Origin of the sequence: Microcoleus sp. AT8-A3 (assembly GCF_036705675.1) — a bacterium.
Taxonomy (GTDB): domain Bacteria; phylum Cyanobacteriota; class Cyanobacteriia; order Cyanobacteriales; family Microcoleaceae; genus Microcoleus.
This window is the reverse complement of sequence record NZ_JAUBVD010000049.1, coordinates 6,166-46,827: the sequence shown is the minus strand read 5'-3', so window position 1 is coordinate 46,827 and position 40,662 is coordinate 6,166. Positions and strand designations below refer to the sequence as shown.

Annotated in this window: 29 protein-coding genes and 1 pseudogene; 12 read left to right on the top strand and 18 right to left on the bottom strand. The window is 46.2% G+C overall.

The annotated features are described in order from the left end of the window. Positions 1 to 188: 188 nt before the first annotated feature. The 3 genes from QUB51_RS23340 to QUB51_RS23330 all read right to left on the bottom strand — a co-directional run bounded on the left by QUB51_RS23340 (position 189) and on the right by QUB51_RS23330 (position 3,344). A complete protein-coding gene (locus tag QUB51_RS23340) occupies positions 189 to 623 on the bottom strand; it encodes a hypothetical protein (protein ID WP_333052208.1) in 435 nt (144 codons plus the stop codon). A gap of 30 nt (positions 624 to 653) precedes the next feature. Next, positions 654 to 1,619: an RluA family pseudouridine synthase gene (locus QUB51_RS23335; RefSeq protein WP_333263468.1), complete on the bottom strand. Its 966-nt coding sequence runs from the start codon at positions 1,617 to 1,619 to the stop codon at positions 654 to 656. Between the two features lie 276 nt (positions 1,620 to 1,895). Continuing rightward, complete coding sequence (locus QUB51_RS23330; RefSeq protein ID WP_333207785.1) at positions 1,896 to 3,344, bottom strand: RecQ family ATP-dependent DNA helicase; 1,449 nt, start codon at positions 3,342 to 3,344, stop codon at positions 1,896 to 1,898. A 169-nt stretch (positions 3,345 to 3,513) separates the two neighbouring features. Here QUB51_RS23330 and QUB51_RS23325 point away from each other — a divergent pair, with 169 nt between their 5' ends. After that, positions 3,514 to 4,344 carry a phytanoyl-CoA dioxygenase family protein gene (locus tag QUB51_RS23325; RefSeq protein WP_333052216.1) on the top strand — a complete coding sequence of 277 codons (831 nt, stop codon included), beginning with the start codon at positions 3,514 to 3,516 and terminating at the stop codon, positions 4,342 to 4,344. Positions 4,345 to 4,630: 286 nt separating this feature from the next. Here QUB51_RS23325 and QUB51_RS23320 read toward each other — a convergent pair whose 3' ends face one another. Beyond that, entirely contained in the window at positions 4,631 to 5,014 is a 384-nt protein-coding gene (locus QUB51_RS23320) for a hypothetical protein (RefSeq protein WP_333052219.1), read from the bottom strand. Positions 5,015 to 5,502: 488 nt separating this feature from the next. On the opposite strand from QUB51_RS23320, the gene QUB51_RS23315 reads away from it, so the two are divergent. Beyond that, positions 5,503 to 6,057, top strand: a complete 555-nt coding sequence (locus tag QUB51_RS23315; RefSeq protein ID WP_333207798.1) for a M23 family metallopeptidase — start codon at positions 5,503 to 5,505, stop codon at positions 6,055 to 6,057. Between the two features lie 154 nt (positions 6,058 to 6,211). Here QUB51_RS23315 and ftsH read toward each other — a convergent pair whose 3' ends face one another. Continuing rightward, on the bottom strand, positions 6,212 to 8,146 hold the full coding sequence (gene ftsH, locus QUB51_RS23310; RefSeq protein WP_333052227.1) for an ATP-dependent zinc metalloprotease FtsH: 1,935 nt from the start codon (positions 8,144 to 8,146) through the stop codon (positions 6,212 to 6,214). 796 nt (positions 8,147 to 8,942) lie between these two features. Here ftsH and QUB51_RS23305 point away from each other — a divergent pair. Further along, complete coding sequence (locus QUB51_RS23305) at positions 8,943 to 9,488, top strand: NADPH-dependent FMN reductase (protein ID WP_333052309.1); 546 nt, start codon at positions 8,943 to 8,945, stop codon at positions 9,486 to 9,488. Positions 9,489 to 9,638: 150 nt separating this feature from the next. On the opposite strand, the gene QUB51_RS23300 is transcribed toward QUB51_RS23305, so the two are convergent. After that, entirely contained in the window at positions 9,639 to 9,869 is a 231-nt protein-coding gene (locus QUB51_RS23300) for a hypothetical protein (RefSeq protein WP_006635545.1), read from the bottom strand. Between the two features lie 132 nt (positions 9,870 to 10,001). Here QUB51_RS23300 and psb32 point away from each other — a divergent pair, with 132 nt between their 5' ends. Continuing rightward, the gene (gene psb32 / locus QUB51_RS23295; protein ID WP_333052230.1) at positions 10,002 to 10,724 is read left to right on the top strand and encodes a photosystem II repair protein Psb32; all 723 of its coding nucleotides are present in this window, start codon (positions 10,002 to 10,004) and stop codon (positions 10,722 to 10,724) included. 60 nt (positions 10,725 to 10,784) lie between these two features. Here the strand turns inward: psb32 and QUB51_RS23290 are convergent, their stop codons facing one another. Then, on the bottom strand, positions 10,785 to 11,168 hold the full coding sequence (locus QUB51_RS23290) for a DUF4346 domain-containing protein (protein WP_333052232.1): 384 nt from the start codon (positions 11,166 to 11,168) through the stop codon (positions 10,785 to 10,787). 332 nt (positions 11,169 to 11,500) lie between these two features. On the opposite strand from QUB51_RS23290, the gene dcm reads away from it, so the two are divergent. After that, a complete protein-coding gene (dcm, locus tag QUB51_RS23285; protein ID WP_333052235.1) occupies positions 11,501 to 12,538 on the top strand; it encodes a DNA (cytosine-5-)-methyltransferase in 1,038 nt (345 codons plus the stop codon). Positions 12,539 to 12,929: 391 nt separating this feature from the next. On the opposite strand, the gene QUB51_RS23280 is transcribed toward dcm, so the two are convergent. The 3 genes from QUB51_RS23280 to QUB51_RS23270 form a co-directional block, all read right to left on the bottom strand. After that, complete coding sequence (locus QUB51_RS23280) at positions 12,930 to 13,340, bottom strand: hypothetical protein (protein ID WP_333052239.1); 411 nt, start codon at positions 13,338 to 13,340, stop codon at positions 12,930 to 12,932. Positions 13,341 to 13,598: 258 nt separating this feature from the next. Beyond that, a complete protein-coding gene (locus tag QUB51_RS23275) occupies positions 13,599 to 15,407 on the bottom strand; it encodes an aspartate kinase (protein ID WP_333052242.1) in 1,809 nt (602 codons plus the stop codon). A 263-nt stretch (positions 15,408 to 15,670) separates the two neighbouring features. After that, positions 15,671 to 16,078, bottom strand: a complete 408-nt coding sequence (locus QUB51_RS23270; RefSeq protein WP_333052244.1) for a hypothetical protein — start codon at positions 16,076 to 16,078, stop codon at positions 15,671 to 15,673. Between the two features lie 111 nt (positions 16,079 to 16,189). Here QUB51_RS23270 and QUB51_RS23265 point away from each other — a divergent pair, with 111 nt between their 5' ends. Both QUB51_RS23265 and QUB51_RS23260 read left to right on the top strand, forming a co-directional pair. Further along, a complete protein-coding gene (locus QUB51_RS23265; protein WP_333052247.1) occupies positions 16,190 to 16,849 on the top strand; it encodes an HAD family hydrolase in 660 nt (219 codons plus the stop codon). A 406-nt stretch (positions 16,850 to 17,255) separates the two neighbouring features. Then, positions 17,256 to 20,624, top strand: a complete 3,369-nt coding sequence (locus QUB51_RS23260; RefSeq protein WP_333207789.1) for a PAS domain S-box protein — start codon at positions 17,256 to 17,258, stop codon at positions 20,622 to 20,624. Between the two features lie 432 nt (positions 20,625 to 21,056). On the opposite strand, the gene QUB51_RS23255 is transcribed toward QUB51_RS23260, so the two are convergent. Continuing rightward, entirely contained in the window at positions 21,057 to 23,306 is a 2,250-nt protein-coding gene (locus QUB51_RS23255) for an iron uptake porin (protein WP_333263465.1), read from the bottom strand. A 178-nt stretch (positions 23,307 to 23,484) separates the two neighbouring features. Between QUB51_RS23255 and QUB51_RS23250 the strand changes: the two genes are divergently transcribed. Together QUB51_RS23250 and QUB51_RS23245 are read left to right on the top strand one after the other, a co-directional pair. Beyond that, on the top strand, positions 23,485 to 24,216 hold the full coding sequence (locus tag QUB51_RS23250) for a sucrose-phosphate phosphatase (RefSeq protein ID WP_333207791.1): 732 nt from the start codon (positions 23,485 to 23,487) through the stop codon (positions 24,214 to 24,216). A 419-nt stretch (positions 24,217 to 24,635) separates the two neighbouring features. Continuing rightward, positions 24,636 to 24,989, top strand: a complete 354-nt coding sequence (locus QUB51_RS23245; protein ID WP_333052256.1) for a DUF6464 family protein — start codon at positions 24,636 to 24,638, stop codon at positions 24,987 to 24,989. A 231-nt stretch (positions 24,990 to 25,220) separates the two neighbouring features. Here QUB51_RS23245 and QUB51_RS23240 read toward each other — a convergent pair whose 3' ends face one another. The 7 genes and pseudogenes from QUB51_RS23240 to QUB51_RS23210 all read right to left on the bottom strand — a co-directional run bounded on the left by QUB51_RS23240 (position 25,221) and on the right by QUB51_RS23210 (position 36,337). Then, positions 25,221 to 25,571, bottom strand: coding sequence for a late competence development ComFB family protein (locus QUB51_RS23240; RefSeq protein ID WP_333052258.1), 351 nt, complete (start codon positions 25,569 to 25,571; stop codon positions 25,221 to 25,223). Positions 25,572 to 25,645: 74 nt separating this feature from the next. Then, complete coding sequence (locus tag QUB51_RS23235) at positions 25,646 to 25,954, bottom strand: DUF1830 domain-containing protein (protein WP_333052260.1); 309 nt, start codon at positions 25,952 to 25,954, stop codon at positions 25,646 to 25,648. 1,178 nt (positions 25,955 to 27,132) lie between these two features. Continuing rightward, positions 27,133 to 27,519, bottom strand: coding sequence for a response regulator (locus QUB51_RS23230; RefSeq protein WP_333243171.1), 387 nt, complete (start codon positions 27,517 to 27,519; stop codon positions 27,133 to 27,135). A gap of 283 nt (positions 27,520 to 27,802) precedes the next feature. Continuing rightward, positions 27,803 to 31,246 (bottom strand): PAS domain S-box protein, encoded by a 3,444-nt coding sequence (locus tag QUB51_RS23225; RefSeq protein WP_333207792.1) that lies wholly within the window; start codon positions 31,244 to 31,246, stop codon positions 27,803 to 27,805. A 262-nt stretch (positions 31,247 to 31,508) separates the two neighbouring features. Further along, a complete protein-coding gene (locus QUB51_RS23220; protein ID WP_333207793.1) occupies positions 31,509 to 33,431 on the bottom strand; it encodes a response regulator in 1,923 nt (640 codons plus the stop codon). Positions 33,432 to 33,713: 282 nt separating this feature from the next. Then, entirely contained in the window at positions 33,714 to 35,000 is a 1,287-nt protein-coding gene (locus QUB51_RS23215) for a chemotaxis protein (RefSeq protein WP_333263462.1), read from the bottom strand. Positions 35,001 to 35,067: 67 nt separating this feature from the next. Further along, positions 35,068 to 36,337, bottom strand: a pseudogene (locus QUB51_RS23210) (RNA-guided endonuclease InsQ/TnpB family protein). A 302-nt stretch (positions 36,338 to 36,639) separates the two neighbouring features. Between QUB51_RS23210 and QUB51_RS23205 the strand changes: the two are divergent. From QUB51_RS23205 to QUB51_RS23195, 3 genes are all read left to right on the top strand, one after another. Then, positions 36,640 to 36,882 (top strand): hypothetical protein, encoded by a 243-nt coding sequence (locus QUB51_RS23205; RefSeq protein WP_333052273.1) that lies wholly within the window; start codon positions 36,640 to 36,642, stop codon positions 36,880 to 36,882. A gap of 143 nt (positions 36,883 to 37,025) precedes the next feature. Further along, the gene (locus QUB51_RS23200; protein ID WP_333052276.1) at positions 37,026 to 39,572 is read left to right on the top strand and encodes an ATP-binding protein; all 2,547 of its coding nucleotides are present in this window, start codon (positions 37,026 to 37,028) and stop codon (positions 39,570 to 39,572) included. Positions 39,573 to 39,858: 286 nt separating this feature from the next. Next, positions 39,859 to 40,533, top strand: coding sequence for an N-acetylmannosamine-6-phosphate 2-epimerase (locus tag QUB51_RS23195; protein WP_333263459.1), 675 nt, complete (start codon positions 39,859 to 39,861; stop codon positions 40,531 to 40,533). Positions 40,534 to 40,662 lie beyond the last annotated feature (129 nt).

The window sequence follows — 40,662 nt, the reverse complement described above, 5'->3', positions numbered from 1 at the left end:
ATTTCAGCCTAAAAGCGTTTGGCTTCCAAGTTTTCACAACTGATAAAGAAATCCGACCGACATCTGCGGAATGTGGGATTTAATTCTCATTCCATCTGCGGTTTGCCTATTACATCAAAAATTTAGGCAAGAAGTTTAATCAAGAAAAAAGGCAGGGGGAAAAATGTTTATAGTAAGGCCTTTAGTCATTAAAAAGGTAAAGGATCAGGTTCTGACGGTAACAGACTTACGCCAGTATAAGCTGATTGGAGTCTATCAAAAATGTATTCAAAAGCTTCTTCAAAGTGTCTGGGTTCATCAATGAGAATCTTGAATTCGTGACCCCAAGGATAAACGGTGACAATGAAATTGTCAATAACTTTGTTAACACTCAAAGATATTTCGACTGTTTCGCGATCGCCATTTTCGGGAGTTTCGGGATTTTCACAAACATCGATCGCACCATCAAAATACAGAATGCCATTGTCATCAAACTTCTGATTTTGCTTTTGAATCGGGCATTCCAAATAATCGCTCATTTGCGTGATAAAAATGTCACTAAAATCCTGACAAGCTTCGCAGGATTCGCGGTATGCTTGCCGGGATGCGGCGTAAGCTTTGCAAAGTTTCTCAAATTTAGACATAGAAATTACCAGTGTTAACTGCCCAACATATCAAATATTAGCTCGCAGACGCAATATTTTTAACAAGGTGTTGAATTGATCTGGTAAAGGTGCGATCGCCTCTATTAATTCTCCGGTTACGGGATGCTGCAAAGTCAGCCGCCATGCGTGGAGGGCTTGTCCGGTTAAATTGACGCCGATAGAACGGTTGGAACTGTACATCGGGTCGCCGACAATCGGATGTTTTATCTCGGCTGTATGCACGCGAATTTGATGGGTGCGGCCTGTTTCTAATTGATAGTGCATTAAGCAATAGTTGCCGATTCTTTCTTTGATTTTCCAGTGAGTAACTGCGGGGCGACCGCCTTTTTCTACTGGTACTACCGCCATTTTTTTGCGATCTGTGGGATGCCGCCCGATGGGTAGGTCTATTGTACCTGTTTCGGTGTTGGGAGCCCCGTAAACTATGCCTAAATATTCGCGGCGGGCGGTTTTGGTTTTGAGTTGGGCTTGCAGGTGTTGGTGGGCGATGTCGGTTTTGGCGATCGCGATCGCACCTGTTGTATCTTTGTCTAATCTGTGTACGATTCCCGGCCGCTGAACTCCGCCTATTTCTGCTAGGGGACAGTGCGCTAACAGGGCGTTGACTAATGTACCGTCTGCGTGTCCGGCGGCTGGGTGGACGACTAATCCGGCTGGTTTGTTGATGATAATTAGGCTGTCATCTTCGTAGAGGATGTCCAGGGGAATTGCTTCGGCCTGCAACTTTGTGGGTTCGGTTTCGGGTAAAGTGAGGTGGATGCGATCGCCCGTTTTTACTGATATTTTTTTCGAGGTGCAGGTTTCGTCGTTGACTTTGACGTTACCTTGTGATATGAGGCTTTGGATTCGCGATCGGGATAAGTCCGGTATCTGGTTTGACAGCCAAATATCTAATCGCTGATTGACATTACTGCGATCGAATTCCTCTGTATTTTCTACTGTGTAAATCTGTGCCGCAGTGTCTATTTCTATCATTATACTTTCTTTGGTAATCGGTAATCATATCATGTCCGAGCGATTAACCATACTATCCCGGTCGGGGCGGGTTTTTGGGATGGTCAATTATTGGCAGGTATTGTTGGTGAACCCGCCCCTACAAAAATCCCGGCCCCTCAACCGGACATGATATCACTAATTTAAAATCGATCGATTTGTATGCAGTACATATCCTGTAGGGGCGGGTTTCACCAACAATACGCGCCTGTAACTAATAATCTCGTAAACCCGCCCCCACCCAGGGTAAATTTCCAATCACCGGCAATTATCGCAGTGCCCGCACCGCATAAATTTAGCCTCATTTGCAAACCCAAAAGCTTGCAGCAAAAATTGCCACCTGCACTCGCGATGTTTGAGATATTTTGCCATTTCTTCCGCTGCAGTAAAAGTTGATTTTTCTGCTTTTTGCTGGGGAGATTTATTGATCGCATAATTAAAAGGATCTTGCCATGTTAATTGTCCGCTACTGTGCAAGATAGAAAGGGCGATCGCACTTTCGGGAAATTCGCGGGAAACTGCTTCTATATCGCCTTTAACAGGCAGTTTTTTAGCTAATTGCTGAGCTTCTCGGTATTGCGATCGCAATTTATCTTGAAAAAATTCCTTTCTTTGTTTATCTTCAGGATAAAGCAAACCCGTAGGTTCGCTAATCAATGTCAGGGCGATCGCTGATTTGCCGTCGCGTCCGCCTCTACCAATTTCCTGAATGTATTCCGATAATAGCAAAGGTGCTTGATAATGAACAACCCACCGGACATCGGGCTTGTTAATTCCCATCCCGAATGCTGAGGTACAAGTCACGAATTTAAGCTCGTTTTTCAGCCAAGCGTTTTCGATTTTTCGCCGTGATTCTGGACTCAAACCTGCATGATATGCTGCTGTTTCATAACCTGCTGCTTCCAACAAATCCGCCAAGCTTTCGCTATCTTTTCTAGTGCGGACATAGACTAAACCTGCTTGTTTGGGTCGGGATTTAATAAAATTTAATAACTGCTGTTTGCGTCCTCTCGGCGTCCAGACTGTTTGCACTTGCAGGTGCAGATTAGAACGGTAGGGACTTAGCAAAAATGCTTCGGGTTTTTGCAGTTGCAAGACATTTTTGATTATCTGCTGTGCTTCCGGGTTGGCGGTAGCGGTAAAAGCTGCGATCGCAATTTTACTGTTTGCTGGTTTAGCTTTCAACAAAGCCGATCGCACTGTTCCCAAACGGCGGTAAGCTGGTCGAAAAGTATCGCCCCACTGCACTAAACAGTGAGCTTCATCTAATATTAAACCGTTGATTTGGATGTGTGGCTGACTGATAATTTCCCAAACAGGTTTGCTGAGTAATGTTTCGGGAGACAGGTACAGCAATCTTAATTTGTTTTGTTGCAGCGATTGCATAGTTTGTCGGCGCTGCGCTGTTGGCAATTGACTGTGGAGGAGGGAAGCGGGTAAATTGCGATCGCGCAATTCTTGTACTTGGTTTTCCATCAGTGCGACTAACGGCGAAACTACCAAAGTTAAACCTGTTTGTAACAAAGCTGGCAGTTGAAAGCAGATGGATTTGCCGCCACCTGTCGGCATAATTATAAGTGTATCTTTTCCGGCTAATAAACTACCGACGATTTCTCCTTGGGGTGGTCGAAAGTCGTCGTATCCCCAGATTTTTTGGAAGGCAGCGCGGGCTTGATTTAATGATGTTGGTTCTTGTTGGTCTTTCATTTAATTTATCCCCAAATCAGACGTAATGTGAGCAGTGCCTGCCCTAAATAATTAAATTTTGTGTAAGTCCTGATGTACCAAGAAACCGGGTGGCTGGTTTCATAATATGCAAGTATCGAGCAGAATAAGTGTTAATTTAATAACAGTTAATAATTTTACTTTTTTAAGTATGAACGCAAGCACGTTAAGCGAAGTTTTCAGCTATCGGCAAAAGACTTGTGATCTTTTCGACACAGCAGGGGCGGTAGAAGCGGTGCGCGAAGATGGTTTTGCGCTGATGCCTGGTGTACTCAGTCCGTCGGAAGTGGCGCAAACAAAGGAAGCACTCGATCGCCTGCAACCCTTCGGACTCGATGGTAGCAGTTGGAGTGAATTGAACCAGCATTTTAAGTGCGTTTTTAATCGCGATCGCCTGTGGCTTTCCTATGCCGATCGACCGGGTATAATTGAATTAGCCGAAGCATTAATGGGCAGCGATTGCCATATTATCGGCATGACTGCGTGGAAAAGCGGGCCCGGTTATGATGGTTGGCGCGTCCACGTCGATCAGGTGTTTGTACCCCTGCCCGAAAGCGTGTTTGCCGTTAGCGGAGCCCTCGAAGAGGAACGCACTTTTCAACTACCAGTATGGATTTGTACAGCCCATTTCTATCTCAGCGACATCGCAGAAGACCTCTGTCCTACCTACATTATTCCTGGTAGTCACAAATCTGGTCGAAAACCAGAACGCGGGGAAGAAACTTGGAACGGACACTCCCCAGAACCAGTTTTGTGCAAAGCAGGAGATGTGCTGTTTTTCCGCAGTGAAATTTGGCACTCCGGCGGCAGAAATACGACAACAGATGGAACTCGCTACTTACTGCAAGTGCATTATTCCCACCGCAACATCGCGCAGAAATTTTCGCCTTGGCCGTGGCAGTTTAACCCCGAAATAATCGCTACCGCTACTGAACGCCAACTGCGGCTGTTAGGCAAACATCCTGAGTCAAATTACGGTTAAAATACATGGCTAATTCTGTTTGATTACCTGTATAGCAAGCCTTAGAAGAAATATGAACACCATCTATTCTCTTCTATTCCTTTCTCTTTTCTGCTCTTTCTCTGTGTCCTCTGCGCCCTCTGCGGTTCATCAAAAAAAATATCTGTCACAAATCCATTAACATTATAATGTCAAAGTTATTTGAGACTTGGAGTTTTGGATTTGGGATTACGATCAATTCTAGAGAATGGTAAATCTCCAAATATCTTGAGCAATCCAAAATCCAAAATCCAAAATCCAAAATCCCCTAAGACTCCTCGCCGTCTCGGCGGCCGAGCTCGTACACGCCGCCACCAATACAGGCGATCGTACCCATAGATACCGCCCAACCAGTACCCAGAGAAAATTCTACGCCCCAATTGCACAATCCGCCCACAATCAAAAAGGGCACAATGCTCAACAGCGAAGCGTAAAACGCATTTTGGGCTTCTCTGGCTTGGCGGGTTCTTTCAAACTCGGCTTCCGAGGTGTAGAGGGATCTCTCAGCAAAATTCATCCAGCGGTTGAGTTGCAGGATTACCCATTCTGTGAGGGGCGACAGGCCCCAGTACAGGGCCAAAGACCACAAGGACGCACCGGCGATCGCAGTTGCGTCTATGGCAAAACTAAAGGGAAAAATTTCAGTAAGCATTGCTTGATGTGTTATGAATTTGAGATTTTGGATAACATCCAAAATCCCGGAACTAACTAACTATAGTGTCAAGCAAAAGCTCGATCGGATTCAACCGCAGCACGAATTAGTCTGCCAACTTTTTTTTATCTCCCCTGGGCATTTACCCGGAAGCCTTGACACGGGTTTTGGATGGAGTAAGATACACGTTGTTGATAAACTGATTCGCGATCGCGGGTAGAGCTCAAAGCCAATCTTGCAGCGAATTGGCATAACTTACATTTTGCACCCTTCTCACAAACGGGCTTTCCGGCCCGTTCCACAAAGGATGATTTTTTTGTGGGCTCGGCCGGAAAGCCCGCCCCTGAAAGCTTTATTGACAAGGGTGCAAGATGTGAGGCTAACAGACAACGCAAACTCCCACACACATTTAACTTTGAGCCGTGAAAAAAATCCTGCAAGACTCTAGAGGCCCGCTGACGGCAAAACGCTTTTTTCGTCTCAGACAGATGCTGCTGCTGGCACTTTCGATCGGCATTGTGTTGATTAGCCCTTATTTGCAGCAGCAGGTGGTCAAAGCTCAGTCAGGCTTACCAACCAGAGTAGCGACGGGTAATTTGTGGCAAGAAGCTTCTTTTCCAGTCGAAAACTTTGAAACCTACACTTCCCCCTTCGGCCCCCGTGGCGGGGATTTTCATTACGGTTTGGACTTGGCCGCCCCGGAAGGCAGCTATATCCGCAATTGGTGGGGCGGGCAAATTGTGGAAGTTTGGGAAGATGGCCGATGCGGCACTGGTATGATCGTGCGATCGGGAAATTGGGAACACATCTACTGTCACCTCAGAGGCCGAGTGCTAACGGCTAACGGCGGGCGTTATTATACCGATCGCGAAGGTACTTTGCAAATTTGGCAAGGTCAAACAGTGCCTGCGGGTGCGAGAATTGCCAGAGTTGGGATGACCGGCCGCACGAGTGGGCCTCACTTGCACTGGGGATTGAAGTACGGCGGCCGCTGGGTTGACCCGGCTTTGGTTCTCCGGGAAATGTACGCGCAACAATCTTAATTAGTCATTAGTTAGTAGTCATTAGTCATTAGTCATTAGTGATTAGTTAGTAGTCATTTTTGGGGTTTGTAGTAATGAGTAAAGTCCTGATTTTTTCGAGAATGAGGAATAAAGTCATCACTACAAACTTGAATAACTAATGACTAATGACTCTTTATGTTGGTGCCAACTCTTTTTTGTTTACCTCGGTGTAGCGAGCGACAATTTGCCGGAATTCGTCGCCGTCGATCGTTTCTTCATCCAACAGCGCTTCGACAAGTTTGTCTACCAAATCCCGATTTTCGCGGATAATTCGGCGAGCTTCTTCGTAGCACTCAAAGGCAATTTCCCGGACTTGGCGATCGATCTTGATTGCCATTTCTTCGGAATACTCCGATCGCGAATTCCAGCTTTGACCCAAAAACACCTCATTGTTCGGACTTTCCAAAGCCACAGGCCCCAAATCCGACATTCCGTAAAGCGTTACCATCTCCCTGGCGAGACTGCTAACTTTTCTGAGATCGCTACCGGCACCGGTGTCGATTTCAGCATCGCCATAAATTTCGGCCTCCGCCGCCCGTCCCCCCAAAGCTACTTTAATTCGGTTTAACAGCAAAGCCCGACTCCTCAAACCTTCGCTGTCGAGCATTTCGTCGTCGAGCACAAAGCTAGTAAAGCCTTCGATGCCACCGGAACGGGGAATAATCGTTACTTTTTCCACGGGGTCGGCATTTTTGAGCATGGTCGCGACTAGGGCGTGTCCGACTTCGTGGTATGCTGTCATCCACTTTTTCTTGCTGTCGAGCAGCGGGTTGAGCGTCAGCCCGATCGTGATCCGGTCGATCGCGTCGTGAACTTCTAAGTTAGTAATCGTGTCTTTGCGACGCCTCGCAGTGAGAATTGCTGCTTCGTTGAGCAAGTTTGCCAAGTCAGCGCCGGAAAAGCCGGGAGTGCGGCGGGCGATCGTGTCTAGGGCAACTTCTGGGTCGAGTTTTTTGTTGCGCGCGTGAACTTGCAAAATCCCCAAACGCCCTTTGTAACTGGGTAAATCTACCGTTACTTGTCGATCGAACCTGCCGGGTCGCAGCAGGGCGGTATCGAGCACGTCGGGGCGGTTAGTAGCTGCAATCACAATCACACCGCTGTTACCCTCAAAGCCGTCCATTTCTGTCAGCAACTGATTGAGAGTTTGTTCGCGTTCGTCGTTGCCGCCGCCGATACCAGCGCCCCGCTGCCTTCCTACGGCGTCTATTTCGTCGATGAAGACGATGCAGGGCGAATTTTCTTTAGCTTTGCGGAACAAGTCGCGGACGCGGGAGGCGCCAACTCCGACAAACATTTCGACAAATTCGGAACCGGAGATGCTGAAGAAGGGGACGGCTGCTTCGCCTGCGATGGCTTTGGCCAGCATTGTTTTGCCGGTTCCGGGAGGCCCGATTAACAGAACTCCTCTGGGAATTTTGGCGCCGATGGCGTTGAAGCGTTCGGGTTTTTTGAGGAAGGTTACGACTTCTTGCAGTTCTTCTTTAGCTTCTTCGATGCCTGCTACGTCGTCGAACATCACGCCGGTTTTGGCTTCCATTTGGAAACGGGCTCTGGATTTGCCGAAGTTCATGGCATTTCCTTGAGATTGGGTCGATCGGCGCAGGATTGCCATCAGCACTGCCAACACTGCAAAAATCACTAGCAAGTTTATTACTAAACTGACTGCCGCTGCGTTATCTGCTGTTTGTTTGACTTCAAAGTCAATCTTTTTGGCGCGGATTTGCGAGTACAGTTCTCGGTTGTTGTAGTCGAACAGACTAACTGATTGGGTTTGATCGCTTTTTTGATTTTTTAGCCTAACCTTGGCAGTTCTTTGAGTTTCGTCTACTTCGATTTTACTGACTTGCCCTTTTTCTATGTTGTCGATGAGTTGGCTGTAACTCATGGTGTTTGGCGCACTCTCGGCAAACACCGGGGTCGAGAGCAATATTCCTTGAGAAATCACCAAACTGCCCAGGATGCGCCAAAGATTCCGTCCTGGAATTGATTTTTTAGGATTCTGGCTCGACTTGTCTTTGTTTACAGCTAGATGCCCCAGCCATGCGTGTTTCCAAGAATTTTTCATATTGCTTTGCCCAAGGTTGAAGACTGCCAAGATTGACCGCTTGTGGTTTGCTACGTTCATTTATTTTAACAAGAGGGCGGGTGTTGGATGGGTTTATCTCTCGCGGGCATCTTAAGAAACCCCTCAAGAGGGGGGCGGTTTCATTCTCGGTAGGTGCAATCCCCCGTGGTTGCCCCCATGTCCCAAACGCCTGTGCAATGGTCTGTGGGTGGGGGCGGGCACGGGGACTAGGGGTCGCACCGCCCCTACAAAAGCCTGATTTTCGTGAGAATGAAACCGCCCTGCTCTTGAGGGGGGTTTTGAATCCACGGCTGCTCGAGAAACCGGGTTTTTTACCTAATCTGCGGGCTATAACCCAGGATTTTGCTCAAAAAACCCGGTTTCTCGGCTCCCTCCACTGAACTTACCCACGGCTGCTCAAGAAACCGGGTTTTTTACCTAATTTGCGGGCTATAACCCAGGATTTTGCTCAAAAAACCCGGTTTCTCGGCTCCCTCCGTAAATCTCAAATCTCAAATCTCAAATCTCAAATCGATGGATTTTGCTCAAAAAACCCGGTTTCTGGGCCTCTCTACTGAACTTACCCACGGCTGCTCAAGAAACCGGGTTTTTTACCCAATCTGCGGGCTATAACCCAGGATTTTGCTCAAAAAACCCGGTTTCTGGGTTCCGTCGGTAAATCTAAAATCTCAAATCTAAAATCTAAAATCGATTGACAGTTGCCGATCGAACTTGCTATGTTAATCATACTCGTAATGAGTACGTTTTACTCAAGCAGTTATTGTTTTTAAGCTTTATGGTAAAAATTGTCGGCATTGGTGGAAGTTTGCGGGCTGGCTCCTACAGCCAGTTAGCGTTGAAGGTGGCAGCAGAACGGGCGCAGGCTTTGGGCGCGGAAGTTGAAATATGGGATTTGCGATCGCTCAATCTGCCATTCTGCAAGGGTGAGAATGATTATCTCGATTACCCGGATGTGGAAAAGCTGCAGAATGCAGTTAAGCAAGCCGACGGCTTGATTTTGGCAACGCCGGAGTATCACGGTAGCGTCAGCGGTGCTCTCAAGAATGCCCTGGATTTGATGAGTTTTGAGCATTTGGACGGGAAAGTTGCGGGTGGGATTAGCGTTTTGGGAGGGCAAGTTAACAGCAACGCACTCAACGATTTGCGCGTGATTTTGAGATGGGTGCACGCTTGGGTAATTCCCGAACAAATTGCGATCGGACAAGCTTGGAAAGCTTTTAGTCCTGATGGTAAATTGTTGGATGAAAAACTGTCTGAAAGGTTCGACGAATTTGCTCGGAGTTTAGTAGAAAATACGCGGAAATTGCGAGGAATTTCATAATTGTATCTCATGACAAATGCAGTCCTGGACGCAACTGGCATAGTCTTTGGGTGCGTCAGTTCCAATAATTTCTCGATTAGAAGAGGTTTTCTCTATCTGACGCACCCTACAAGCTGTAATGTAACAGTTAACAGTCAACAGTCAACTGAGTCAAAATGGCATATCGATCATGTCTCCGAAAGGATGGGGTACGTCGATCGGCATTCTTCCGGGTTTTGACTCATATTTGTCTATCCACTTTTTGGCCAATTCCAAAGCTTCCTCCTCTGTCTTGGCATTTTGGACGGCGACGTGGCGGTTGCCGCGGCTATCCCAAACCTCGACGTAGAAGACTTTCTGGGATTGAATAATCCAACCTTTATAAGTGTCTGCTGGTTCCATAGTTAGAATCCTAAAATAATCGGGCGGGGAGTTCCACTGGCTAGCTAATTGTAAATATTGCCCTGCATAAAATGAATTTTACGGGGGTTTCTATAGTATTTTTGGAAAAAAGTCAGTTTTACGGTTAACCTCATGACTAGACTCCTGAAGCAATTATTTAACTGGAGAAAATATCTCCAACCTTTGGCGGCGACGATCGCGATCGCCCTAATCGCATCCCAGATGGCGGTATTGCCGGCATTGGCGACTGGCGTTTACGAAATACCGGTGTTGTCGGCGGGCGATCGAACTTGGGTGTTCGACAAAGGCGACGTGCTCAGCCGCAGTAGCGAAAGCAATATCAGCAGCGTGCTCGACAACCTGGAAAACAAAACAGGGAAACAAGTCCGATTTGTCACCATCCACCGCTTAGACTACGGTGAAACGGCTGCCACTTTCACCGACCAACTGTTTGAACAGTGGTTTCCCGCAAAAGAAGACCAGACTAATCAAATTTTACTCGTTCTGGACACTGTTACCAACAGCGCGGCAATTCGGACGGGGGAAGGGGTGAAATCCCTGCTAACCGATGAAATTGCCCAGAGTGTAGCCGGGGAAACTGTGCAAGTGCCACTGCGGGAAGCGAATAAATACAACGAGGCATTTGCGGCTGCAAGTACGCGCATTGCAACTGTTTTGTCGGGCGAACCCGATCCGGGCCCTCCTGAAGTTGTTGACAACATTCAAGTTGAAGGCACGTTTAAAAAAGCTGAAGAAACAGATCAAGGCAATGCCACAGTTGTTGTGGTTGTGCTGTTGGTGTTGGCGACAGTGATTCCGATGGTGACTTATTTCTGGTATCAAGGTTTTTCGTGATCGGGTGCTGCTTGCATCCGATCGGTTGCCATTTTGTCAAGAAAATATGGCAGGGCTGCACTAATCTTGAACGTATTCTCGATCGCTCAACAATGCAATTTCTGCCCGTACAAATTCCCGTCCCAGATAAGCCGCGTGATCTAACATTGTCACCGGGTTGGGGCGGGTTTCTTCTAGAATTTTGACACAAAGTTCTTTGGCGGTTCTGCCGGTAAAAAGTGTGGACTGAGTGCGTTCTACTTTGCCGCGGGCGGGGATGGGTTTGCCGGTTTCGGGATCGACGGCGAGGCCTCGATCGTCGATGATGTTGGTGAAATGTTTGGCACAAATTAAGCTGGTTTCGCGATCGAGATAGATGATGAAGTAGCCGCCTGGATCGAGGTCGATGTGGCGTTTGGATAGCTTGTCATCGATTGCGGTGAGGTTTTCCAATGTTTGACTCATGGTTGGTGAAAGGAAGTAAAGAATAGCTATATTTTTTTTGCTATTTCTAGTTTAGTCGGCTGTGGGACAAGTTTGGGACATTGGTTGGTTGAATGCGGGGGGAATTTTCGGGCGATCGACATTCTATCCGATATCTGTGGGGACAGGGCATTGCCGTGTCCGGCGGTGGCTGCTGCGACTTTTAATGAGTGGTATAAGATTGAGGACTGTCACAAGACTTGTGGAACTTGATAGAATGAACCGCAGAGAACGCAGAGAACGCAGAGTGAAAGAAGAGAGAGAAACAAAATATGTTAGGATTGGCTTTAGTAAGATTTAGTATTGAATTATAAATGAAATTTATAGATTTATTTTCAGGAATTGGAGGTTTCAGACAAGGTTTTGAAAAAATGGGCTTTGAATGCGTTTTTTCCTGCGAAATTAACAGCAAATGCCGACAAGTTTACACGGAGAACTTCGGTGAGGTTCCTTTTGGAGATATCAGTAAAATTAATCCCGTTGAGTTAGAAGACTTTGATGTTTTAGTCGCCGGGTTTCCGTGCCAACCTTTTAGTATCTGTGGCAAAAAGCTAGGTTTTGAAGATACTAGAGGCACGCTATTTTTTGAGATTTGTAAAATTATCAAAATTAAGCAACCTCAAGTAGTTGTTCTCGAAAATGTCAAGCACTTAATCCATCATGACAAGGGAAATACCTTAAAAGTAATTATTGCCAGTCTTGAAGATTTGGGATACAGCGTGAATTACAAAATGCTGAATGCTAAAGACTTTGGAATTGCTCAACATCGTGAAAGAATATTTATTATTGCAACTCAAGGTAAACCATTCAATTTTTCTCGGCTTAAAATCCAGTTGACTCCAAAAATCAGGGAATTTCTAGACGAGACAGGAGATTTTGAAATATTGGATAAATCCGAGTATACTCTAATTGAGTCTCCGAGAAAGCAAGATTCGGGACTTTTATTTGTAGGTTACAGAAATAAAGGTACTTGGAAAACTGGCGTGAGGCCGAATACAGAACATTTATCGAGAGTTCACAGACAGCCTAATCGCATTTATTCGGTAGATGGAGTGCATCCGACAATTCCTTCGCAAGAAACATCGGGCAGGTTTTTTATCTACATTCCTGAGCAAGATATGGTGAGAAAGTTGACGCTGAAGGAATGTTACCGTCTTATGGGTTTTCCTGAAGATTTTAAAACTTATCCGAGTGCGGGGGAAAGTTACAAGCAAATTGGGAATTCGGTTTGTGTGCCGGTTGTGGAGGCGATAGCGCAAGAAATATTAAGTCAAAATTTATTGTCAAATGAGCCAAATGAACCACAAAGAAAAACTGAAGAATATATACAGCTTGTCCTTTTAAATTGCTGATATTAACTTGAGGAAGATTCCCATACAATTCGAGACCGTCTTGCTAACAAAAGTGCAAGCTCATCAGCCCTTGGACGGTTATCTTCACGATAGGGCAAGCCTATAATACTCCCATGAGATGAAGAGTCACGTACTACATTTAGACCTAGTTCTCGAATTTTCCCTAAATCCAGGCTAGCAACTCCTTCACAATTTCTCAATGCACTCAAAGATTGCTCTAGGGAAAAATTGACAGAAATACCCTGTTCGTTTATACGTTGGCGCAAATAGTAGGCGTCCGATTTGACGATCGATCTATCCCGATCTATCCATCCTTTTCGGAGAGCTCGGTAAACAAGTGTACGATCCGGTAATGTTTCAAACTCTGACGCACTCCCTGAAGATGGTTCTATCATATTTTGTTAAACCACTGCAACCAGTAAACTAATGTTGATGATGAAGCTATATTTTCGACCGCATTTTCATTGTTTGCATGGTGATAAATGTCAACTGGTTGCTCCGCACTGCATGGACAAAATAGGCGAACTGTACGCTCTGGTTCTAAGCTTGTCCAATCTAGTGTAATACTGCCTCTGTCATCTGTACCTGTTGAGGCTTTTGGAAAATTATCACCCAAAATATCATAGGTTTCTACAATCAATTTCATCGCTGTTCTGAAAGCATACTCAGTTGGTCTCAAAATCCCGTACTCATCCTCTTGTTCTAAATCTAAAAGTTCGATCAGACGTTCAACAGTGATTCGGAAATTCAATAAACCGCTATTGCTACTGCTCTCAGTAATCTGTTCTTTCGCTACAGTCATAAAATTCAATCCCTTTTAGGCGATCGCCAATTTAATCCTAACACAGCCTCATGCTGTGAAATTTGTACTCAAAACTGCGATCGTTGACTCTCGATCAATATTTGCAAGGACACAGCAGTGCCGTGTCCAAATCCGAATATATTTGTAGGGATACAGCACTGCTGTGTCCGCGATATTTGCAAGGACACGGCAGTGCCGTTTCCCTACCGAAAACCGCGATATTTGTAAGGACACGGCAGTGCCCTTTCCCTACTTGTCTTAAGCTGGAACTTGGATTCTTTCGGTGCCGGCAAGTTCAAAGGCTGCGTGAATTGCCTTCAAAGCAGTTACGCCTTGTCCTTCATCCACAACGCAGCTAATTTTAATCTCCGAAGTTGCAATCATTTGAATGTTGATTTGCTGGCGGGAAAGCGCTTCAAACATTTTTGCCGCTACTCCCGGATGCGCTACCATCCCGGAACCGACAACGCTAACTTTGGCAATTTGTGTATCGACTGCTACTTCGCCCCATCCGAATTCTGGGGCGGCTTTTTCGAGGACTATTTTAGCAGCTTCGGCGTCGATTTGTGCTACGGTAAATGCAATGTCGCGAGTTAATATGCCGTCGATATTGTGACAGCGCTGCGACTGAATGATTGTGTCTACGCTGATATTTTCCTCGGCTAAAAGTCCGAACAGTTTTGCTGCTACTCCGGGTCGATCGGGCAATTGGCGAATTGCTAGACGCGCTTGATTGAGATCCAACGCAACGGCGCGGACTGCGGGCGGTTTGTGGGATGATGAATGCAGCCCAACAGGGGAGTTGGCGACATCAAATGTTTTGCAGAGTTCGGCAACGGCCCGATCGCAATCTTCAGCATCGATCGCACAACTAACTTTAACCTCGGATGTAGAAATCATTTGAATGTTAATTCCCGCATCCGCTAAAGTCTTAAACATCTGCGCCGCTACCCTCGGACGACCGATCATTCCCGCACCCGCAATGCTAACTTTAGCTATGGGCCGCTCTTCTGCTTTCACTTCCGGTTCTCCCAATTCTGGGCGAGAATTCTTGCCGAGGGTGGGAATAATTGCATCTGCAACGGCGGTGGCTTGTTGCAGAGATTTTCGCGTCACTGTGAAGGCAATATCGTTAGTATTTCCTTCATGAATTGACTGGATAATTAAGTCTACATCGAGGTTTTGTTGGGCGATCGCACCAAACAACCGCGCTGCTACGCCGGGGCGATCGGGCAAACGCAGCAGCGACACCCCTGCCTGATCTAAGTCAAATTCCACCGCATCGACGGCTTTTGCGAGCTCCAAGCCCTCCAAAGGCCGGGGTTGCGGGGGTGGGGACACTACACGGGTACCGGGGGCGTCACTCCAGCTAGAAAGCACTACCAGCGGCACGCCGTAATTCTTGGCAATTTCTACCGCGCGCGGGTGGAGGACTTTTGCACCCAAACTCGCCAATTCCAGCATTTCGTCGCAAGTGATTTCGTCCATCAATTGCGCGTCGGCAACCAAGCGCGGATCTGTAGTCAGAATTCCGGGCACGTCGGTATAAATTTCGCACCTGTCGGCCCGCAGCGCAGCAGCCAAGGCTACTGCTGTTGTGTCGGAACCGCCACGGCCCAAGGTGGTAATTTCCAATTCTCCGGCATCGGCGATGCCTTGGAAACCGGCAACCACAACGACTTTACCGCTTTTTAACTGGCTTTCAAGCCGATTCGGATCGATTCGCAAAATTCGGGCGCGGGTGTGGGCGGCTTCGGTGACAATGCCGACTTGGGCGCCGGTGAGGGAAATGGCGGGCTGTCCCATTTCCTGCAATGCCATGCTTAAAAGTGCGATCGAGACTTGTTCCCCAGTGGAAAGCAACATATCCATTTCCCGCTTGTTGGGATTTGGGGAAATTTCCTTGGCGAGTTTAACTAAACCGTCGGTGGTTTTGCCCATCGCTGAAAGTACGACAACCAGAGAGTTGCCGAGCTGTGCTGTTTTTACTACTCGTCTGGCTACTTCCAAAATGCGATCGACTGTACCAACCGAGGTTCCGCCATATTTCTGAACAATTAGTGCCATAGATTCTACACAAAGCTACAAAATACTTATCAAATAATACAAGCAGCTTCTGGATTAGAACCGATGTCGATCTTGTTTTTGAGGCTGGTAGGTGCCAATCAAGAAACCGGGTTTTTGGCTAGATTGAAGGTTTGAATCGAATACTTTGGCGAAAAAACCCGGTTTCTCGTCACCGCTGCGTAAGTTCAAAGAAACCGGGTTTTTGGGAGATTGATGATTTTTTGCGAATATTTTGGCGGAAAAACCCGGTTTCTGGCTACCTATTAACCTCCTTCTAACTCTCGCAAACGCGCTTCTAAGGCTTGAATTCGCTGCTCGGCTTCTATTCGCTTTTGCCGCTCTTGTTCTGCTTCTGACTGCGCTTGTTCGACTGCCAATTCCGCTTGTTCAACCCGTTCATCAGCAGCCAGCAGCAAATTCCCCTCAGCATCCCACCAGCGCATCCAAGGCCGTTCTACGCCCTGATAAATACCGGAATATTGACCGATGCAGTATTGTCCGTCGGGATGAAGTTGGTCTAAAATGGGGCGAACAGATGTTGTTAACAGGATGCTTTGAGGGAGTTCTTGAAAGTTTTTCACAAAAGCACCGTCGGAGTCGGGTAATTGAGTGTGATCTGGAAAATCGGTAAAATCTGTTACTAGAAGTTCGGGTTTTTCGGTGACACTCATGTTGACCTCTTGAATGTTGAAAAATTATACTTATAATTGGTGAATGAGAGATTAATTATGCTATTATATCGTGGCAAACCTCCGATTGCTAGATAGAATATTTTAAATAATATGAGTCAGTACAACTTAATTATTTTCGACTTCGACGGCACTTTGGCAATTACCCACAAAGCTATTGTATTTTGCTTTACCAAAACTTTTGAGACTTACAATATTACCCCGCCTGCTGCTGATACTATTATAGGTACGATCGGCATCAATTTACCAAATAGTTTTAAAATCCTCCATCCGGCGATCGAGGAAAGCGCAATTCCTGAATGGGTTGAAACTTACCGCTCTTATTATCGGACGGAAGGTGAAAAGCAGGTAGAGTTATTTACCGGGACAAAGCAAGTGTTGCAGTTGGCGCGTCAGTCGGGATTGAGCCTGGGAGTTTTCAGCAACAAACAGGTTACTTTTGTTAATTTATTACTAAAAAATTTGAGCATTCACAGTTTTTTTGATTTGATATTAGGTGATAACGGACAAATAATTCCGAAACCCAATCCGACTGTTTTTCACTCGATTATTAAACCGCTGTTCCCGGAGTTGGATAACAGTCAAATTTTAATGGTTGGCGATACAGCGATTGATTTGCTGTTTGCTAAAAATGCTGGGATAGATGTTTGTTGGGCGGCTTACGGATATGGCGATCGCGCTCAGTGTCTCGCCCTAGAACCGACTTTCGCGATCGACGATATTTCAGAACTTGCTGTGTTCGTTCAAAATTAATTTTTCCTCTGTTTGTTTGAGAGAATAGTTTGAATCATTTAACTATAAAGTATTTAATTATTTTTTTTAGGATAGCCGGACGATGTATTTTTATTTAAGCTAAAAAATAAATGACCGAACTTGTAAGCCGCCCAAACTCTGCCAAGTAAACTATACCAGAGATAGAGTTATGGTGGGAACAACTATTATAAATTAACAACTAGGATTCCTGTGAAGGTAGAAGGCACAAGGCAGAAGGCAGAAGGAAAAAAAACGAGGGAAGCCAGATTTTCTTTAGGTAGAATTTAGCGCCAAAATTCTGCATGATAGCCTTCTAACTTCTGCCTTCGGAAAACAGGGAAATTCTGTTAAACTTTAGGGTGTGCTGGCAGTCGGTATCTACAATAAACTCAATTTATAGAAACTTATGCAGATCGATATAAGCATTCCTTCTGAAACGCTATCGCCGACTCGTACTGGCGGCACACCGAATTTAATAGAAGAAGTATTTCGGCTGTACGATCGCGCCCTGGCAGCTACCAGCAACGGCATCGCGATCGCGGACGCTACCCGGCCGGACAAGCCTATAGTTTACTGCAACGGTGCTTTCGAGCGGATTACAGGCTACAATCGCAGCGAAATAATCGGGCAGAATTGCCGCTTCCTGCAAGGCCCAGATACCGATCGCGCGGCCGTCGATCGCATCCGCGCGGCCATGAAAGAACAACACGACTGCAAAGTAGTTCTGAAAAACTACCGCAAAGACGGCACCGCCTTCTGGAACGAACTCACCATCTCGCCGGTGCGCGACAGCAGCGGGCTCGTTACCCACTTCATCGGCGTTCAATCTGATATCACCGATCGCTTCCAAGCAGAAGAAGCCCTCAAACAAGCCGAGGCAAAATACCGCAGCATCTTTGAAAACGCCACCGAAGGCATATTTCAAACCGCCCCAGACGGGCGCTACCTCAGCGCCAACCAGGCACTCGCCCGAATGTACGGCTACGATTCGCCGTCTGAATTGATCGCAAAATGTTCGGCAAAAAACATTTACACCGATCGCACCCGCCGCGATTCGTTCATGGCAGAAATCAGCAAAAACGGCTCCCTGAAAGAGTTTGAGTCCTGCGTCCGCCGCCAAGACGGCAGCACTACCTGGATCTCGGAAAACGTGCGCGAAGTTCGCGACGAAGATGGCGAACTCCTTTACTACGAAGGAACCGTCGCCGAAATTGCCGATCGCAAACAAGCCGAAGCAGCCCTGCGCGATCGAGAATACTGGCTGAAAACCGCGATCGACGCCGTGCCCGACGCCATCAACCTCACAGACAGCGAGGGGCGCTGGCTGATTGCCAACGACTGCGCCCTCCAACTTTTGGGCTGGGAAACCTCAGACTACCAGGGCAAAACTACTGCCGAACTCGCTGCCGCCGCCGATCCGAGAGTCAGAGAAATCCTCCTAACTTGGCAGGAAACCGACGAAACCACCTGGCAAGCAGGCACTCTTACCGACCGCCGCCAAATTGTCCCCTTGCCCACAGGCGGCAGCAATTTGTTTGAAGTGCGAAAAGTGCCGCTGTTCAACCCCGACGGTTCGCGCAAAGGTTTGGCAGTGGCGGGGCGCGACATCACGCAGGAAGTGGCAGCGGATGCAGCTTTGCGCGACAGCGAACAGCGGTTTCGGGCAATTTTTGAACGCGCTGCGATCGGCATGGTAGTCGCTACCCTCGAAGGTGTTGCGATCGCCACTAATCCGGCATTTCAAGCTATGCTGGGGATCTCGGAAGCTCAACTGCGGGGTCTCGGCCTCGACGACTGCGCGCACCCGGAAGACGCACAAGTTTCGCGCGAGTTGCGCCAACAGTTAGTCGCGGGCACCCGCGAAGCTTACCAAATCGAGAAGCGCTACCTCCGCCAAGACGGCAGCATCAGGTGGGGACGCCTCAGCGCCTCTGTCATCGACAGCAGTCAGGGAACGCCGCAGTTTATTTTGCAAATGGTAGAGGATATTACCGATCGCAAACAAGCCGAGTCAGCTTTGTTCCAAAATGAGGCTAAGTGGCGATCGCTGATTCTCAACAGTTCCGACATCATTACTATTCTCGATGCTAGCGGTCGCATTGTTTACGAAAGCCCTTCTGTAGAAAGAGTTTTGGGCTACGAACCCCTTGAACTCGATCGTCAAATTGCTCTCGATTCGATCCACCCTGACGACATTGCCTCGGTGATTTCCGACGGCGAAAAACTGATCGCAAATCCAGGCGTTCCGATCGCCCTAGAAGGTCGGTTCCGGCGCGCTGACGGTTCTTGGTGTTTTCTCGAAGGTGTGGGCATCAACTTGCTAGCAGACCCCGCTGTGAAAGGAATTGTGATCAACTCCCGCGACATGACGGCGCGCAGGCAAGCAGAGTACCGCCTCAGCAAAATCAACGAGTGCTTTTTGGGATTCACCACCGACGCCGCTGAGAACATCCAGCGCCTGACATCCTTAGCCGGCGAGCTTTTGGGCGGAAACTGCGCCATCTACAGCCACGTCGGTGGCGGACTGCTGCAAGCGATCGCGACTTGGCAAGCGCCGCCGGACTACCCGCTGGTCGATCGCGCCGAGGGCCACATCTGCACTGATGTATGCAGCAAAGGAAGCGATCGGGCTGTTGCCATTCCTGACTTGCAGAACACGATCTACGCCCAAATCGATCCCGCTGTCATCCGCTACCAACTGCGAAGCTATCTGGGACAAGCAGTGCGCCTGGGCGACAATTATGTGGGTGCGATGTGCGTTCTCTACACTGAGTCGATCGCGCCCACAGAAGCCGACTGCAAGCTGATCGGAATTATTGCCGCGGCGATCGGAGTTGAGGAAGAACGGGCCGCCGCCGCCTCGCGCGATCGGCAAAAATCCCAAGAATTGCAAACAGCTTTGCGCGACTTGCAGCAAACTCAAATGCAGTTAGTACAAACCGAAAAAATGTCTTCCCTCGGACAAGTGCTAGCAGGAATTGCCCACGAAATTAACAACCCAGTTGGCTTTGTCGCCGGCAACCTCTGCCACGTCCGAGGCTACGTTCTAGACTTATTAGAAATCGTGCAAGTCTATCAAGAAGAGTACCCAAATTCCCCTACAAAAATTCAGCAACAAGCCGAAGATATAGACTTAGAATTTCTAGCAAAAGACCTGCCCAAATTGCTCAATTCAATGCAGACCGGATGCGAACGCATTGTAGAAATTATTCAAACTCTCCGAAATTTCTCGCGGGCGGACGAAGCGAAAATCAAAACTGCCGACATTCACGAAGGTTTAGAAAGTACCTTGTTAATGTTAAACAGCCGGCTGAAAGCCAAACCCAACTGGCAGGGCATTAAAGTTATTAAAGAATACGGAGAACTGCCGCAAATAAACTGTCATCCCGGACTGTTAAATCAGGTATTTATGAATGTATTGGCAAATGCGATCGACGCCTTGGAAGAAAGCTGCAGCCAAGCAAAAAACACCGGAAATACTATCTTTCCTACTATTACCATTCAAACAGAAACAATTGATGATAAGAGCATTTTAATTCGGATTAAAGACAATGGCTTGGGCATTCCCGAAGATCATATTGTGCGTTTGTTTGACCCGTTTTTTACCACAAAACCCGTAGGTAAAGGCACAGGTTTGGGTTTATCAATTTCGCACCAAATTGTCGTTGAAAAACACAACGGCACATTGCAGTGTCACTCGGAACCCGGTAAAGGTACTGAATTTATCATCGAAATTCCAATTAAGGATCGCGAATTAAATAACTTACAATTTTAATTGTTATTGTGGAAGTTATTTAATTCTCATTCCTAAGTAGAAGGAATCAGGAAGGCACTACACGGATGAACACGAATACACGGATTAATTATTGAGTGTGTCAATTCATGTCATGTCCGTTTGATTCGGACTTGTATGATGTTAAATTTTGTAGGGGCGGGTTCGCCTATATTTTTGATAATTATCGACAAATTATATAAACCCGCCCCGCCCATACTTACTTACACCAATTCTCTAAATTAATGCTACAGTCTTGGGGCGGGTTTATCAATGTTATTTTTCGGTGGCAAATCTTATCGCGAACCCGCCCCTACCCAAACTGTAGCAAATTTTTAGAGAATTGGTATTAGAAACTGGGTTTTTTACCTTGGGTGCGGGCTACAACGCGTCTTTTCGTCAAAAAACCCGGTTTCTGAGTTCCCATGCTGGGAATTAAAAACTAAACTGCGTCCGCAAATTGCCCACAAAAATTGTCGGGTTGTTATCGAAATTGTTGGGATTGCCGATCGCATAAAATGCTGGTACGATCGAAACATGGTCGGTGAGAGGAAAATAATAAGTTGCCTCAATTTCGTACTGCGTGCCGCCATTCCCCCCGCCAGAAACCAGAAACCTCCGACCGCCAGTAAAGTCAAAAGGTACTAAATATGACACCGTAAGCAAAGCTCCTTCTTTAAACAAATCGGGAAATGCAACTCCTAACTGATAAGATTGATTTTTGATCGTGCCGTCGGGTCGGTTAGTCTTGGGAAATATGTTGGTTTCGGCGTAGCCGTAACGGCCGAAAAGACCAAAACCGCGAGTGACTGACCAATCGAAATTGAAACTATAAGTATTCGCAGTCGCATTCCCCAGCCGACCACCAAAACCGTCATCTGCCACACCGTTTAACGGCTTGCTGTTAGGAGATCCAATTAAGCCGCCGATTTGCTGGATGTTTGAACGGCTGTACAAAAAGCGCAAATTAGTCCGATCGCTCGGACTGAATGTTAATTCTGCTGTAGTCGTATTTGTCCCGTCAAACAAGCCTTGAGACGGATTGGAAGCCGAATTAAACACGGAAGTTGGCAAAAATTCTGTACTCTCGCCCAAGTAACCAAAACGCAGTTTCAATGCGCGGCCGATATCCCACAAAGCCAAAGCACCGGCACCGCGTCGGGTAGCGCTTAACAAAGGGCTGTTGTTAGAATTAAAGCTGCTCGCACCGTCTACGAAAAAGTTAAATTTATTGTTGTCAAAGTAGCGGTAAAAATTAATCCGCGGCCCGACTACTACTTGCAAGCTGTTGGTAAGCGGGAACCGATAGGAAAGTTCCCGCAGGATAACTTCATTGGGATTTGCTCCGGCAGTTTGATCGAGAAAAGGAGTGCCGAATGTATTGAAAAAACCCGTTGAAGTATACTGGTTGGCGGGGGAATTGCCGTTACCTACAGCTAGCTGTGTAATCAATTCGTCTTTCCCTGTAAAGGAAGTAGTGAGAGTTAACCAAACTAACTGACTGAAAGTGATTTCTGGATCATCGTCCACTCTCTGCACAATTGGTCTGTTGGTGACTGGATCGCGTCCGGCTACTCGATCGAGCGGAGCAGCATTTCCATCTATTGCTTCAACTCGGACTCGATCGCCCGCAAAAGCTCCAGTCAGGTTAAACCAAGCAAATCCGTTTAGTTTAGTTGTCGTGGAAAATTGGTTGGCCTCCAATTCGGCAGTGCGGGCTTCTAAAGCATCTACTCGACCGCGCAATGTAGCTAATTCTGCTGCAAATTCTTCTTGCAATCTTTGCAAAGCAAGTAAATCTTCTCGCTTGACTAAATTACCAGTAGAACCGCCAATTTGTTTGGTGATTTGATCCAAGCAAGCGTTTAATCCGGCGGCAAATTCGTAGCGAGTCATTGCCCGATTGCCTCGGAATGTGCCGTCTGGATATCCCGCAATGCAGCCGTATCTTTCTACTAGGGATTGCAAGGCTTGAAAAGCCCAATCTGTCGGCCGCACGTCGGAGAGTTGGGAAACAGAAGTGACTTGTGCTGCGTCTTCTTGTATGCTGAGGTCATCAGCGCTGCCCGTCTCGCTGCTGATGTCGTCAACTTTGCTGGCTTCAGCAACTTGTTGAGACTGAGGAGAGTTTGCAATTTCTAACTTCTGTGGGGGCAATTCGCCGATTGCCTCGGTTATTTCTGGGGTTGTTGTTGCACGATCGACTTTTGCTATATCTTGTTTGGGTAAAGCAGGATCGACAGTTGCTATATCTGTTTGGGGTAAAGCGCGATTCACCCATGCTGCATCTGTTTCGGGTAAAGCAGGATCGACTTTTACATCTGTTTCGGGTAAAGCACGATCGACTGTTGCTATATCTGTTTGGGGTAAAGCGCGATTCACCCATGCTGCATCTGTTTCGGGTAAAGCGCGATTCACCCATGCTGCATCTGTTTCGGGTAAAGGGCGATCGACTGCGGAGTTAGTCTCTGCGGTAATCGCCGCTAACTGCGGTATCTCAATCTTACCTGCTGCCAGCGCTGCGTCTGGGGTAGCCCTAGGGAGAGCACTATCTTCTAGCGCAACTTCTGGAGTTGAGGTATCCTGAATTTGAGCTGTTGCGGAGATCGGCCCCAAAGGCACTGCCGCACCAGAAATCAAGAAAGACAGCCAAAAAGCTTTAACGGAGGTTGAATTATTCACCATACCACTCACACCACTTGTTGAAAATTAAATCTGGCCCATCTTAAACGATAAGCTTGCTTATAAATGTAGTTGGTTTAACAAATTCTTATAAATAGTTAAAATTCTTTTAGGAAGCGATCGATTTCCAATCACTAATGACTGATGACTACAGACTACTGACTCCTGACTAATTCCCCAAATGAAGTTTTTATTAGTTACAGATTTAGACAACACGCTAGTCGGAGATGACGAAGCAACTCAAGTTTTCAACCAGCGCTTGCAACCTGTGCGATCGCAAATTTGTTTGGTTTACGCTACCGGGCGTTCTTATGCTTCAACTTGCGAATTAATTGCCCAAAAGCAACTGCTATCACCCGACTATTCGATCGCAGGTGTAGGCAGCGAAATTTACCAAGACGGAATCCTCGATTTAGATTGGGCGGAATATCTTTCTCAAGGCTGGGATAAAATGGCGATCGCCTCTTTAGCACAGCAGTTTTCCCAACTTAAACCCCAATCCGTAAAAGAACAAAATCCTTGGAAAATCAGTTATACTCTGGAACCAGCAGCAGAAAATAGCTCGACAATCAAGGCTTTGCAGCAAAAGTTAACTGAATCGGGACTGCCAGCTCAAATCATTTTTAGCAGCAATAGTAATGTAGATATTTTACCACAAACTAGCAATAAAGGCAATGCCCTTACTTATTTACAAAAGCGCCTACAAATTCCATCTGAAGCAACATTAGTTTGCGGTGATTCGGGCAATGATATCAGTATGTTTGAGCAGGATTTCCGGGGAGTAATCGTCGCTAATGCTCTATCAGAACTCTTAGAATGGCATCGCGAATGCGGCACTGAAAATCATTATTTAGCCGGTTCTGCTTCCGCTTGGGGAATCATGGAAGGAATGGCATATTTTTGGGAATTTTGATTGCCAAAAATTCGGTTTGGTTTGTAGTTAGTTGTGAAGTCCTCAGTACAAACGCACCCCAAGCACCCCAAGTCCTGCAAACAGTTAAAATCTGTTCAGGAATCTCAACCGCGTATCGATCGAACCTGCGAGTTGCGATACCATCAGCGTGTACTGCTTTATCAAACCTAATCGAACTTCACTTGAGTTACCTCAAGCGAGTTGAAGTTTATTTCCTAGCCTGTTGGGCCCAACGTAGTGGAGGGAGTCGGCTATCCCAAGATAAGTCGCCTATTCCCCGATCGCCAAAGGTTCTATAGTTAAGTTGAGCGCCTAAACCTAAATTACTCTATCTATAAAAACTTATCTTTCTAGATGAACAAGATGTAGGTTGAGTCAACTATTTGCCCCTTTAGTTCAGTTCGCCAACGCACCGCCACATGGAACAAAATACTTTACCCGTAGAGGTGATTCTCTCTCACCCCCGCCAATATTTAGGTAGCCTGCGGCTCGATTGGACGCCACAACCGGGGAACTATGTAGATTTAGAGGGACAAACCTACGCTGTTTTGGAACGCCACCACCGCTATCAACTCAAATCCGGCCGCTACCAACTGCAAAAAATTGCCCTGTACGTGCAGTCGGCCACACCGCCGACGGAAAGAACTTTTGTAAGCGGCATCTGGGTTATTGGAGATGCTAGCTGTCGCTTTAATGCTAGATCGGAAATTCTGCGCTGCGCTGTCAATCCCAATGGCCCCTGCGACGGCTGTGGCGATTACCAAAAGTCTTGAACCATCAAGTCAATCGATTTTAGATTTTAGATTTTAGATTTTAGATTTAAGCATTGAGCCCACGGATAAATTCGGGGGCGCCTTTATCGGATACAGGTTTTTTATTTCTGGACGGATGAATCACGTGGCGGGTATCCTGGATGCTTTCCGTCAGTACACAATTTCACCTCGCCCAACTGAGAAACCGAGAGTGCCGAGAATCTCGGCGTCTCCCTCAATGACAATAAACTATCAAAACCAACTAGCAACTCTCGAATCGAATTTAACTTCTTCAGGTAGGGGGTAATCTATCTTCTGATAGCTGTGCAGCACGTCGCGAATGCCAGTATGAATCAAATTTTCTATGTGCAGCAACTGTTCTGAAGAACAGCGAACCTGAACTGTTTGGTTTGACAAAGACTCGCCGGAGTCGATCGCAGTATATCTATTAGGAACTCGGCTGAGCACATAAGCAATTAAATCTTGTCGCAATCCCGAAGGCGAAAAAGCTTGTTGGTATGGGTGCTTCGGATAAGACTCCAAGATAATTTCTACTTCCTCTGTGACTACAGCCAAGGTAATATTGACAAGATTTTTCTGCATTTTCCCTGTCCCCAAAGACTCGTTAACTAATATTTTTGTGATCCTTCTCGTTTTCGTCTGATTTCTCATGAATTTTAACCGGCTAATACCGCCCATCGTTCTTCGGTCATCACCAGCTCGAACTCAGAACTTACCTCTTCTATAACCCGCAGCACGTAGCAGGGAATCTTGTCGGATAAAATAGCACTTGCCACCGTACCAGTGTGAATTTCTAAAACTGCTTCTGCAGCAGCTTCAAACATCAGTCGCTGTCCCGGAAACATCACTCTTTCAAAGTACCAATTAGGAATGTTCCCAATCCGAACAACCTGAACTAGGTTGGTAACATTTGCGTAATAGCACAGAATCTGGTTGTTACCTTTATAAGATAGCCGATCAGACATTTAAAAAATCTCCACACTCTTTCAAAAACTTACTGAGACTTGGCTTTGCCTGTTAGTGGCAATTGTGAGTTTGGATCTTGACAAAAGGACAGACTTATTTTTTTTGTGTTATTCTATAGCACGAATCACATCTTCAGTTATTAATTTTTGTAGCATTGAGTAATCCTGCCAACATTGAGAGGTTTGGCGAAGAAACCCCGTTTGTTCCGGCGAGAACCCCCGGTTTGTTTGGTATGCAGGGCCTATATCCTGACTTATTAAGGTTGTTGTTCTGTTGCACCCGTTAATCGAAAATACCGTCACTTTCCTGAACTCTCCTGACAACAGATTCACTCTTTGGCAGTGGAATGGTGCTGAGAGTGCGATCGACCTTTAGATCCAGAGCTTGGAGTAAACTTTATCTAAAAAATATGAGGAAATTATGAAGACAATCAATTTTTTTTGATAAATCTACTTTTGCCGAAGCAGGGATTACAATACTTAAGCAAAAACCCGGTTTTTTAGCCAAAAACTTGACTCCATCTGTGCTCCTGGGTTAAAAAACCCGGTTTCTGAGGGAAATCTGCGTAAATCTTGGATTAGCAGGCCCAAACCGGGTTTTTTACCAAAAAACTTCGCTGCATCTGTGAGCTCGGATTAAAAAAAACCGTTCTTGAGGCCAATCTGTGTAACTTCTGCAGGAGTTATTCTGCCTGTAAATACGGTGATAGCCGATCGGCTTTGCAGGTAACAAAAAACCCCGACTCCCTGAGATAATCTCTATAATTTCTAGGGAATCAGGGTTTAAATGAACGAATCACCGATCGATCTCAAAGCTAAATCAAAAAAATGAGGAAATTATGAAAATAGCCGGAAAAACTAGCACTTTCCTCGACGCCTAAACCCGGTTCAATAACATAACTGCGTTATTTTCGCAAGAATCAAGGGAATGAGAAAGCGGAGTTTTGATCCTCATCCGGCTTTAATGCCCCTTTGATTCTGCCGTCGGGCTGGGCCGACTTTGTTAGTCTAGTAGCGGTTTCAACTGCCGAGTTTGATCTGCTATCTGCGATGTATTTTACCCGAGTTTAAGCTGTCGCGCATTTAAATTGTATATTAAGGGCGGGCGGGACGCTAGGGCCCCTACTCCCCACAAGACTTTAATTTTTTTTGACCTACAATTTAAATGCCGCCACAGCTTAAAGCAACGGTTCCCAACCCAGAATTTCCGCCACTTGCTGTGCCAAACTCAAAGGATCGAAAGGCTTTGCAATCACCCCCGCTACCCCCAAATCAGCAAATTTGCTCAAATCCATCGCCTGCACCTTAGCCGTCAGGAAAATCACCGGAATCCCCCGAGTAGCAACATTGTTTTGTAGCAAACCAAACAGAGTAAGTCCGTCCATATCCGGCATCATCACATCTAGTAGAATAGCGTCAGGGAGTTGAGTTTCAGCTAACAGCAATCCTTGGCTGCCGCCTGGTGCGCTTAGTACAAACCAGCCACCTAAATGTTCCAGACAAGCCTGAATCACGCTGCAGAGGTTTTTTTCATCATCAATGACCAGAATGCGCTTTGCTGACATAATTAAAACTCAAATTTTAAATTAATCATGGTAAACCGAAAAAAAACTTAGGCACGCTGCCTCCTCAACCGGGTTTCTGGAAAGATATAGCAAAAGGAAGAAGCGATAAAATTAAGAGTTTCCGCACTTAAAAACGTCCTAATCGTCGGGCGCTGTTGATAGATTTTGCCGCTTACCTACTTAAGCCCTGAACATAAAAATCGACCTATCAGCCTCCCAAAATCATCCTACCCGCGTGGGTTGCCAGGAACTTGAGCTTGCGCGAGATATTATCAAAGCAATCTCAAACCTCCAAACTTTTTCCCCCCTCGCCTTCCAACGGTGCAGGCACTGTGAAATAGAAACTGCAGCCTTGTGAGACAACACTTTCGACCCAAATTCTGCCCCCGTGCTGCTGTACTATGCTGCGACAGATAGCCAAACCCAAACCCGTACCTCCTTTTTGGCGGGAGTCAGAAGCATCGACTTGTTGAAACCGTCCAAAGATTGTTTCTAGTTTATCTGCCGGAATCCCCCGCCCTCGATCTTTGACTTCAAATAAAACCCGCTCGCCCAAATCTTCCACCCTGAGAGTTACTGTACTTCCAGGAGCGGAGAATTTAATCGCATTGCTCAACAAATTTACCAGCAGTTGAACGATTCTGTCGGGGTCAGCCCAAATTTTTGCTGTTCCGGGCAAAATCAACAAATCAATGTTATTTTCAGCAGCCAAAGAAAGTACAGCTTCGGCAGACTTCCGCATCAAAACCTGGGCATCGCACCACTGCTTGACGAGGATAACTTGGCTCGAATCGAGCCGTTCTAAGTCGAGAATATCGTTGACCAAACGCACTAACCGTTCGGTATCGCTCGAAGCGATTTCTAACATCTGTTTGGCAGTTTCCGGTTTATTTTTCAGTACCCCAGCCGCCAGCAAACCTAAAGAACCGCGAATCGAGGCAAGTGGCGTTCGCAGTTCGTGGCTGACAATCGAAATAAACTCATTTTTCATTTTTTCAATTGCCCGACTTTCTGTGATATCTGTGACTGTGCCCACGTGACCAATTAGTTGAGCTTTGTCGGAAAAAATCGGAGCTGTTTTAAGCCGACAAAACCGAATGGTTCCGTCTCGCTGGATGTGGCGAAATTCGCCGGAAAATTCCCCATCTAGCGATTGCGATTGAGACCACTTAGACAGAATTAGTTTGAGGTCTTCGCGGTGAACAAACCGCATCCAGCCGTTTCCTAAAGCCGCTGCCGATGTGAAGCCACCAATTGCTTGACAGCGAGGATTTGTATAGGTACATTTCCCCTCAGTATCGATTTTGAAAATGCCCACGGGGGAACTCTCGCTCAGAGAGCGAAATAAAGCTTCGCTTTCCCGGAGTTCTGCTTGAGAGCTTTCTAGTTCTCTGGTTCGCTGCAAAACTCGCATTTCTAACCGTTCGTTGAGCTGTTGGAGGGTAGCTTCAGCAAGTTTGCGATCGCTAATATCGCGGTGGACTGATACCCAGTGGGTAAACTCACCATTTTCGTCCGCTATGGGGACAATGCTCATTTCTACCCAAAATTCCGTCCCGTCTTTGCGGTAATTGATCGAGTCAACCCGCACCGGCTGCCAGGTTTTCAAAGCTGTCCGAACTCGATGGAGACTGGCGCGATCAGTTTTTTCACCTTGGAAGATGCGTGGCGTTTTGCCCACAACTTCTTCTAGTGTATAGCCGGTCATTCGCGTGAAAGCTGGGTTGACATAAATAATTCGCGGCCCCGGTTCCTCAATCGGTTCAGCTTCGGTAATTAACACGGCGTCGTTAGTGGTGGTGACTGCTGATTCCAACAGGCGCAACTGCAATTCTCTAGCTTTGCGATCGGTAATTTCTCTAACAGTCCCCACCATCCGCACTGGATCGCCGGCTTCGTTGTAAAAAAACTTACCTTTTCCCTCCATCCAGTGAATGCTGCCGTCGGGCCAAACCACGCGCTTTTCGTGACAGTAATCTCCTCGCTGGGCGATCGCCTGATTGATAGCATTCTCCATATTTTTAAAATCTTCTGGGTGAACGCAAGCTGCAAAACTTTGATAAGTTCCGGCAAAAGTCCCTGGGGGCAACCCAAACAACTCTTCGTGTTCCCTCGACCAAACTATGTGATTTTTCTGCACGTCCCAGTCCCAAAATCCAATTTTGGTAGCCGACAAAGCTAAGCTAAGCTGCTGATTGATTTTCCGCAGCTCAATGCTAGTAATAGCAACTCGAAGTTCTCTGGCTATTTCGACTTCGCACTGCTGCCAAGGCAAAGATTTTGACCTCACATTTTCTTGCCACAACTCAAAGGAAATGCGAGGAGAAATTAATCGGGTGCCATCCGGTTTAAATTCAATTTTTCCCTCTGGTGTACCTGCCCAGTTGACAGTTTGAAGTGCTTCTGGACGGAACCACAAAATGTAATAATTTTGCATTTCGGACATGGCAAGCACCAGTAAACCGCTAGCAAATTCTTGAAAATTCTCGGCGGGCGGATACAGTTTTGAGAGAGAATCTGTATAAAAAACGTCATTATTTATTTGAGTTTTTATCCAAGCAATTAAGTTTTCGATTTCTACCAATTCCGGGGTTTGCCCGATGGTTGTTAAATTTTCATTGGCACACACAACTCCACCGGTAGCACCCACTAAGGCAAGCAATTCATCTCGGTAGGTTAGTAAACCTTCTACAAAGCAGTTTTTTTGAGAAATTTCCGTGATAAATTTTTGACAAAGTGCTTTTAAATAAATAGCATATTCCCGGTCTTCGCTATCTTGTTTATAGCTGAGTTCTAAATTCACAAACTTCGCTAGTAGTTCGCAAGCAGTTCTTGTTTCGTAGTTGACATACTTTCGTGTTGGATGGTGACAGGCAATCAATCCCCAGAGTTTTTTATTTTTGATTAATGTCAGGGTCATGCTAGCGGCAACGTTCATATTTTTGAGATATTGAACGTGGCAAGGCGAAACTGTTCTCAACAAAGAGCAGCCCATATCTAAAGGGCTACCCGTCAGCGGATTGCAGTGAGGAATTAGTTCTACAGGCTGACAGTTAATATCGGGAATAAACCGAATTAAATTCATGTTGAAGAGGTTTCTTGCTTGGGCGGGAATATCGGTAGCCGGATAGTGCAGTCCCAATAAAGGAGCCAAACTTTCTACTTTGTCTTCGGCGACAACTTCCCCCGCCCCGGTGGCATCAAATTGATAGACGATCGCTCGATCGAAACCGATTATCCTCCGCACTTCTGCAACTGCTGTCTGACACAGCACTTGCAGGTTTGGTGTTTTGTGGATTTTGTCTATCGGCTCTTGGACTAAATTATAACAATTGAAACAATCGCTCGTTTTTGGAGAAACAACCGACTCTAGTTCAACAATTAATGCTGAATTTGATAGATGTAGCGTCCCCTCAAAAAAAGACTGGCGGTCTTGACTTTTGAATGATAATCTGATACCATTACGTTGGTCTTTTTCAAATAAAGCTTTTTCAATAGCCTCAATTTCCTCAGTCTCGACAAATTCCTCTAAAAATTTATCCAAAAGTTGTTCGGGGTAAAGGCCCATCGCCTCAAAAGTATTGTTGCTAACTTGCAAAATTTTTAACGCCGGAGATTCCAGCACCAAAAGGATGCCGTGAGGTTGAATCGAACCTGGGGCGTAAATTAGTTCGCAGTCGCTGTTATTGAGAGTGCCTGTGTCTGAGGGCAATACCATCGCTTTCATCTGATTAATATTTCTCTAAATTAGCCTGTGTTCTCGATCGGCGGGTAAGCATCAATCAACCGCACCCCGTCGGAATTACACAATCTAACAATCCCCAGTCTTGGCTAAGGCTTCCTGATTTGTTTCGGACACGCACTGCATATTTGCTCCTAGTTATCCCATTTAAAAAAAAGAATACAACTGTAGGTACGTGCTCGAAACCCATATCTCATCAGCCATTCCCAGTTCTTCAATTCTTTAATTTTTAAAATCTAAAATGGGATTAGCGCTGTGCCTGAGCCAGTCTGTTTCTCAGTTGAGTCCGCTCCAAACGATTCAGGAGGCGAGCAATTAATTCCGGTTTCACGATCGGCTTGTTAACGTAGTCGTCAGCACCTGCGACAAACATTTGGCGCACGGTTTCCGACTCGGAATGAGCTGTCAAAAATAGCACGGGGAGCTTGCTCCAGCGCAAATCGTTGCGAACTGCCAAACACAGCTCGATACCGCTGTAACCGGGCATCTCCACATCTAAAATTAGCAAATCCGGACAAGTCGTTTCGAGTACCTCCCAGAACTTTTCGGGATCGTCCAATGTTGTTACTTGAAATCCCCAAGGTTGGAGAATCACTTGCAGTGCAGCCAATAGATGCACGTCATCGTCTACCACCATAACTTTAGCTTCAGCAGGGCCAGTCTGGTCGAGTAGTTGGGCGACTGCTTTGAGTATATCTGCTGGGGGGATAGATTTGTGTAAAAAGCCCGAAGCTCCCAAACGAGCAACTTCTATTCGATCGCTCAATTGATTGTGCCCGCTAAAAACCATTACCGGAATTTCGGGCTTTTCACTGCGGAGTTCGGCTAATAGAGAAAGTCCGTTTTCCTGAGATCTGGAAAATGTCAAATCCAGCAAAATCGCGTCGGGAGGCTGTTGAGAAATCGCATTTCTTGCCGCTTGCGGAGAGTTGGCGACTTCTATCTGGAAGTCGGAACCGGATGCTACTGTTTTGAGTCGATCGCTCCCAAAAGTATCATCATCAACAACCAGCATTCGGCGCTTTTGGGAAACCGCAGGAACCAAATCGCCTTCCGGTTCGGGCGACGGGCGATCGAATATCTGTTTGAGCTGATGCAGAAATTCCTCAATTTGCTGGGCTGTCCCCGGTTTCAAGATGTTTTGAGCCTTGAACAAATGTTCTATCTGGCGCGCAACTTCCGAACCTTTCGGCAGCCCTAACGTTCCCAAAGAACCGACTAATTTGTGAGCTTGGGCCTGGGCTTCCTCGCGCACTTCGCCCTCCAAGCTTCCGCTTTTGAGTTGATCGATCGCGCGATCGAATATCGCCACCTTTTCTATAAAATTAGCTTTTAAATTTCCGCGCATTTGGGCAATCGCATTCAAGACTTTGAGACGGCGCTCGTCTTTGTTTAATTCCTGGCTCGACCCGCTGGATTCAGTAGATAAAGTCTCTTGAGTTTTAGCAGTTTCTGCCGTTTCCTGTCCAACTTGTTGGCTCTCAATCTCCTCCGGCAGACTTTTGAGCCGATAGCCCAATCCGTACACTGTTTCCACTAAATCTACAGTCATCCCGGCTGCTTTCAGCTTCTGCCGCAGCCCCTTGATGTGAGCAGTAACGGCTTCTTCTTGAGGAAATTCGCCGGCCGACCAAATGCGATCGAGGATGGCGCTGCGACTGAAAATGCGCCGGGGATTTCTCAGGAAAAGTTCCAGCAAATTGTACTCTTTAGGAGTCAAGTGCAGCACTTTTTCGGCATAAGTTACTTCCGTAGTGTCCGGGTTGACTTGCAGTTTTTCCCATGTCAAATTTGTACTTGACAAAGTTGCCTTACCCCGGCGCAGCAAAGCCCGAATGCGAGCGATTAATTCTTCGAGATTAAAGGGTTTGACCACATAATCGTCTGCACCGGCCTCTAAACCTTGGACTCGATCGTTGCTGCTATCTAGCGCTGTCAGCAGTAATATCGGCATTTGGCAGCCGGACGATCGCAATTTTCGACACAAACTAATGCCATCGAGTTTAGGAATCAGCACATCCAAAACAATCAGGTCGTAATCGTATGCCTGCACCAAATGCAACGCTGTTTCACCGTCTGCTGCCGCATTCACATTGTAATTGTGAGAGTTCAGCGCTTGAGTCAGCAAACTGACTGTAACTGTGTCATCTTCTACCAGCAGGATTTTCATAAACGTCACCTGTCCTTCCAACTATTCTTGGAATTTTTTAGAGGTTTTTGGGGCTAATTAAATAGCCTTTTTACAACTGAATTTGAAAATTCCTCACCTTCAGTATAACAAATATAGCCTTTCTCAGTAACATGAGGTACTCTCGGATCTAAGGCATTGGGCATTGGGCATACCTCACCACGCTTGAGAACTGCTATGGTATTCTTGAAATAGAATGATTGTAAATTATTTTTTTTTATTTATTTTCCTCTACAAATATTTCATTAGATTGCGGCTGAGATTTTAGGGCTTTTTGGACTTCAACGCCTGCTGAATCTTTTGAATCAAATATTGCGAGGAATCTTGATTTTTAACTAAATCTTCCAACTCGGAAGCCGCCACTTCTGTGTGTTCTATTTCTCGAACTAAAGAATCAGCGGTAACACTTTTTATGACTCCCAAAGGTTCTTGGATAGCCGTCAATGAATTGAAGTTTTTTTCCGCTATTAATTCTTCCAACTCTAACAGAGCCATTTCGGCGCGATCGATCTTGATAGTCACGGATTTAGCCACATTAGCACCCGCTCTTGCTGCCTCAGTGAGTTCGTGAACTCGAAGTTTAAATCGGCTGGCAATTTGCTCCATTTGAGTCCCCAATTCAAAAGTTTTACTTGCCAGTCTGCCAATTTCTAGACTCACTTTACTCAGGCCGCTGGGCTGACTTCCCATTTGATTGGTAACTACAGCCACCTGTACTGCTAAATGCCTGACTTGTTCGATCGCCTCCCGGATGGTTCGGGAAGTGCGGTTAACCGTTTCTAAATCATTAGCTATGGCTTTGCCCACGCCCAAAATTTTATCTGTATTGTTGCAAATAGAATTAGCACCTTGAAAAGTAGCTTGAAATGCTTGGCGACCTTCCGAAGAAATCAGTTTTGCAATCCTCACAAATCGCTGATTCATTTGAGCAATTTCTTCAGCTTGTTTGACCAGCGCCGCTTGATGGGAATTCGGATTGACCTGGGATTTTTCTGCTTGACGTTGGTAGCTTTTTAAAAGTTCATTACATTCATGAACTTTCGCTCTTTCTTGTTGAATCAGCGCCAAATACTTGTGTCTTTCTAGTCTGTATTTTTGAATAGCTTTGTTGGTTTGTGCTAAAATCTTTGACTGGGCAATCACCAGAGTATGAATGTTCAAAAGGCGGTGGCTATGGTCTTCCATTACCACAATTATCGGTTCATAAATCAAGTCTCTATGCCTGTTGAAAGACGCTTGGACAGCATCGTCAATTTTCCAGTTTTCCGAAAGCAGCAAAGGCGGAATTCTAATAAAATCTAACAAGGCTCGAATCGGGTGTGACCCGTAAAGTTCTACGCGATCGGGAAAACTCATTTGCTCTCGAAATTTGACGCGAGAAATCATGCCCAATACCTGTGATTCATGAGTAATAATGACTCCCGGCAGGTCGGGTTCTTGCTCAAATCTTTCAGCCACTACCTGTCCTAGAGTTGCAGCGCTCACTTGGAAGTCGTGACACGGCAGATGTCCGATCGTGAAATCGGGGGTGAGTTGAGTTGGATTGCTCATTTACCCGGATAGTGTTAAGTACAAGTTAACAAATTATATATTAATATTATAGCTGGCAAAAGTATAGTCATTTATAGACATGGGGGGCGTTAAGTCCCTCCCCTTTCACTTTTGCTTTGAGCGGATCGACCCGCCTCGGCTGAACTACGCAGCTCCCTATCCCATTGCTAAAGGCATTTGGGATTGCTTTTCTGAGGATATTGTACGCTGCATTCACATCGGAATTAATTAGCTGACCACTCGACGTTTTGTACAAACCCCGCTTAATCCGTTTACCAGTAAACACAGGCTCTTTTTCTGTTTTTCCATAAACAGGAATTGGGTCTAAACCTAAAAAACTGGATCGGGATGTGTAGGATTCTTCCTGCACAATTACTGTGATTCCCGCCAACCGAGCTTTGTACTCCAACATTTCAATTAATCGAGAGTGAGGAATACTAACAAAGTTTTGATTGGTTTGCTTCCCTAACTCGATTTCTGTTTTCCACAGCGCGTTCTTGCCAATTACTAGCGTCCCAATCTGCTTGGTGAGCAAAAGGTTAATAATTAGACGGCTAGCATGATGTAAGTAATTATCAACTTTTTGATGGCGACAGCGAGTTAAGCGCGCTCATGCGGGGTGAAGTTTTGCGATTCCCTTTTAAGTGGGATTGCAATCGTGCTTTCCGCTTGTTGTAGAACTGGTTGATCGATTTCAATGGTCGCCCGTTAATCAACAAAGGGATAAATCCCGGTTGATTTGAAGTTAACGCCACTAAATTATCCAGTCCCAAATCAATACTAGCTACAGAGTTGGCATTGCCAAGGGTGGACTCCGCTTCATCATAAATCACCTCAATTACATAGGAATCACATTTCGGAACCAGTCTAACTTGACAAATCTGGTTGGGATTGAGTTGGGTTTTAATTGAAAGTTCAGTGCCGGAAAGTTTAATGATTCCTTTCTTCAACTGTTTGCTGCTAATTGCTTGAATCGTGTAGACGAGAAGGTTTCGCCCTTTAGTCTTATCTTTGTACTTTGGCAGTTTTGGACGACCCGTGAATTTTGAAGAATCAGCTTTGTAAGCTTTAACGGCTTCAAAAAACGATTTCCAATTATTGTCTAGCACCATCAAGATTTGCTGACTTACTTTAGCAGGCAAAGCCTTGTAGGCTTCATGAGACTTCATCAATCGGTTCATTTCGTTATAACTGACATAACCCCATCCATAAATAAAGCTCTGACGAATGACGTAATTGGCGGCATTGTAGAGGTTTTTGGACTTGAAAGCTAGTTCGTCTATTTGGGCGAAACGGTGTTCCGTGGATTTAATGATGTGCCTCTCTGTTAGCTGCATTTGAGACTTCCCTTCTTTGGGCTGTGCGTATTTCTTGTTCAACACTCATAGCGATATGATACCATTCTTGTTTATAATGGCTTATAAACTCAACGAAGTTTTACAATACTGGAATAAGATTGTTGAAAGTAGTCAACGACCCAGCACGGAAGTGACTGGGCTTGGGGCCTAAAACTTCATTTTCAGTTGACCAGCCTGAGACCTTTGATGTCTAGGTTTTGTGAGTAATGACACCAAGCGGATGCGTAGCTAGTCCCCTGTTCTGTCGTTAAGGGTTAAACATTTTTATTTGGGTTAAGGACGTGCCATTAGGCGAATCAGCTCAGAAAACAAAGGCGCGTGCTAACTTCACCCCAGCAATGGGAGTGGAATTGCTTAGTTTCCATCAACAACCCGGTTCACAAACACAACCAGAAGCGATCGATTATACAGCCCTATCCCTTCCCCCTGTTTCCTCCTACCGCTTTCGCGCTCGTAAAACGCTGAAGTGGGGGTTACTCGCCCAGAAGAAAAAGGACAACTATAGGGAAAAATTAACTCTCTGACCCTGGGGCCTTCTATTACCTAGTGTCTGACTATTGTCATCTCAAGTCTGTTGGATCGGCCACGCCAGTTGTCCCACGGGTTCCGTCCTCACAACAGGGGCATTCATATTTTGTTCTTTAAAACAACCGGGAAAATATCTAGATTGAAACCAAAAACCTTAAATCGGACTTTGCCGCTAGCAACCTTTGAGGCTGCTTACCAGTTGTTACAGCAAATGGCTGAAATCCCAGGGGCGATTTGGCTCACCGACGATGCGATCGCTGATTCTCAAAATCTGGAAAATTCGTCGGAAAGGTTTGCAGCAGTAGTATCAGAGCATTTTAGCGCGCTGCTGCAGGGCAAGGTATTAGATGAGCTCGCAACAAACGGACGCAAACACAGCGAAAAAAATCTCTATTCGCAATTGAATGTGCAGTTGACTTTCGACCCTGGGGCGATCGCCAATTTCCTGTCTCCCATCGCAGACAAACTCGCAGAAATAAAGCCCGCACCCCCGTGGAAAATTGACATTCGCGCCCTCAAACAAGCAATTAAAAATATACAGCCCAACTCGGCCGTTCTGCAAAGCGAATTCACCCTAAATTTGCTGGATATTCTCGCTGCTAAGGCCAGCCAAAATAATCGCCTGCCCCTACACAGCCAAACAGAAATAGAGGGAAAATCAGCGCCCAAAATTATAGATCCAGAAACGCTACAAAGCCAGATTGCCGAAGCCGTCAATCAATTACAAATTGCCAGTCCCTGCATTTCATTTTGTCAGCCAGTAGAAGATGCTTTGCAGCAACAGCTTGAACAAGAGCGACTTTTGAATCAGGTGACAACTCAAATCCGCCAGAGTTTGGAATTGCCTGTAATTTTGTCAAAAGCAGTCGAGCAAGTGCGAGAGTTTTTGGATGTCGATCGCCTGTTAATTTATCAATTTGAAAAAGTGCCAGCGCCGCACAAGGTCGAGTTAGCTAAAGAAAATCCTGCGGCAGTTTCTGGGTGTGGCGAAATCCCAGAAACTTCCGGGTCTTACTTGTATTTAGGTCGCGTTACCTACGAAGCTTTAGCCAATGATGGTATCTCGTCTGTACTAAATTTTAGTGAAGACGCGCAGTGTTTTACCAATGGAGTCATTGACCGAGAAAAATATCGCAAAGGTTTGGCTTTGTGCGTCGCGGATGTGGAAACAAGTTACTCTTCGCAGCCTTGTTTTTTAGAGTTGATGCGGCGGGCGAAGGTGCGGGCAAAGTTGCTAGTGCCGATCGTAGTTCAAGACGACTTGTGGGGGCTGCTAATTGCCCACCAGTGTACTTTTCGCGAGTGGGAAGAAAGCAAAAAAACATTTTTGCGACAAATAGCAGAACATTTGGCGATCGCGATTTACCAAGCCGAACTTTATGCACAAGTCCAGCAGCAAAAGCGCACCTCAGAACAGCGCGTAATAGAGCGCACGCGAGAACTGCGCGATGCACTGGTTGCAGCCCAGTCTGCCAGCCTCGCCAAGAGCGAATTTTTGGCAGCTATGAGCCACGAATTGCGGACTCCTCTGACTTGCGTCATCGGCATTTCTGACACGCTGCTGCGGTGGTCTTACGGCAAAGTTGGCAGTAAAGAAGTGCCAGTGCAAAAGCAGCGGCAGTACCTGCAAACTATCCGAGACAGTGGCGACCACTTATTAGAATTAATTAACGATATTTTAGATTTATCGCAAGTAGAAGCGGGAAAAGCAGTATTAAAAATTAGTGAATTTTCACTTTCTAAATTAGCTTCTCAGAGCCTGCACGCCCTCAAAGAAAAAGCTGCGGCTAAAGGCGTGGAACTGCTGCAAGAACAGCGGATAAAACAAGAGTGCGATCGCTTCATCGCTGACCCGCGCCGCGTGAGACAAATTCTCTTCAATCTTTTAGGAAATGCGATTAAATTTACTCCCAAAGGCGGGCGAGTCATCCTGCGAGTTTGGGTGACAGAAGATAAAAATCGAACGTCGGCAGTGCGGCATCCCGGTACTGCACCTGCAGGCAGCACCGCTGTTTTTCAAATCAAAGATACCGGCATTGGAATTCCCGAAGATCAGCGATCGCTGTTGTTTCAAAAATTCCAGCAGTTGGATTCCCCCTACCGCCGCGAATACGGCGGCACCGGTCTGGGATTGGCCTTAACTAAACAGTTAGTAGAGCTTCACGGCGGTGCGATCGAAGTTAACTCTACAGTTGATGTCGGCTCTACTTTTACCGTTTTTATACCCATCCAAACTCTAACCAAAGATGAATCCACAAAATTAACCTATGAAAAATCTAATTCATCTTTACCGCTGCATTATTCCTCGCGGGGCAGTCTCGTACTCGTGGAAGAAGATGAAGAAACTGCTATGTTGATTTGCGATATCCTGACAGCAGCAGGACTGCAAGTGGTGTGGATGATTGAAGGTTCAGCGGCGGTGGAACAAATTGAACTTTTGCAGCCGAATGCTGTGATTGTCGATATGCGTTTGCCCGGTATGAATGGCTGCGAAATAATTCACCAACTGCGCGAAAAACCCGCTACTGAAAATATCAAGATTCTGGCTTTAAGCGCTAATGAAATTCCGCCCGATCAGATATCTTTTGTGACGGCGGGAGCTAACGATTGTTTGGCTAAACCGATTCATCCCGAGCAATTGCTGGACAAAATTATTTCTTTAATGGCTGGGATTGGTAATGGGTAATACAATTTTAGATTTTAGATTTTAGATTTTAGATTGGGGAATGACCACGAATTTCTTCATGTGGTACCCGCCACGTGATTTATCCCTGGAATCAATCCAAAATCGAAAATAGAAAATCCTCAAGAAAGAGCATTTATCCGTGGGCTCAATCTAAAATCTAAAATCTAAAATCTAAAATCGATTGACTCATTGGATATGGGTTGGGATATGGTCTACAGTTACATTCTTTTTTTGAACTGGTATAATTTGTAATTCCCAATTACCAATTCCCCATCCGCAATTCCCCATGATTAATTGTCAAATTCCTACAGGATTAATTGTTTCTTGTCAAGCACCTGCTGATTCGCCGCTGCACGATCCGATCGTAATGGCGGCAATGGCTCGAACCGCCATCAATCGAGGTGCATCGGGGGTGCGGATTGACACTCCGGCTCACATTGGGGCGGTGCGTAAACAGATATCCGCTCCCATAATTGGGATTTGGAAGCAGCAATTGCCGGGATGCGAGATTTACATTACTCCTCGGTTTGAAGACGCGCGGGCGATCGCCGCTTCTGGAGCCGATATTATCGCCGTTGACGCTACTGAGAGAAACCGTCCTCCCGGCGAAGATTTAAAGACGTTAATCGCGCGAATTCACAGTGAATTGGGCAAATTAGTGATGGCGGATGTAGATACAATAGAAGCTGCGATCGCGGCAGCCGAAGCTGGTGCAGATACTGTAGCAACTACTCTTTTTGGCTATACTGCCCAGACGGAAAATTTGTCGCCGCCGGGATTTGATTTGCTTGCGGAAATGGTAGAAAAGCTTAAGGTTCCCGTTATCTGCGAAGGCGGGATATCGGGGCCGGAAATGGCTAAAAAAGCCTTGGATTTAGGAGCGGCGGCTGTTGTTGTTGGGACAGATATTACTGGGATTGATCTTAAGGTGACAGCCTATAAGTCGGTGATTGGCAAGTAAGAAGGAAGTTCGGCAACGGATTTTTTAACGGATGTAACGGATGTAACGGATTGAAGGAAGTTCGGCAACGGATTTTTTAACGGATGTAACGGATGTAACGGATTGAAGGAAGTTCGGCAACGGATTTTT

Excerpts from the sequence above, each read along its gene's own strand:
- QUB51_RS23330 (WP_333207785.1), bottom strand. The coding sequence starts at position 3,344 with ATGAAAGACCAACAAGAACCAACATCATTAAATCAAGCCCGCGCTGCC.
- QUB51_RS23230 (WP_333243171.1), bottom strand. The coding sequence starts at position 27,519 with ATGTCAGCAAAGCGCATTCTGGTCATTGATGATGAAAAAAACCTCTGC.
- QUB51_RS23235 (WP_333052260.1), bottom strand. The coding sequence starts at position 25,954 with ATGTCTGATCGGCTATCTTATAAAGGTAACAACCAGATTCTGTGCTAT.
- QUB51_RS23215 (WP_333263462.1), bottom strand. The coding sequence starts at position 35,000 with ATGAGCAATCCAACTCAACTCACCCCCGATTTCACGATCGGACATCTG.
- QUB51_RS23280 (WP_333052239.1), bottom strand. The coding sequence starts at position 13,340 with ATGACTGTAGCGAAAGAACAGATTACTGAGAGCAGTAGCAATAGCGGT.
- QUB51_RS23305 (WP_333052309.1), top strand. The coding sequence starts at position 8,943 with ATGGTAAAAATTGTCGGCATTGGTGGAAGTTTGCGGGCTGGCTCCTAC.
- QUB51_RS23335 (WP_333263468.1), bottom strand. The coding sequence starts at position 1,619 with ATGATAGAAATAGACACTGCGGCACAGATTTACACAGTAGAAAATACA.
- QUB51_RS23240 (WP_333052258.1), bottom strand. The coding sequence starts at position 25,571 with ATGCAGAAAAATCTTGTCAATATTACCTTGGCTGTAGTCACAGAGGAA.
- QUB51_RS23340 (WP_333052208.1), bottom strand. The coding sequence starts at position 623 with ATGTCTAAATTTGAGAAACTTTGCAAAGCTTACGCCGCATCCCGGCAA.
- QUB51_RS23325 (WP_333052216.1), top strand. The coding sequence starts at position 3,514 with ATGAACGCAAGCACGTTAAGCGAAGTTTTCAGCTATCGGCAAAAGACT.
- QUB51_RS23250 (WP_333207791.1), top strand. The coding sequence starts at position 23,485 with ATGAAGTTTTTATTAGTTACAGATTTAGACAACACGCTAGTCGGAGAT.
- psb32 (WP_333052230.1), top strand. The coding sequence starts at position 10,002 with ATGACTAGACTCCTGAAGCAATTATTTAACTGGAGAAAATATCTCCAA.
- QUB51_RS23265 (WP_333052247.1), top strand. The coding sequence starts at position 16,190 with ATGAGTCAGTACAACTTAATTATTTTCGACTTCGACGGCACTTTGGCA.
- QUB51_RS23315 (WP_333207798.1), top strand. The coding sequence starts at position 5,503 with ATGCTGCTGCTGGCACTTTCGATCGGCATTGTGTTGATTAGCCCTTAT.
- dcm (WP_333052235.1), top strand. The coding sequence starts at position 11,501 with ATGAAATTTATAGATTTATTTTCAGGAATTGGAGGTTTCAGACAAGGT.
- QUB51_RS23290 (WP_333052232.1), bottom strand. The coding sequence starts at position 11,168 with ATGAGTCAAACATTGGAAAACCTCACCGCAATCGATGACAAGCTATCC.
- ftsH (WP_333052227.1), bottom strand. The coding sequence starts at position 8,146 with ATGAAAAATTCTTGGAAACACGCATGGCTGGGGCATCTAGCTGTAAAC.
- QUB51_RS23300 (WP_006635545.1), bottom strand. The coding sequence starts at position 9,869 with ATGGAACCAGCAGACACTTATAAAGGTTGGATTATTCAATCCCAGAAA.
- QUB51_RS23220 (WP_333207793.1), bottom strand. The coding sequence starts at position 33,431 with ATGAAAATCCTGCTGGTAGAAGATGACACAGTTACAGTCAGTTTGCTG.
- QUB51_RS23245 (WP_333052256.1), top strand. The coding sequence starts at position 24,636 with ATGGAACAAAATACTTTACCCGTAGAGGTGATTCTCTCTCACCCCCGC.
- QUB51_RS23320 (WP_333052219.1), bottom strand. The coding sequence starts at position 5,014 with ATGCTTACTGAAATTTTTCCCTTTAGTTTTGCCATAGACGCAACTGCG.
- QUB51_RS23255 (WP_333263465.1), bottom strand. The coding sequence starts at position 23,306 with ATGGTGAATAATTCAACCTCCGTTAAAGCTTTTTGGCTGTCTTTCTTG.
- QUB51_RS23225 (WP_333207792.1), bottom strand. The coding sequence starts at position 31,246 with ATGAAAGCGATGGTATTGCCCTCAGACACAGGCACTCTCAATAACAGC.
- QUB51_RS23275 (WP_333052242.1), bottom strand. The coding sequence starts at position 15,407 with ATGGCACTAATTGTTCAGAAATATGGCGGAACCTCGGTTGGTACAGTC.
- QUB51_RS23260 (WP_333207789.1), top strand. The coding sequence starts at position 17,256 with ATGCAGATCGATATAAGCATTCCTTCTGAAACGCTATCGCCGACTCGT.
- QUB51_RS23270 (WP_333052244.1), bottom strand. The coding sequence starts at position 16,078 with ATGAGTGTCACCGAAAAACCCGAACTTCTAGTAACAGATTTTACCGAT.
- QUB51_RS23195 (WP_333263459.1), top strand. The coding sequence starts at position 39,859 with ATGATTAATTGTCAAATTCCTACAGGATTAATTGTTTCTTGTCAAGCA.